Source organism: Mesorhizobium sp. WSM4308 (assembly GCF_002294905.1).
In the GTDB taxonomy this organism is placed as follows: domain Bacteria; phylum Pseudomonadota; class Alphaproteobacteria; order Rhizobiales; family Rhizobiaceae; genus Mesorhizobium.
In genome coordinates this window covers 1-57,671 of the sequence record NZ_NSFW01000001.1, presented here as the reverse complement: position 1 = coordinate 57,671, position 57,671 = coordinate 1, and the positions used below count along the sequence as shown (strand labels likewise).

The window sequence follows — 57,671 nt, the reverse complement described above, 5'->3', positions numbered from 1 at the left end:
GTTCTGCATGAAGTCGCGCGCGGGCGCCTCAATAAGCAGATCGCCTTCGACCTCGGCATCAGTGAGGTGACGGTCAAGCTGCATCGGGGCAATGTCATGCGCAAGATGGAGGCCGCTTCCATCGGCGAGTTGATCCGGGCATGGGAAACACTGCCCGCGCCGATGCGCGAAGCCCGTGCGACCTAGACTCTGGCATAGGCCGATCCATGAAGCTTTGGCCATCGCCATATGTCCAAAGGATTCCGCGATGCGTTGGTTCACGACCTTCGCCAGGTCCGCAAAAATTTCAGGAAGTAGCCTGAGGCGGCAACGTCAGCCGAGCAAGGACCCGTCCCTAGCAGTCTAACATCTGGCTCGTCGAATTCTCGGGAGTCCAGCTACGGACTGCATTCCTGTCGAGGCTGCAATTCGCCTGGGTCATCGGCTGGCATATCCTGCCGCCGCCACTACCGGGGGACTGGCCGCGTTCATCGCGATGATGGCAAGTCTCACTCAAACTTGCGCACATGTCACGGCTGTCGGACTTGGTCCGCAAGAAACGCAGGTCGGCCGATACAGTGCACTATAGGTCTAATCTTTTCACCGCGAACACCTCCGGACATATCGGCATGCCCGTCCTGTACCTTGGCATTGCATGAGAGATGCTTCCGTAGAATAGGTTCGCGGCCCGGATCGGCGCATCCTCCTCGCAAGCCATCACGACCGCCGAGTTCGCTCGTTCCTTCGCCCGTCCCCCGATGCGACGGCGCTGGTCGATTCGACGGTCGTGATGGTGAGCCGGATGTTCAAAGGCCACATCATGGATGGATACGATGAATAAGGATGGACTCTTCCCCATTGGGGCATCCCGCCGCGATGTGGCGTCGTCGAGTTGCAGCGATGGCGACCAGATCCTGTTCTTCAAGGACGCGCGGGTAAAGTTGGCGAGGCTGATCAAGAACGCAGAGAAATATCAACCGCCAAGAGGCGCCGCGTGGCATCACAACCATGCACCAGGATCAGGTGAACGCCGACCTGCCAACCTTCATCTCCCATCAGGATCGCGTGTCGTCGCCAATTTCTGGGATCTCGCAATGACGACCCTTGGCGACGTTTCGCGCGCATTGAATCGCATGTCCGGTGGCCCGCGAGGCCAGACATTGTGCGCTCGCATTGCCGAACGACATCTCGATTGCTGGTTCTGTCGGCTTATGTCTCGGATTGTAGAACCGAACCACTGCGCAATCGAACTTGCCAGTTGGGTCAGGCGCGGGACGCCGACGGAAGCGGAATGGCGGACGGAAGGCCAAATAGAGCCACGACCGCTAAGGCATGGAGCATCTGCCGAATAGGCGGACTATGCCTACGCACAGCCCGGTCCGCGAACCAGCAAGCCAAGCCTGATTTTGAGAGCGATGGGCGTTCCTGGAACGTGCCGGCATCCTATCCCTAGGCATAGGGTAACCAGTGCCCGCGACTCAATAGACCACGACCGACCGGCAGTAGTACCGTCTGGGCGGTGCACCGCTTGGTTACAACCGCGAGGATAGCGATCAACGACTGAAAAACGGTCATGGGATCGGCGCCCTGCGGGTTCACAAGGACCAGAGCCGCCTCGTTGGCCATTGCGTCGGTTGCGGGCGGCCTTGCTGTCGTCGTTGAGAGACCGAGCCAACGGGAACGCTCATGCTGTTATACGCCTACCCAAACAAACGATCCGGCAACCTCAGCATCTGTCCGCGCGTGCTGCTGGTCGTGTTCGGTTTGCTGTTTTCAGTGGGGCTAGGTCACGCTGATGGGGCACTCCGCATACCCTACGTGGCCGACATAGGCACGTTCGATCCTGACAACGGGTTTGAGATCGGCGCGATGAGCGCAATCGACAACGTCTACGAAGGTCTCGTCGAGTACGAGCCGGGTTCTATCAAGATCGTTGGTCTGCTCGCTAAAAGTTGGGAGATCTCTGATGACGGGCTGACTTACACCTTCCACCTGGTCGACGGTGTCAAGTTCCACGATGGCACACCCTTCAATGCGGCGGCGGTCGTAAAATCGTTCGAACGCAGACGCGATCGTGGGCTGAGCCTGAGCTACTTCCTTGCCAACGTGAAGGATATGAGGGCGACGGGCGATTCGACGGTCGTGCTCACGCTTGGCCATCCCCAGCCTTCGCTCCTCGATGCCCTTTCCAGTCCGTGGGGACCGAAGGTTATTAGCCCGAAGGCACTCGCCGAGCACGATAACGGCGATTTCGCCAAGACTTGGCTCAACGAGCACGCTGTGGGCACCGGTCCATTCAAGCTCGCCGAGTTCAAGCGAGGCGAGCGCTACGTGCTCGAACGCAACGATGACTACTGGGGCAATAAGCCTTTTTTCCGGCAGATCCAGATTTCGGTCGTGCCCGATATCAGCCAGCAGATACTTCAACTGAAGGCCGGGACCATCGATGCCGTGCCGATCGACTATCCGTTCGAGCAACTCACCAGCTTGCCGGGAGATCTGGAGATCACAGCCGCCGCGAGCATGATACCGTATTATCTTTTCGTCAAACCGAACTCGCCGCTCGACGATGCGGAGGTTCGCAAGGCGGTATTGACCGCGATCAACCCTGCGCTCTGGGTCAAGGACGCCTTTGGAGAGTTCGCAAGCGTGTCGAGGTCGGTTTATCCAAACGTGATGCTCGACCCGGTGAATCCGATCCGGTTCCCGACTGACTTCGGAGCAGCGAAAGCCACAATCGCCAGACATGGCACGATGAACTTGACCATTGGCCTCTATAGCACCGCCCCGAGCTATGGCCGCATCGCCGATCTGATGATAGCGCAGTTGTCCTTGATCGGCGTAAAGGCAACAGCGTACGTGCTGCCCTCCGGCGCTGCCTACACCTTGAAGGACGACCCAAATCCTCCGGATTTGCTTCTCACGATCGCAGGCCCGGACGCCGCCCATCCGGAGAGCCAGGCAAAGGTGTTCTTCGCCAAAGGCGGAGCCCTCAACTTTTTTGGCCGGGTGCTGCCGGAAGCCGATGCCATCGTGGACGAGGCCGGGAAGTTAACCGACGTCAAGGAGCGCAACGCTCTCTATGAGAGAGCGGGCCAGATGTATTTCGATGCCGGCATCGTCATCCCGCTTGTCGACGTCAACGATGTGGTTGTCCACGCGAAGGGTCTGAAGGACCTTGGTCTGCGTCCCGTGTACCCGCCGGGCAACATCGACTTCGCCACCGTTCGCCGGGGACCCTGAACACCGGCCTCCTACTCCTTCCGGAAGCAAGTCAGGCTCGTACGCAGATGGTCACGCTTTCCCACCGAATGTTCAAACCCGTGACCGAGCCCGTCCTCGCCGTCAAGGACCTCTCGGTCGTTTTCAACGGCGGAGGCCGTCCCTCTCGTGTCCTCGATGGCATCACTTTCGAGATGTTTCCCGGCGAGGTCATCGCGCTTGTCGGAGAAAGCGGCTCTGGTAAGACGACTATCGGGCTGACACTTCAGGGGCTCCTGCCGCGTGAATACAAGCCGCGGGTTGCGGGCTCGATCCGGCTAGCGGGGATCGAGCTTGTTGGAGCGGGAAAACGCTCCTTGAGGTCGGCCCGTCGCCAGCTTGTCCGAGCCATCTCACAAGATCCGATGGGCGCGCTCAACCCCACGATGACGATCCGCCACCAGATGAAGGAATCCAATGGGGGATTGATCGAAGACTGGCTCAGCCGAACCGGCTTGCCTGACCCCGACCGAATTGCCGATGCGCTTCCGCATCGCCTTTCGGGGGGGCAGCGTCAAAGAGTGCTCATTGCCATGGCGATGATGGCACGACCGAAGCTGCTCGTCGCCGATGAACCTACCACCGCGCTCGACGTCACCGTGCAGGCGCAGATCCTCGACCTGTTGCGCGATCTCGCTCGCGAGCAGCAGACGGCAATTCTGTTCGTTACGCACGATCTGAGCGTGGCGGCCACGCTGGCCGATCGCGTCCTGGTTCTCTACGCCGGACGCATCGTTGAAATGGGCTGTATGCAGGACGTGGCTCGCAATGCCGCACACCCATATTCGGCCGGCCTGCTCGCTGCGCGATTCGATCTGGACACTGATCGACGGCGTCCGCTTCCCACGCTCCCGCCCGAGCACACGCCCTCCATGTATGTTGAGAATGCCTGCGCCTACGCGACACGTTGCCCGATCGCCCAGCCGGATTGCAGGGCGATCCGCCCACCTTTGGAGCCTGCTTCCGCCCACAGCGGTACAGTCGCCTGCCTCCACCACGAACAAACGCCATTTCTCTCGGCGCAACGCGCATATGCGGAACCTTGGCCGGCCCTGACCATCCAGGAAACCGCCGCGTTGAGGCTATCCAACGTCGGAAAGACATATCCGACAGGCACCCGATCGTTTTGGGGAGGGCGTCGAGCGCAGCCTGTTCTCAGGTCGGTCAACCTCTCGATCAAGCTTGGCGAGTGCGTGGCCTTGGTGGGCGAAAGTGGCGCCGGCAAATCTACCCTTCTAAGAATAGCTGCCGGCCTCGTGGTACCGGAGTGCGGCACTGTTACACGCTTCGACAAGGTTCCTCCGCAAGTCGTCTCTCAAGACCCCGTCGCGGCCCTGACGCCGTGGCTCACGATCGGCGAGCAGATCGGCGAGCGCCTGCGGGCCGTTTCGCTGGACAGCGATTACGGTCGCCGCCGCGTCGGAGAGGCAATAAAGCTGGTCGGCCTCGATCCAGTCCTGATGGATGCACTGCCGGGCCAGATGTCGGTCGGGCAATGCCAGCGCGCCGTTTTGGCTCGCGCGGTGATCGTTCCCCCAAGGCTTCTGCTTTGCGATGAGCCGATTAGTGCCATGGACGTGTCGCTGGCGGCCACCACGTTGAACCTTCTTGGCGACCTTCGGCGCCGGCTCGACATGGCCATGCTGTTCGTCACCCACGACCTGGCGGCCGCCAGGATCATCGCCGACCGTGTCGCGGTGCTGAAGGACGGGGCGTTGGTCGAGGTTGCCGATCCGGACGCCATCATTGCTGCGCCACAGTCCGCCTACACGCGATCTCTCATCGCGGCGATGCCGAGCCTGCAGGCGGGAGCCGGATTATGACCAATAGGCCAAGTCGGGACACGCTGCCTGCGCGGCCTCGGTTCCACGGGCGCGATTTCTTGCGCCGCGCCGGTTGGCTCGAGAGCATTGGCATTGTTGGCGTGCCTGTCGTCACCGTCGTGGCTGTGCTGGCTCCGTGGATTACGCCGTTCGACCCCCAACTGCGCGTCGACAAGGCCTACCTGCCGCCTTCGGCCGGACATTGGTTCGGCACCGACGAGATCGGCCGCGACCTCTTCTCGCGCGTCATCCTCGGCGCTCAATATACTTGGCTCCCAGCGCTTGCCGTGATCGGCTTCAGTCTAACAATCGGCACGTTGGTCGGATTGATTTCGGGCTTGATGGGCGACAAGGTCGACGTGGTGATACAGCGGATCATTGACCTCTTCCTGGTCCTTCCAGCATCGCTCATCGCGCTCGCTGTGGTGGCTTCGCTTGGCCCTGGGCTCGCCAATACAATGATCGCGATTGCCATTGTCTGGTGGCCCTGGTACGCGCGCATTTCCCGTGATGAAGTCCGTCGCCTGAAGGCCCGTCCTCATTTCGAGGCGGCACGTATTGCCGGGGTGCGCGGTCCGCGCCTGCTGTTGCGTTACCTGTTGCCGGGAGTCGTCCCGGCCTTACTCATCGGGACATCGCTCGATGTCGCCAACATCGTCATGACTCTGTCGCTGATGTCGTTCCTTGGCCTTGGACTGCCTGCGCCAGCGCCTGAACTCGGCGCGATGACGTCGCGCGCCCTCGACAGTCTCACCGTGCATTGGTGGCTTCCGATACTGCCGGCCGCGATGATCTTTCTCCTCTGCCTCCTCGCCAATCTAGCGGGCGACGGCATTCGCGCCGCGCTGAGGGGAGCGTAGATGCTGACATATCTCGCCAAAAGCATCATCGGCGCGATACTCGTTCTCCTGGTGATGAGCTTAATTGTTTTCGGACTGCAAAGCATTATCCCTGCCGATCCGGCGCGGGCCATGGCCGGGCCCAGCGCTCCTCCGGAGACGGTCGAAGCGATGCGGGAGCATCTCGGACTGGACGACCCGGCCGTGGTTCAGTATGGGCATTTTCTGTTGCGCCTCGCCCATGGGGATCTGGGCGTGTCGGTAAGGACACGTCAGCCGGTGTTCAACGACATACGACAATATCTTCCCGCTTCGCTTGAACTGGGACTGGTGGCGATCGGTTTGGGAGTGGCGCTTGCCGGTGTGATGGCCGCACTTCAGTTTCTAATTCCGGGATCGGGCGGCATAAGGCTCGCATTAGTGGGGGTCGGCTCTACGCCGATCTTTCTGACGGCGTTACTTCTCTCCTATTTTTTCTGGTTCCGACTTGACTGGCTTCCGGGGGCGGGCCGACTTGTCTACCGCGATTTCGCGGGCCCTACGGGATTCAATGTCATCGACGGAATACTGGTCGGCCGGCCCGAAATCAGCGTCGACGCGTTGCGGCACATGATGTTGCCGGCTCTGGCGCTGGCTTTGCCCATCGGCGTCGCGGTCGGGCGAAGCCTGAACGGTGCGCTTCACGAGGTGATGAGGCAGCCGTATATCCGTACGGCGCGTGGCAAGGGCATCAGCGAGACAAAGGTGCTGTTTGGCCACGGTTTGCGCAATGCCGCCACGGCCCCCCTGTCAATGCTCAGATTGCAGATCCCCCTTCTCTACGGCAATTTACTTGTGGTCGAGCGCGTTTTTGGGTGGCCGGGTCTGGGCTTCTACACAGTCCAGGCATTGGTCAGCGCCGATCTCCCGGCAGTGCTCGGCGTCGCCATTGTTTTCGGAGTTTTGTACATTCTGGCCAACACGCTCATCGAGATCGGGCAGTCGATAGCCGATCCGAGGATTAACCTCTAAAGTGCCCACTCAGGGGTTTACTGTCGCGGCAGCGGTGTCTTGGTCGGGTCAGCGGCGCGGATGGGGAGACTGAAGGTTATGGATGCCCCCCCTGTATCAACATTGTCCGCCCAAAGCCGCCCGTAGTGTGCCTCGACAATCGAGCGGCAGATTGCCAGACCCATCCCCATTCCATCCGGCTTCGTTGTATAGAACGCCTCGAAAATCCGTTCCGGATCACTGAGCCCGCGGCCGTGATCGCGCACCTCGACCTCGACTGTCCCGTCATTCTGACGCCGCGACACGATCCGCAGGCTTCGCACGCTGCTGCTGACATCCTGCATCGCTTCGATGCTATTACTGACGAGGTTGAGGACAACCTGTTCCATCTGCACGTGATCGGCAACTGTCTCAGGAAGGCGGGGATCGAGGTGTAGGTCCAGCTTGACGCTGCTCGACGCGAGCCTCTCACCGAGGAGATCACACACTTCGCGGATCACCGCGTTCAGATCGATGGCACGTGGTTCGCCTTCTGTCTTGCTGAACAGTGCCCTGATGCGGCTGATCACCTGCGCTGCGGCGTCGGCGTTTCTGATGATTTTCTGAGCGACGCGGCTGGCATGATCGAAGTTAGGCGGATCGGCGGTAAGCCATCTCTGGAACGCGCCGGCGTTAGCTACGACGGCCTGCAGCGGTTGGTTGAGTTCGTGCGCAATGGACACCGACAGCTCGGACAGACTTGCGGCGCGCAAAGCCCGCGCGAGCTTTTCGTCCGCCAGACGCAGGGATTCCTGCGCTCGGACCTCGTCGTCGACGTCGAAGTTGACGCCGTACCAGCGAAGAATAGTGCCGTCTTCGTCGCGTAGCGGTTCGAAGCGCGAATCGATCCAGCGATATACTCCGTCCTTCCGGCACAGCCGGGCTTTGTGTTGGAGGGGCTCTCCATGCGCAAAGGACTTCTGGAACACTGCCTTGACCGCTGCCCTGTCGTCGGGGTGGAACAACTCGACATGCAAGGCGAATTGCCGCGTGCCTCGCGGCTCCTCCCTGGCCGAGTCGACGCCCGCCCAGTCGACGAACCGTTTGTTGAAATAGTACGGCAATCCCGCCGGCGTCATCATCCAGATCATAGTCGGAACAGTATCGACCAGCAGTCTGAGCTCCCTCTCGCTCTGGCGCAGCGCGGCTTCCGCCTTGCGCCGGTCGTCGATGTCTTCGGTATGGCCATACCAGCCGATAATTCGCCCACTCTCATCGCGCGAGGCAACACCGGTATCGCGAAACCATCGATACGTGCCATCGAACCGGCGCAAACGCTTCTCCTCTATCATCGGCTCGCCCGTCTCTAGACTGTGGCGCCATTGCGCCATGCTTGCCTCAACATCGTCGGCATGGACAAATCTTCGCCACCAGGAAAAGTCGTCGGCATTCATGATCTCACGCATTTCTTCGGCGGTGACGCCAACGTAGTCGAGGGCTGCGAGATTGAGGAACCGAAGGCGTCCGTCCGGATACGCGGACCAGCCGAGGCCCGGAGTGTCGGCGGAATTGAACCCAGAACCTTGGTATACCCGGTCATAGAAGCTGATGGTTCTGAAGATTTTGACCACCACCCACAGCCCGAGCGCTACGGCAACAAACGCTGCCAGCTGGAAGGGACTGCCTTCCGCCCCGTGTGCCGGTGACCGCAGGATAACAGCTGCAAGCAAGCTGGCCGCCGCAACCGAGACCAATCCCGCCTTCCAGCCGACGCAGATGGACACGGCTGCAACCGCGACCAGCAGGCCAGATGGCTCGCGTGCGAACCAAGCAAGCAAGACGCTCGCCGCTCCTACCGCCGCAGCCACGACGCGGCGCTGATGCGATGACGTCAGTTCCATTTAAGATCTCTCGAGACCGCCGCACCATTCGGCTCGCCGTCGCGGCCCCGTTCAATGCGTTGAATGCGCCTCTGCCCCCGATTGTAAGACGGCCTTCGCTGCGGTGGAAGCCATCTTCAGCTGGTACAGTATGTCGGGTGGAAGCGATTGACAGACGTTGAATAGATGAGAGACGGACCGCGCATCCATCTTCCTCATCATATTGCTGCGATGAAGCTTAACCGTGATTTCGCTAATACCAAGATCGAACGCGATCTGCTTGTTCATCGCACCGGAGATCACAAACCTCAGAACCTCCCGCTCGCGGGGTGTAAGTGTCTCGTACAGGGCCGAGTTCTTTTTAGCCACGGCTGACGCCGCCCTTCGAGCGACGTCGGTTGCGATGGCCGTCGACACGGCGTCTAGGAACGTCTGGTCGCGTACCGGCTTGGTCAGGAAATCCACTGCACCCGCCTTCATCGCCTCGACGCTCATGGCAATGTCACCATGACCCGTCAAGAACACGATCGGAGTGAGTATCCCTTTGGCTGCAAGGAGCTGTTGCAGATCCATGCCGCTCAGGCCCGGCATTCGAACGTCGAGAACAATGCAGCCAGGACGGTCTGGAAGTTTTGAGCCGAGCACATCATGTGCCGAGGAAAACGCCATCGATTCGATGCCAACGGAATTTAGCAACTCCTCCAAGGAGTCCCGGACCTCGGCATCATCATCGACCAGAATTGCCAAGGGGCGGTCTGAGGTTTGCGAATTTGCTAGGCCCATGATCCTCGCCTCCGGGCGATCTTTGCTGGACACGAATTGACCGGGTTCGCGCGCCTATTATCAACCCGGCGTCCTTCACACGTCAACCAAGTTGCACTTGCATCTGTCGGCGGAAAACTCGATAGCCGCGAGATAGCCTGCTACTGCGCCTTGCCCTCAGAGTCTTGACGTAGCGGAATGATGGGTGTCCGTGCAACAGGACAAAGGACGATCGGTTCCTGAAGATTTGATTGATTAGTCTAGACGTTGGTATAGGGCGTCTGCAGCTGTTCGGCTTGAGGACGTTCGCCACACCGGGGATCTCTCGCCGTAATGACCCTCAACCAGATGCCATAGTGCTGCCGCCGCAAGGCAATCGGGACGATCGGCCTCACAGCGTTTGCTGCAGAAAAGCGTGGCGGTAGGAGGCCTGATCGCAGGGTTCATCTCGACTGCCGAGAAGCGTCGTTGAGTTGCGGCGTATACAATCCAGGCCACGTCCCTCAAAGCGAGCATGGCGATCGAGGCTGAGGCAGCGCGCCGCCGGCTCCGGCACTGGAAGAGGCGCCGAGGGACAGGAGCAAGCCGATGACTTCCTCTTGCTGACCTGCACCACGACGCCCCCGTCTTCGCAGTTAGTTGGTGCTCGAAGCCGCTCGCGCCCTGCGACTTGCCACAAGTTGCAAGGCAGCGAACGTCGCTACGCAAATCCCGATCAAGATATGCGTCCATATCGGACCCTGCGCCGATCCGAAGTCGAGCAGGAACGGGGCTACCACCGCCCAGCACCCCAAGGTGAGGTTGGACCATTCCGCCCAATCTCCATAGCGATAGAGGGCCACGGCAGAGCTGCACGCAATCAGTGAGCCCACGACCCCAGCGTTCCAGGCCGCAGCAGGCTGCCCGACAAACATGATTGCAGCGCAGGCCAAACCTGCGCCGAGAATAAGGTTGGTCCATTCCAACCCCTTGCTTGGCACATCACTTCTCATCTTCATCTCCTTCTTCAGCCGTACCACGGAGGTGGCCGGTACGGGGAGGATGAGGCAGTCCGGTGCACCAGCCTATTCTACGCAGGCACCTGTGCGTCGATGCTAAAGTCTAGGGCAGCCATGCGCGGTGATTGTAGAGGATATCGAAGTACTCGGGTTACCGCCCGTCAGGGCAGGGCAATGCCCGGTCTGCGTGCCATGTGGCAGTCCGCCGCTAGCAACTGAGGTCAGTCACTTCGCTAGATATTGTGAGTTGACGGCTATCTATGCTTCAAACCGCAGAGCATTAGGGGAGGATGGATCAACCTCGTAACGGGTACCAGGAGACTCTGCCCTTCCTATTCGGGATAGGTCTCGAGTTTCTTGAAGGTCAACCTGCCGTCGGCATTGCCGCCGGACTCGGTGCGCTTTCCTCGTCAAGCTGCCCATCGATTTTATTCAGCGCGATGCGAAAATCGGCGACACGCATCAGCGTGGCGCGCCAGTCGGCGATGCCGCCGATGTTGTTGATGAACCAGCGCAGCGACGAATTCACCTGGTTGAACGCGCCGACCGCCATCATCAACCCGCCAAAACTGATGTCGCCCGAAAAATAAACGGGCGCTGCGACAAGGATCGGAGCCACGACGCTGATCCAGCCGTAGGTGTTGGTCACCCAGGACAGGTTGATCTGGGCTGTGTAGATGCGCCGCATCGCGCCCACCAACGTGCCGAGGTCGATTTCGAGCCGTCGCCTGGCGTCGGCTTCGCCATGGTGGAGCGCGATAGCATCGACGTTCTCGTTGACCCGCACCATGAAGGAGCGCAGTTCCGCTTCGCGTGCGTAACGATCGCTGTCGAGCCTGATGAGCGGGCGCCCGACTAGCCAGCTCAGCCACGATGCGATGCCGGCATAAAGGAATGCCGCCCATACCATGTAGCCTGGGATTGCCAGAGAATAGCCGCCAATTTGGAAGACGAAGCCGGACGAAAGCCGCCAGAGCACGTCGACAAAGGACGCAAGAAGGACGATCGACTGCAAAAGCCCCACCCCAAGGTCCGTCGACAAATCGGAAAGATGCCCGGCGTCCTGCTGCATGCGCTGATCGGGATTGACGCCGATTGAACCTGCATTTGCCAGCCGGGAGGCCCTCGGTGGGCGCATCCACTGGTCGATCAGGTCGAGCGTCAGCGCCTCGCGCAGCTTCAGCCGGATCGCCTGGTTAAGCCACGTCTGGCCGACATTGAGCACCAGAAGGCTGCTGGCAAGGAAGCCAAAGATGGTGAGCTGATGCAGGAAGACCGCCAAGTCCCGACGCGCCAGCGCGTCGTAGAAGGGCTCGTTCCAGCGGTTGAGCAAGACCTGACCGATTGATGTCGCGACAATGACCGCCCCGATGCCAACCGACGCCCACAGCAGCCAGTTGCGGACTGGCGATGTCTTCAGACCCATCTTGATCGTCGCCAGTTGGTCGCCGAGGCTGCTGGCCTCGACCGAGGCGGCGGCCTTCTCGACACCGGATTTGGCATGCGCTTGGTCAGCCATACATGAGGTCCATGGTTTCAGGGCGGGTCACATCGGCGCCGAAGCCGCGCAGCGAACTCGGCACTACGGGCAAGAGTCCCAGCCGCATCTCCGAGAGGGTCTGCACTGACAGGCACGTCGATGTCTCGGTTGGCGGTACGCTCGGTCACCGTGTTGAGCAGGAATGGAGGCGCCGTTCGCTGGTTGAGAGGCGGAAGGACCGGTTTCTTGCTCCGGTCTTTGAAGTTTCTGCCATCGGGATTAGTGGCCCCAGCTGCCCCGACCATACTCTTCGTGGGGAACAATTGGCCTCCGCACGGTCTGCGGTGCGCCGGCAGTGCCATCCACCTTCCTGGTCGAGGAAGTGTGCGCGGTATCAGTAGCAATTGTGGGCTGCTGATCGGCGCCTGACCCACAGCAGTGGTCACTTCCGGCAAAAGCGACTCCCACTGAAAGAAGGAGAGCGGCGGTAACGAGGATCGTTTTCATTTTGGTTACTCCGGTGTTGATTTTCATGGCGTTCACCCGACCAAAGATATTGGCGGGGCATCTGGCATACGATCAGACCAGGAGGGGGCCTGACCGATACGAAGGGTTGTGGCGAGCAAGCCGAAGGGCAGGCATGCTGCCAGTATCGGAGAGGTTGTTGGTGTCTAGGTGTCGGCTCCAGCCTGGGAACCGAAGGCTATCGCCGCCGGGTTCTCTGGCTGCTCGAAATTCAGGAACACGGCTGCCGTGTCACTTGCGATCCCGACCATTTGGCCAACCGATCCTGCACTTTGGCATTGTATGGCAGACCCTTCCGCACAATTGGTCCGCAGGCCGGTTCAGCGCACTCTCCTTGGGACTAGTCACAGCAGACCGCAACAGGCTGGTTTGCGCCCTTCCTCGATCCAATCGACCGGAAATGCCCTCCACTTTCGCGACTCCTGCAATACCAAATGCCGACAAAGCAAACGGGGGAATGGAATGTCAGGCTTAGAACTGAAAGTTGATGTCTTCGACCTTCCGGCAGACCGTCCTCCTGGTGGCCATTCCAGACAGTTGTCGGCCGCCGGTATTGTTCATGACCTGGGCAATCTTATCCAAGTAGCCTCATCCGCTTTGAACCATTTGGCCCGCGACCCTAGCGTCTCGGCGGCGCCCGAGCTTGGGCCTGTAATTGCCGGCGCGAAAACGGCTTTGGAACGAGCTGGCGGCCTGGTCAGGCAGACCATCGGGGCAGCCGGAGGGATCTGCTCTGACATCCAGCAGGCGAACGTGAGCGACTGCCTTTTGGAGATCGAGACACTGATTCGTAGCGCTTGGGATGCCAGTATCCGGCTTGAGGTCAGAGTCGAGCCCGACATGCCTTTGATAAGGTGCGATCGGATTGGTTTGCAAAATGCGGTTTTGAACCTTCTGTTCAATGCGCGGGACGCGATGCCCGACGGTGGTCTGATCTCAGTTGGCGCCGCCCTGGCGTCTGAACGAACCACAACCGGTCAGGTCGATATTCTCGTCGAGGACAATGGAATTGGAATGACCGAGGAGACCATGGCCCGCGCATTCGATCCCTTCTTCACCACCAAAGGCAAAGGACTAGGCGGCGTTGGCTTGCCGATGGTGAAGCGCTTTGCCGAGGAGTCGGGCGGCGGCGTCGCCGTGCAGAGCACGCTAGGGGCCGGCACAACCGTGACACTGCGGTTGCCTGCTGTGCGATCGGCAACGAATTCCCAGCTGAATATCCCATAATCAGGCAAGCCCCTTAGGGCGGTCTCGAGCACCAGAGGATGTATGCCACGGCCGTCCAAAATATTCGGCCGTATCGTTCCGAGTTGTCGAACACCGCCAAATTACTGCCTCGCGCACATCTAGTTACCTGTCGGATTCGCGGGCGGAGTGGTCAAATATGGCTGGCCCCGACGAGCGGTTCACCACCAATGAGCATCAGTCGCGCCGCGTGGAAGGCGGGTGCCTGAAGCACAACTTCCACTCCGGGTGCCAGCACTATCAGTTCGGCCTCGCCGAACATCCCGGACTGGCCGGCAATCCCCACCTCACCGGCAACCACATAGATCGCACGATCACGATGCTCGGGTTTCACCTGGTATTGCGCGCTGCCCGTAAGCACGATTTCGGCATAGATCGTTTCGGAAAAGGTTTTGACAGGCGAGACCAGCCCTTCGGAAGCCCCGGCGATCAACGTGAATTCGACCCCATCGGCGCAGATCCGCGGTATTTTGGGTGAGCCATAGTGCGCGACGTCGGCCGCAATGTCCCCTTGCCGGGAAGGGAGGGCGATCCAGGCTTGGATGCCGAGAAGATTGCTTCCTGACGCCCGTAATTCTGTCGGCGCGCCCTCGGAATGGACAATCCCAGTCCCGGCCGTCATCCAGTTAACCTCACCCGGAAGGATGCTCTGCGCTCTGCCGAGACTGTCCCGATGGATGATCTCTCCATCGACGAGGTAGGTCACGGTTGCGAGGCCAGCATGGGGGTGCGGCCGCATGTCGAAGCCGTGATCTGCATCGAGCTCTTCGGGACCGAAATGGTCGAATAGGACAAAGGGTCCGATCATGCGCCGATTGGCGGAAGGCAATGCGCGACGCACCTTGATTCCATGTGCTTGGTCGCGGGCCATTGGGAGGATGGCCGTGTCGATGCCAGCGAGGCTGCTTTGCCAGTTAGCCATGACTATCGATCCTGTCTGTGTTCAGTCTACGAGTGCTGAAAGCGGCTGGACGTGGACAGCGCGAAAAAACCGTCTGCGTGGCGCGGTGTTGCAACTCGCATGCCGCTGACCTGGAATGCTGCCCTCGTCAGAGGCCGACAGCATCGCCATCGTCAGACCCACGGGTCTATTCTTCTGCCTTTGAGCGGGCCGCATTCTTTTCGAGCACTGCTTCGGTGATCGAATGCGGCAACGGGCGCGGCGTCTCGATGAGCCCGAGCAACGGCATCACGATGATGAAGAAAGCGAAATAGTAGAGCGTTGCCAACTGGGACATCGTAACGTAGGCGCCATCCGCCGGCTGTGAGCCGAGCCAGCCGAGAAAGAGCGCGTTGGCCACGAACACCCAGAAGAACAGCCGGTACCATGGCCGATAGACCGCAGAGCGCACCTTGGAGCTGTCGAGCCACGGCACCAGGAACAGCACGGCGATCGAGCTGAACATCGCCAACACGCCGCCGAGCTTGGAATCGATCGGTCCCACATTGAAGGTGATGGCGCGCAGGATCGCGTAAAACGGCAGGAAGTACCATTCCGGCACGATATGCGCGGGCGTCTTCAGCGGGTTGGCGACCGTGTAGTTGTCCGGATGGCCAAGAAAATTCGGCAGGTAGAAGACGAAATAGGCAAAGAAAAACAGGAACACGATCATGCCGAAAGCGTCCTTGACGGTGGCGTAGGGCGTGAAGTCCACGACATCGGTTTTCGATTTCACCTCGATGCCGGTTGGATTGTTCTGGCCGACTACGTGAAGCGCCCAGATGTGCAGGGTCACTGTTCCGACAAGCAGGAATGGCAGCAGGTAGTGTAGCGCAAAGAAGCGGTTCAGCGTCGGACTGTCGACGGCGAAGCCGCCGAGCAGCAAGTGCTGCATCCAGTCGCCGACCAGCGGAATGGCGCTGAAGAAGCTGGTGATGACAGTGGCGCCCCAGAAGCTCATCTGCCCCCAGGGCAGGACATAGCCGATGAAGGCTGTCGCCATCATCAACAGCAAGTTGGTGCAGCCCAGCACCCACAGAAGCTCTCGCGGTGACTTGTACGAACCGTAGTAAAGCCCGCGGCAGATGTGGATGTAGGCGGCGATGAAGAAGAATGAAGCGCCGTTCGAGTGCAGGGAGCGCAGCAGCCAACCCGAATTCACGTCGCGCATGATCTTCTCGACCGAATTGAAAGCCAGCCCCGTATCGGGGGCGTAGTGCATTGCCAGCACGACACCGGTAATAATCTGCGATGCCAGCATGAGCGTGAGAATGCCGCCGAACGTATAAGCGTAGTTCAGGTTTCGAGGGACGGGATAGACGATGAAGGAACTATGCACCAGCCGCGGCAGCGGCAGGCGAGCGTCGAGCCAGCGCTCGATACCGGTCTTGGGCTTGTAGGTCGAGTGTCCCTCGCTCATTGAAATATCCTTTGCCTCAGCCGATACGGATCTTGGTATCGGAAATGAACTGGAACACCGGCACCACCATGTTCTCCGGCGCCGGACCTTTGCGGATGCGTCCTGCGCTGTCGTATTGGGAGCCGTGGCACGGGCAGAGCCAGCCACCGAATTCGCCGTCTTGGCCAAACGGGATACATCCAAGGTGAGTGCAGACCTGAACCATCACCAGCCAGGCTTCCTTGCCGGGCGCGGTGCGGTTGGCATCCGTGGCGGGCGCGTCGGCGGGCAGGTTGGCGTTGCGGGCAATCGTATCCTTGAGGGTAGCAAGATCGACGGCCTCGCCATCCATCATTTCCTGCCTAGTGCGGTTGCGCACGACGACCGGCTTGCCGCGCCATTGCACGACGAGCGACTTTCCAGGCGCCAAGGAAGAGACGTCGACCTCGATCGAGGCAAGTGCCTCGGCAGGCGACGTGAGCTCAGTGGGACCGCGTTCGAGTTCGGAAGGATCGGTCATGATGACGGACTCCTGTTGCTGGAACAGTTGCTACATCGCGCCGGCGGCAACCGAGCAAAGCAAGGCTACGGCGGTCGCCTTTCGAGGTTCCTGGTCTCGGATTGAATCATGCAGGCCGTGGCCGGATATGAGCCATCGTGCCAAGGGTACATAGGTCCAATACCTTCGTTTATGATTTGCTGAGCCAAGGACTGGCCTCACAACCGAGGACGCTATGCTTGGCGGCAGGGTCCTGGATTCTTACAGCTATCCTTCCTCATGCCGAATGTGGCGCGCGCGGCAAGCAAAGAACGATTGTTTCAGCCCGGTCATACCTCGGAATAGGCATGCCTAGCGATCGGCGTCGTAGCCGTCCTCCATGTCAAGTGCGAAGCTCTGGGGTGCGCCGTCAAGGTGACTGGCGCCAGGGTCGCCTAACGGCCTCCCGCTTCGCCAGTTGCGGAATGTCATCTGCGTTCAGAAAGAGAGAAATCGTGAAACTCTACTACAGCCCTTTCGCCTGCAGCCTGGCTGACCACATCGCGCTGGAGGAGGCAGGCGCTTGCTTTGAGCGCGAGGCGGTTGATCTCGAGACGAAACGAACGGCTTCCGGGAAAGATTTCTTCGCGGTCACGGCAAAAGGTTACGTTCCGGCTCTTGTGTTGGATAGCGGCGAAACGGTCACCGAGAACATCGCCGTTCTCGATTGGATCGCATCGCAGTATCCGCCGCTGGCTGTACCAGAGCTGTTGGGCCGGACCCGCGTCCTGGAAATGCTGAGTTACATTTCGACCGAGATTCATCGCAGCTTCAAGCCCATGTGGCATCCCGGCCGGGATGCCGAGAAATCCAAGGCCAAAGTGACTTTAGCAGGGCAGTTTGAGCTCATCGGTGACGGGCTGAAGACAGACTATCTGTTTGGCGATCGGCTCAACGTCGCCGACTGCTATCTGTACGTAATGCTGCTTTGGGCAGCGCGCTTCGAAGTTCCCGTTCCCGCCTCTTTGGCGGCCTTGCGCAACCGAATGGATGCGCGGCCGGCAGTGCGCATCGCCATGAGAGATGAGGGGCTCGTTTAACATCGCCGGGCGAGCCGGAAATCAGCGAGGAGGACTACGTCATGTTGGCATTCTTGCAGGCACTTCACCCGATCGCTTCCGAGCGCGGCGATGGGTTGCGCCCCGAACTTTTGCGACAGCAAATCGACGACGTGCTCGATCTGAATTTTTCGGACAGCCAACCAATGCTGGTCGGCCTGGTTGAGGAAAAGGTCGCGAAGACAGTGACGGCGATGCATCGAGTGCGAAAAACGGGGTGCGCGCTCGACGACAAATCCGTCAGTCGCGGTGCCACATGCACGACGAAATCGACGACCGTTGCCGTCTCATGTTCGCGCTGCCGCGGCAGTGGCTAGCGAGGCCGGTTTGGTTTGGACGCGTCCGTGCTGGTGGCGCCCTCGGTGCCACAACCCACCAAGGTTGAGACACTCGCGTCTTTTGCTCGTGAAAGCTCACCTTCTTCCGGAGCCCGCCGCCCGCCGACAGCGCGTCGCCGTGCATCAGACTCGGACTGTAACCGTGGCAAGGAGGCTGGATATGAAAATAATAGTCATTGGTAGCTCACATTACGTCAGAGCAAGCACTGTCAAGAAGTTGCAACGCGAGGGCCACGAGGTGGAAGCGGCGTTTACGCTCCTCAGTGCCAACGCTCCCACTACGGACTATCGCGATGCTGGCTACGCTGGCCAATATCTGAGGCGTCTGCTCCTGCATTTGGCGGCGCACGTCCGTGAGGTGTGGTGCCAACGGCGCGCTTGGCGCAGGAAGCTTGGCAGTCGGTTCTAGGCAGTGGTACCAAGTTGAGGTCGATCCCGAGCGGCCTGAGTTGCTCAATCAGGCTGTCGGTGTTTTGTGTCGCTGCAAGTCTGTAGCGGATATCGTTGACATAGCGGCCAAGAGGATAGCGTTTCCAAGGCATGGTCGCGCGAGCGACCGCTTCCGTAGTCTCCTGCCTATAAGCTTCGGTTCCGGTTTCGGCCCCACCCAGGATATTCGCCCTATTGTGACCAAGCGTCCGCAATGGCTGTCCGCGACGTTCGTAGACACCGCAATATGAGCGGACGCGTATGATCTCGGGCCTTGAAATCATTCAAGATTTTTAAACGAGGCGCTACCATAAGTCGCCGTTTTTAATGTGATTTCAATAACTTATGATGAGACTGGTGGCGGGAGAGCGCTACCGCCTTTCCCCCCACCCACCCTTGCCGCATTTTGCACTTCGTTGCCGCGCTTAGCGTCCAATAGAGAAAGGCACCAGATCCACGAGCAAAGGGCTATCGTGCCCGAGCCCGTCGAAATCATCTAGGGCCAAGTCAAAGCCTATTCGGCCAGCGATAGCCAGCAGATGAAGAATGAAAGGGTCGAACACTTTGCCTACGGGTACGGGCTGGCTCGCGCCTTTCCTTGGCCGTCCGAGACGGTGCGGGCACTTCTTGACGACGCGATCGTTTGCCGCTGGAGAATGTGGACGCTAGCGCCGTTGCATGGAGTTCGGCGGTGCCGTCGGTCGGAGAGAAGGCGCCGCCCTTCTAGCTCCAGGCCGTGGCGCTGCCCGTTCCCTGGCCTCGGTGCTGTCGAGCATGTGTCTGGTGACGCCGGCGGTTCTGACGAAGTCATGCCAGCGCGCGGGTCGGCCAGTTCCGCTTCGTCATTGTTGAGGGAGCAGGCCCCAGCGGCGAAAGCCGGTCTCATCGATGGTCTCTCGTCGCAACGCTGTCCCAGACATAGAGGGCTGTGGGTCGCCATCGGTAACTCGCGGGCGGCGCGATTCTGCTGGTGCACCATCCCCAGTTCCGGCGACTGCTCGGCGCCGATCTGTCCCTTTTCGATAAGCGCGACCTTCATGCCGCGCTGCGCCAGGCAGCAAGCCGCGAAACGCCGACGATGCCGCCGCCGATCATCACATCAACGGATTGCGGCAGGTTCGGTGGATGTCTCGATTTGCTGCAGCCGTGCGCATGATCCCCTCTGCCTAGAAGCGCAAGTTCATGGCGTTGCGAAGGCAGCCGCTGCCGCAGTTGAGGCGCAAGCAAAATCTTATTCCGCTAATCGCGTTGAAATCGGGTGTCCCTGCGTTTCAAAGCGGTATCCGCCCAGATGGACAGGCAGCGGGCTGTAAACCTCATTTCGTCACCACGACAATGCCGCGGGTCTTGTTCGACCCGCTGTCGATTGTATTGATGGCCTTGTAGAGGTCCGCGACGGTCATCCATACGGGCGGATATTTGTATTTGGCGACATCGAGTACCAGGGCGCGATCCGTCTCGGCGTCATAGGCGCCAATCGGCGAGACATGGCCAGCGCCATTCTGACCGATGGCCTGGCGTGTATAGTTGACGATGAGCCGCTTGTTCGGATCGGCAAGCGTATCCTTGAGCAACTGCCGGAGGCTGGACACGTCGATGGTGTCGGCGTGATGGAACTCAGCCTTGACGCCGAGATTGATGAGAAAAGCGCTGATCTGCTCCAGCACAAGCCCGTCCTCTTCAACCATGGCATAGGACTTTATCTTCTGGTTTTCCGGAGTGAACACCAGATCCTGCGTAAATAGGCCCCACGGATACAGGCGCGGCGGCGACGGGCGTTTTATTTCCAGGCTGTTGAGAACGGCGGCAATGGTGGCCGGGCCGCAAAACGTGAGGATTTGCTCGGTTTCAAGATAGGTCGCGAGCTTGAAGTAAGGCGACTTTTCGTCAGCCTCGTCGAACAGTTTTTCGCCGGCGGGTTCGGTCAGGTAGATAAGCTGATCAGCACGAGCCATGGGCAACGCCAGAACCAGCGCCGCAAATGCCAAAGGGATTGTTGTTCTCATTGCTGTGCTCCAACCCCAATCGGCCAACGGCTTGATGTCGGCGTCGCCATCATCCTTGACGGTTTCACGCATGGATGCCGCTGCGCCAGGCGCGAACTGCATTGGCAAGATAGAGCGGCGGCTGTCCGGCGATGATCGGAGCACTGATGAGCGCTGGTGCCCGTCGGTCATGAGATAACAGCGCGAAACAAATGCTCGAAAAGGCATGTGCCGTCTCCATCAAATGGTTATGGCACAGTTGCACACGCCGTGCTTGCTACGTCAAGTTGTGTCCGCGCTCGGTAGTGGGTCAGGTGGAAATCGGCGTAGCGATCACAACAGACCCTTTGCCTCGATACCAAGTTCTGGGAGATCATAGCCTGGTCGATGTCGATCCGAGAAAGATAGGCTATCGTCCTTAGACACTGGCGTCTGATACTGTCTTCAGCTTTGCCATTTCGACCATGGGGGGCACGCTATGCCGCAATCATTCGGAATGGCTTCTTTTATCTACACGCTCATTCCTGTGGGTGCCGCAATTCTTGGCGCCGCAATTGCTGCTTATCGCCGCCCCGGACCCGGGCTTGTCAGCGCGATTCAGCATTTCGCTGCCGGCGTCGTCTTCGCCGCTGCGGCAGGTGAAATTCTCCCAGGCCTGAAGCAGGAAGGATCGGCAGTGCCGGTTGCCATCGGTGGCGCCGTGGGCGTGGTCGTGATGCTACTGCTGAAGAACCTCGAGGAGAGGAGCAAGGGACCGATCGGCTTCTTGACGATCGTCGGAGCTGACATCCTCGTCGATGGTCTCGTGCTTGGCCTCGGTTTTGTGGCCGGCGCCAAGGTCGGATTGCTGCTGACGATCGCACTCACAATCGAAGTGCTCTTTCTCGGGTTGACTGTAGCGGTCGAACTCGGCGAGTCGGTTAAAACTCCCATCCGCGTCGTTGCGGTTACCGCCGTGCTCGTGCTTTTGCTGCCGCTCGGTGCCGTTGCCGCGGTCCCGATTTCGACACTTCCTGGCCCGTATCTGACCGGCTTCTTCGCCTTCGGCTTGGTCGCGCTTCTATATTTGGTGACGGAAGAACTCCTCGTCGAGGCTCACGAGACCCCAGACCGGCCTTGGGTCACGGCTATGTTTTTCGTCGGCTTCCTGCTTCTGCTTTTGCTTGAGAGCACAATGGAATGATCCGATTTTCAAATCCCGAAACGGCCGGGCCACTCCCGATGGGATCGACGGATATGTTCGTGCCCGCCAGGATGACCGAAAGTTCCAAAAGCGCTATCATGGTCCGATGCCAATGCGGGTTGAGCTGCGCCAAGGACAGAATTGGCGGGAGCAAGGCTACATCCCAATCGATCGGGGAAACAGAAGTCAGAAATCCTACCTCTGCTTCTCTGCCTGGGAGCTGGAATTGACATCGTCCATTTTGAGGTCGGCGCGGAAACTTTGACCATCGACGACAATCAGCCTGACAACGGCATTTGGCGCTGTAGCAGGAAGCGAATGCTCAAGAGGCAATCGTATCTCTGCCTTTGCGCCCATGCGAGCAATCAGCCCGTGCGGCCCCGGGACGACCTGATTATACGCGTATTCGTTCTTGATGTGATCTGAGGGCAGGGCTGCGAGTTGTGCCGCACCCCAACGGGCGAGAATCTTTCCGGAACCGTCCTCGACCGCCGCTTCCACTATAAAGGCTGGAGCTTCGGGTGTGCCAGCATCGAGGTAGGCGTGAAGACTGACAAAGTTTTCGCTTACCCTCGCGTTTCCCACGCTGAAATGGGTTACCGATGGGCTCACTGGACCAGGATGAAAAGATGTCAACACAGCGCCGCGATAGTGACTGTAGAGCCCCACCACAAAGATTGTGGCGAGAAAGAAGTCCAGCAGCGCGAGCTTCTGGAACGTACCTTCGGAAAGCGGCAAAGGAAGGCTTCCAGTCGTCCATCGGAACCAGCGATGGGTGGCCATATGCAGACGGCGCCTGAGCAGCAAATTATCAAGGGAATATGCGCCACTTCCGTTAAGCATCAGGGCGCAGGCCATGGCGATGTTGCATGCGGCCATCGTCCATCCCTCGAGACATACAGCACCTATCCATCCGAACATCACCATCAAGGCGATTGAAAAGCCCAGAGACGCGCACGCGGCGGCGCGCGTCATAAAGCCCACGATGAGCATCATCCCAGCGAGCAACTCGGCAGCACTGAACACGATGATCGTCGCATAGAGAAGATCGAAGTGTTTGAGTAGGAAGGAGATGGCTTGATCGGTTCCAAAAAGCGCACCGGGCATCGCATCCTGTAACTTGTTCGCCATCCAGTTATGCGCGCTCGGGTCGAGTTTTTCGGGATCGAAAATGAAGCGGCGCGATCCCCCGCCCCAATATATGAAACCGTGCACAACCCGCACGGTGAGCAGGCCCAACGCTGTGCCTCGCCAATTGGCGTCATCCAATGCGCCGACAACAGAACTCTCTCGCGCCGCACGGTTCATTGTCGCTAACGTGCCCGCGTCTGTCATATCGCACTTCCTCTAAAATCGTTTCCTTCCTTCGTCTTACTATTCCCATACGTCACGATGGGCGAGATTTCTCCGTGAAATGCGGATGGTTTTCTCTGACGACCTCTCCGCGATATTCGATCGGCGACATCCCATAACGCCGTTTGAACGCCTTGCCGAAAGTTGAGAGATCGGAATATCCGCAGTCGAATGCAGTCTGCCCAACCGGTCGCCCAGGGTATGTCTCGATCAAGGCGCGTGCACGCGTAAGCCGAATTTCCCGCAAGAGACCGGCAACAAACATGGATCGATCGGCGAACAGTCGGTAGAGACGCGCGCGTGAGCACCCTATGGCTGCTGCAATGCGAGCGGCAGTCAGATCGTGGCGTGAAGCATGTGCCTCTATGTAGCGCCTCGCCGCGGCGAACAGATATTCGTCGAGTTCGTTCTTCCGATCTTCGCCTCGTGCAAGGCGTGAGAGCATGGCGATCGCGAGAGAGGCCATCGAGTGCATTGCGGCCGCAGCGTCCGCTTTATCCAGTTCGGTGCCATAGCGTGACATGGCGTCGAGATGGGCAAGGAGGATTGGCGTCAAACCGTTTTCTGGTAACTTGACAACAGCTTTGTCGCGCAACACTGGTCTGGGGCCAAGCACACTCATTATCAGCGAACGAGGAAGCGCAAGCTGCGCGAGTTCGTACCGAGTGGACGAGGTCACAAAGCGGCGGTCGCAATCCAGCAGGATCAGCCCGCTATTGCTATCAAGAACCGTTGTGCGCTCATCGTCATGGCTGACCTCGAAGGTCCCCGAGCGTACGCATCCGACAAGCACAAGGCCGCTCTCGCGCTTGCCGAAACCGCATATCAGCGGGTCGCCGCGGATATGAAGGAAGGACGTTCCATCACTATCAGCGCATCGAAGCAACTCGCTACGGAAATCGGCTCGGGTATCGTTTGGAGGCCGGGATATCACGCAGGATGTGAACTGCTCTCGCCAGAAATCCAGGCGGTCCGCGACCGGCACCGAATTCGTGGTCAGGTTTGCGATGGAAGTGGGTGCTGATTTCACTGCTCCTCCGCCTGTACTGCATTTCGGTCAAAACAGAAGTATCACCGCAGGTATATAAGAGAAGGCGAATAAAGTCTGCGCAGACAACGCTGAAACGTGAGATAGATAACTTTGGCTAAGCCGCGTTAATACGAGAAGAAACCTACGAACAGAAGTTTAGTAAAAAATAATCGTGAAATTAACGCCCTCTTAACCGGCACTTTGCGTTGCAAAACCGATCCATGCCGTGGAGATAAAACGTCCAGTTCCATGAGACAAACTGACTAACGGTGTCAGTCCTGGCGTGACAGTCTTCCGACCGCAGATCAGCGGCAGGAGACAAGGATGAGCGGGTTAAACGAGTTGAGCGGCTACGACCTTGTCTACGCGGTCAGCCAGAAGACGATCAATAACCAGTTGGAGCTGCTATCAGCCCTCTCGGTTTTGCCAACCACTTGGAAGGCCGCCGACCCCGATGGATTCTGGTCTATCGACCTTTCGGTCGGAACCCCAACCGTCAACGCAGTGACAGGCAACGCCGGCGCAAGAGCGCTCAACGTCATCTTTCCATTTACCGGAGGAACGATGACCTATTCGAGCCTCGGCCAGGATGCAAACGGCAAGCCTGCCGTCACCAGCAAAACGATCCAGATGAAGGGCTGGGGGCTGAAAGTCACGGTCAATTTGAGCCTTGCGGAAATCGCCCAGGCAGACATCGCCGCACACAAGCTCATTCCCGATGCCGTCAAGCGGCAACTGAAGGCCTTCACCGTCGACATGTACGACATTCGTCATCTGTTTCTCAATTTCGAGGACGCGAATTTGATTGCGGACAGCTACGAGTTCGTTCCTGCCGCTGGTGTAAAGAATGCCGACCTCATCTCGCCCAGCGTGATCACTCAACTGCGCGCCGTGGTGCAGAGCGTGATCGAGACGCTGCGAGGATCAAACAATCCGTTCATCTTCGGCTATATGGCAACGGACAAGAAAGTACCGCCGAAGGACGCCATGTTCGCGCCGACCGGATCCAGCTATTCAATCTATGCCGAAGGCTCGGATCCTGGTCGCAGCAGTCTTAACTTCCTGTCGCAAACGGGAGGACGACCTGTGCCTTCCGATGCTACGTCGGGGCTCTTCGACAGCAACTGGCTCAATTCTGATCAGGTCCAAGGCGCCTATGTGATCGCCGAGCGCCTCGTCATGCAAGTGCTTGTGCCTCCCGTTGCGAAACTCTTCGGGTTTCAGCCGCAGGATTTCAAGCAATCCGACAACACCGTCAAGGCGTATAAATCAGGGAAATCGAACAAATCCACGACCGTTACCTTCACGCCGGTTGCCGGTCAGCCGCGATATTCCTGCCAGATCCGCGTAACGTTCGACCATGACGCTCACGATGGGGCCGGAAGCTATGTTGGATATTCAAGTATCAAGATGTTCTGGAATGCGGATTTCGTTTTTGGCTTAGACGGTGGAAATAACCTGACGCTCAACCTCGAGAACAGCAAAACAAGCCACGACATCAAAGAACATCCGAACTCACTCGGTACGTTCGAGAAAGTAGCGTCCGGCATGGTGGACTCGGCATTGGTAGCGATCACAGGTAGCCCAGAGAGCGCCATTTTCACGCGCATGGAGGCTCTGTCGTGGCCCCAGGCCATCGCGGCGCCACTCCAAGCCAGCGGGATGCATCTGAAGTCGCGCATTGTCCTTGCCGCAGGTTCCGAGTTCTTCTTCAAGGACATCGCCACGACGCCACAGGGCCACCTCAAGATGACGACCACGATCAAGAACTGAGGCGGCCCATCTCAACCGACGACACGTGATTCCCAAAACCTTTCGCGGCAATCCAATCTCGGCAGGAGAGATCGATGATCAATGTCAGCCTCCGTTCTGAAATCATGAAAGACTATGTACCGGGAAGCGAGTTGGCCGGCGACCGGGATATAGCTTCGGCAATGCAGAGGGACGGCACGCTGCTGCTCTTCTCGGTCGGGGTCGATGACCATGTCTACATGCTTACCAAGGCGCCCGGCTCGAGCACGGGATGGGAAAGAACCGATCTCAGCGCGGATCTGCCGACAGGTCTTCGCACTTTGCATCTATGTGCGGCACAAGCAATTGACGGCTCGCCAATCCTGGCAATCGCGACCGCGCCGAAGTCGGGTGCCGAACGCACGGTCTATGTTGCGACGGATTTCACGCCTGCACGAAAGCCGGGCCGCTGGGCCCAGCGCGGCTCATGCGCTGGCAGCGAAATAACCGCGATGACAACCGGCTCGACTGCTGACGGGCATCCGGTTGTCGTGGTGGCCACGGTAAACGCACAACGACAGCTGTCCACGTTCTTCCTCCATTCCGATCCGAGTGGAAAGGAGACCGTCTGGAAGGAGGTTCCGCTGCCGCTCAACGGCAGCGGTGTCCTCGACATGGCGATCGGACACAGTGCCAAGCTGGAGGCCAAAATCCCCGGGCTCGAAGGATTGATCTATACGCTGCTTCGCGTCGACGACGTCACAACAAGACTGATCGTAACCTCGTTTCCCGATTTCAGCATCTACAACCATGTCGTACCGGTCACCATCAGTCCCGTCGCTCTTGCAGCGATCGGTCTGCCTTCAGGCGATACCCAGCTCTTCCTCGGTACCGACAGCCTTTATGGACTGAGCCCCGAGCAGCAAACAACGCAAGACGCCACGAAAGTATCGGAAGCGGCGACGAAAATTGTGTCGATGGGTCCCGACGCTTCTGCTCGGGCAATGTGCGCCGGGCGCCATCCCGACGGTCGGCTCGAAATCTGGTGGCTGAACCAAAACGGTATCCTGTCCTTTGTAGAAGAAAAGCCTGCCGGCGGCTGGGGCCAACCCATTGGCCTGCAAAAGCAGGTTGGGGAAATGACGGCGTGGCGCAACCCGGTGAACGAGATCGATATCTTTACCGTTGACCAGGAACATTCCCTTACGCATCTGTCGCAGGATCAGACGACCACCTTGTGGTCAGCACGGTCGATCCTGCTGCCGGTCACCGAGGATGATCTGACCAAGACCACGCAGTGCAATGCCTATACGACGCAGGTAACGCTGAGCGATGCGGATGGCACGCCTTTGGCCAATCAGACCGTCCGTATTTCGGCCTCGTCGCTCAGCCTCATTGCCGTTGACGGTTCCCATTTCTTCGTCGACCAATCCGGCCAATCTGCCACGATCCAGACCAACGCCCTCGGCATGTTCAGCGTCGCGACCGTGGCAAAGGGGCTTACGACTCCGAAAATCCGGCTTGCCGGCGATTTCATGAAGGAGGTGATCGACTTCGATCCCAAGGCAACCGTTGCAAACCGTCTCAAATCCATCAACGCTGACGATTTACGCGGAGCGACCGTTACCCGCGGAGGGGCAAAGGTGCCGCTGATTCCGGCTCGCCAATCCAGCCAGCTTTCAAACGCGGCGGATGCCCTTCGCCAACTTGTGAAGGTACAATCCCGCCTTACCCAACGTGGAAAGGCGGACGACGTGACCGTGGATGTCGGGGATGCCGGTCCGCAATCATACGACATTCGGCCGGCCGTCAGCACCGTCACAACGTCGCTCGATTTCTCGAATTTGCCAAACGGTACTGTACTCACGCTTCCTGTCGCCGCTGCGCCGTCGGCGCGGCTTGCTGCGCCGCAAGGTATTTTCGATCCAATCGAAGTCAGCTTCGGCGACATCTGGAATGCCATAAGAAGCGGTCTGGTGAAAGTTGCGAACATCGTCATCAAGAAGGTTGATGACGGTCTACGGATCGTCATCAATGGATTGGAGTCAGCTTTCTCGGCCGTGCTGAAATTTGCCGAGCAGGTCTGGGATGTCATCGAGTGGGTTTTCAACCAGATCGGTGCGGTGATCGATGAAATCATCGAGTGGCTGCGCTTTCTGTTTGAATGGGGTGATATTCTCAACACGCATGTCGTAATGCGGAAAATGACGCAGCTTGCTCTCAAGCACTTCGATACCGCCATCGCATCCATTGAAAGCGACGTGGCCGCTGCTCTCGACCAACTGAAGCCAGCCCTGGCCGAGAAGTCCGTGAAATGGCCGGCGAACGGCGTGTCGCATCTGACGATCTCAGCCGTGGCTAAAGGTAGCAAGGCCCCTTCCGTTGCCAAGGACACGAAAACGAGCTGGATCGCGAGCAAGGTCAACCGTCACACGGTCGGTCGAGCGAGTTCCACGTATTCCACGGATTCCGATCTACCTTCGGACTCGATCACAAAAACGCTCGGGGGCATTGGAGAAAACGAAATCAAGGCCATTCAGGCGGCCTACGATGAAATTGTTGTCGATATTGCAAAGAACATCATGCAATTTGATCTCGAAGAGATATTCAAGCGCTTGATTGCCGCCTTCACCGATGCGCTGCTCGATACGACGAAGAACATCATTGCCGTTGTCTGCAGTGTGTCTCAACTCGCGATCAAGGCGATCGACTCGATCTTGAACTCCCCTATCGACATTCCGGTTATCACGTGGCTCTATGAGAAAGTCATCGCACCTGGTAGCACGCTGACCATCCTGGACGTCAGCTGCCTGATCGCTGCAGTCCCGGCGACCGTACTTTGCAAACTTGTGGCAGACAAAGCGCCATTCTCCAGCGCTCAAGCGAAGGCGCTGAGCGGGGCGGATACTCTCGACTCCTTTCAAGCGATCGCGAGCGCGCAGTTCCGTTCCGCCCCGCGCGCTACACAAGCAATCGCGGGCAACAGAGAGGCGTCAGTATCGTGGGAGGTGACAGCCGCTTTTTCGTGTTTGGCGGCGGGATCTCGATTTTTCACAGCACTTTTCTCTGGTATCTCTAGCTACACAAACCTGAAAGATAAACCTTTTAAAAAGGTGAGCCTTAGTATTTTGCTGGTTGCGGCGAAAATTACTACGTGGGGTGTATCGATTATAACCACGTACATGTCGCCAGCCAAAAATATAAACGTATATGGTATTGAGAATGGCGTACTTGGTGTAATTACGTTATCTCTTGTTGTTTCTATCATAGGCGCGTGTAGGCCTGAACTATCGTTACTGTGTTATGTATTAAATACGGTATTGGCTGTAATCGGAGGAATTTTGGTACTAACAAATTTTATCCTAGCAAGCTATGTAGAGAAGGATGTATCCGATACTCAGAGGGGATTAAAATTCGGAATGGTTGAGCCGATGTTATTGGCAATTGCGTTTTATGTTCCATCGGAATTAAGAGAGAGGGGTACATATTCTGCAGCTGCATATTACATACTTAGAACCGCATCTATATTCTGTCTTTCTTCTTCATTTATAATTAACGTCGCGCGTACAGCTCTTTCATATAAAGACGAAAGTCGGTATGTCGACATATGATCCGGGACCGTTCACATTGGGAAACAACAAATTTCTCAACTCTACGGAGGTCCTATGGCGATGAATGAAAATCGTACCCGAGCCAGGCAACGGCTCCGGCTTCGGACATTTCGGATCGACGCGACCGCAGCGACGTTTGCGTTGGCAATGCTGTTCGTCTCTCCTGCCTTCGCAACGGAGCCGGCTGGTCAGGGCGGTCTCACGATCGACATACCGGCAAACATCAAGGAAGCGAAGGTGGTTGTAAATATCAGTCGTCCGGCCTTCGAAGGCGACGAGCCAACGGGACTGTCCTATATCCGCGCGATGACCAGCCGCTTCAAGCAAGATGGCGTCAAGGCGGACATTGTCGCGGTGTTTCATGGTGAATCCGGCTACATGCTTCTCGATGACGACACATATAATCGAGTGCGTAAATGGCAGGACGGCAATCCCTACAAGAAGCAGATCGCGGAATTTCAGAAACTGGGCGTCCAGTTCGAGGAGTGCGGCAAGACGATGGTGGACAATCATTGGGTAAATGCCGACATGCTGCCTGGCGTGAAGATCAACGCCGGTGCAAATTTTCGCGTCATTGAACTTGTGCAGCAGGGTTACACGCAACTGCAGCCGTAGGGCCTAAGCGACGTCACAACCAACTGCGTTTTGCAACAGCGCCAGCCGCAACCGGCGGTGCGGACGGGAAGTGTATGTCTCTGCCTGGAGGAGGCGTTCCTTAGCATGACCTGCCCTAAGAATTTCCTCCATCTGAGATTAGAGTCCGGCCCTTGATCGAGGGACGGACTGATGAAGAGAAAGCGGTTCACGGAAGAGCTGATCATCGCGGTTCTGCGCGAGCATGAGGCGGGTGCGAAGGCGGGCGATCTGGCCCGCAAGCACGGGGTCTCGGAGGCGACGCTGTATAATTGGAAGGCGAAGTATGGCGGGATGGACGTGTCCGACGCCAAGCGGCTGAAGGCGCTGAAAGACGAGAACGCCAAGCTGAAGAAGCTGCTCGCCGATCAGATGCTGGAAGCCTCGGCGTTGCGTGAGCTTCTGTCAAAAAAATGGTAGGGCCCGCCGCCAAGCGCGAAGCCGTTGCGCATCTGCAGGCCGTCATGGGCCTGTCAGAGCGTCGGGCCTGTTCCTTTGTGGGCGCTGATCGCAAGATGATCCGCTACCAGTCCCGGCGTCCGCCCGAGACGGAGCTGCGTGGTCGGCTGCGTCACCGCCTCGCAAATCGCCTCTTTATCAGTGGCGTCATTCTTCTGCCGCTTCACATATGGCTTGACGTAAGACGCCGGCATCAGCCGAACCTCGTGGCCCAGTGCCATTAGAACCCGAGCCCAGTGGTGTCCTGTCGCACAAGCCTCGATACCGATCAGGCACGGCGGCAAAGCCTCGAAGAATCCAACGACATCGTCGCGGCGCAGCTTACGGCGGGTCACGGTTTTGCCAGCAGCATTGATCCCGTGGACCTGGAACAGGTGCTTGGCGATATCCACCCCAATTGTGGTAATCTTCTCCATGGACGGCTCTCCCTCATGTGACTTTCGACAGCCACACTTTGGCACATTGCTATGCCGGGAGCGGAGGCCGTCCACCACATTAGGTCACAGCGTCCACAGTTGGTGCAGCGCGGGCGGCGCTGTTCGGGCTTCACACCGGCCGTCACTCGCGCCGACCAATGCGACTATCGCTTCCCCATTTGCTCTTCGCGCCATTCCCCATCGAACGCCTGTTTCCCCTTCGCGGCCCACAGGTCCCGTGCATCCTCGCCTTCTTGGCCCTGCAGCTTGACGGCCATCCAGAGCAGCGCGCCGTAGATGATAGCGCGATCATCTGCAGTCAGATCGACGATGCCTGCCTTGACGACAAGACCGCCGAGTTCGATCAGATGCCTGGTGCGCTTGCGGCGCTCGACCTGCCAAGTGCGCATGTCATTGCGAGCCCGAGCCGCCTGCCGGCGATTGTGCGCTGCCCGATTGCGTTTGAGCGCCGCGAACGTTGCGCTGAGATGCCGGAGCAGTTCGCCGTGACCTGCTTTCGAAAAACATCACCCCACGCTTTGCCCATGCATCGCGCTTTGCCGTGTCTTTCGTCTCAGTGATTGCAACCAGCGCACCAGCCAGTTCGTCGGTGCCGAGTTGATCGGCGCCGGTAGCGATCACCAGTTCGCCAAGCTGCTGCACCTTCCGTGTTTTGAGTTCTCGCGCCTTGTCGTCCAGCGCCTTCAGTTCCGCGTCAAAGTCCCGTGGTTTACGCATGGCTGTCTCCATCTGACGTCAATGCGGTGATGATAGGGGAGCACCTGCCGGAAGGCTTCAGGGTTGCCGAGACAGGCCGGGACGGGCTGGTCCATCCCGAGATTTTTTCGAGGGAGGGCGCGCTTATACGTCGTGCCGACGTACGCTTTGACGTGCAAATGATTTGGTCGCGATGGCGATCTATCATCTTCACGTTAAGGTCATTGGCCGCAAGGCAGGGAGCAGTGCCGTGGCGTCGGCCGCGTACCGTTCGGCTTCGCGGTTGCGCGATGAGCGGATCGAACGCACGCACGACTTCTCTGGCAAGCGTGGGGTTTTCCATTCCGAGGTGATGCTGCCAGAGAACGCGCCAGACGCCTGGAGCGACCGCGAACGGTTGTGGAACGATGTCGAGGCGTTCGAGGTGCGCAAGGATGCGCAGCTTGCCCGCGAGGTCGAGTTTGCGCTCCCTCGTGAACTCAGCCAGGCGCAAGGCATAGAACTGGCCCGCGACTTTGTGGAAGTCGAGTTTGTCAGCAAGGGCATGGTGGCCGATCTCAATGTGCATTGGGACAGGGCGGAGGATGGCAGCCCCAAGCCGCATGCTCATGTCATGCTCACCATGCGGTCCGTAGACGAGAACGGTTTTGGGTCAAAGGTTCGAGACTGGAATGCTACCCAGCTGGTCGAGCGCTGGCGCGAGCGATGGGCGGAGCTGGCCAATGAGCGCCTGGCCGAACTCGACATCGACGCCCGCATCGATCATCGCAGTCTGGAAGCGCAGGGCATTTCCCTGGAACCGCAAACCCAGATTGGTGCACCGGCTCAACGCATTAAGGGCACAGGCCTTTCCGCTGCCGGCATTGAGGCAGATCGCGCCGAGCTGCATCGCGAGATCGCGCGCAACAATGGTGCGCGCATCATTGCCGATCCATCCGTGGCGCTCGATGCCATCACCCATCAGCAATCGACCTTCACCCGAAAAGACATTGCGAAGTTCTCGCATCGCCACAGCGATGGAGTGGAGCAGTTCAACAAGGTGGTTGCAGCCATCAGCAACGCACCCGATCTGGTCGAACTCGGCAAGGACGGACGCGGCGAAGACCGCTTCACCACAAGGCAGATGATCGACACCGAACAGCGCCTTCACCGCGCTGCGGAACGTATCGATTTGGACGAGCGCCACGCGGTGAGTGACGCACATCGCCAGGCAGCGCTGGCGCGGGCAGCGCAACGCGGTCTTGTCCTTTCGGGCGAGCAGAGCGATGCGCTTGCGCATATCACTGATGGTCGTGGTCTTGGTGTCATCGTCGGCTTTGCCGGAACGGGCAAAAGCGCCATGCTGGGCGTCGCGCGCCAAGCATGGGCAGCGGCGGGCTATGAGGTTCGCGGTGCCGCACTCTCCGGTATCGCGGCCGAGAACCTGGAAGGCGGATCAGGCATCTCGTCACGCACTATTGCCAGTATGGAGCATAGCTGGGGACAGGGCAGGGATCTGCTCACCACGCGCGATGTCATGGTGATCGACGAGGCCGGCATGGTCGGCACGCGCCAGTTGGAGCGCGTGCTCTCCCATGCCGCGGACGTTGGCGCGAAAGTCGTCCTCGTCGGCGATCCGCAGCAGTTGCAGGCAATCGAAGCCGGTGCTGCATTCCGCTCCATTCACGAGCGACATGGCGGCGTCGAAATCGGCCAGGTGCGCCGGCAGCGCGAAGACTGGCAGCGTGACGCCACGCGCGATCTGGCAACCGGCAGGATCGGCGCCGCAATCAGCGCCTATGACGCGCAAGGCATGGTGCATCAGGCAGCGACGCGCGATGAGGCGCGCAGCAATCTTGTCGAGCGCTGGAATCGCGACAGGCAGGCGCATCCCGAGGCAAGCCGGATCATTCTCACCCACACAAACGACGAGGTGCGCGCCCTGAACCATGCAGCGCGCGAGCGTATGCGCGCTGCCGGAGATCTCGGCGACGAGGTTCAGGTGGGTGTGGAACGAGGTGTAAGGGCTTTCGCCAGCGGCGACCGGGTCATGTTCCTCCGCAATGAGCGGTCGCTCGGCGTCAAGAACGGCACGATTGGCGTAATCGAAGAGGTCAGCACACAGAGCATGACGGTTCGGAATGACGATGGCAAATCTGTGCGCTTTGACCTGAAAGACTATGCCCACATCGACCATGGCTATGCCGCGACCATTTACAAGGCGCAGGGCATGACCGTCGACCGCGCGCATGTGATGGCCACGCCAGGAATGGACGCGCATGGCAGCTACGTTGCCCTGTCGCGACATCGCGACAGGATGGACCTGCATTACGGCAGCGATGACTTCAGTACGCGGGAGCGGCTGGACCGTACTCTGTCACGGGATCGCGCTAAGGATATGGCTTCGGATTACGAGCAGATCGACCCGGCGCGGAGCTATGCCGAGCGGCGCGGCATCACGTTCCGTGAGCGCGTGGTCGAGATCGTACGCCGGATCGTTCCGGAGAAGCTGCGCGACAGGATTGGCGAGCTGCTGGACGGATTGCGCTCACCCGGAGACGGCGAGCCTATGCAGGAAGGTGGGCGAAGACCGGAAAGGGAAGATGGTGGGGTGCGGATCGGCGATGCAGGCCCGACGCCCGGCAGAGGAAATCTCGAGACCGGATTGCGGCGCGACACGAATGTGCCGGTGGACGCTGAAACCGCGTTGCGCAGCGCTCGTACGAAGGCGCTTGTCCGTCACGCGTGCGCTATCGACGCGATCCTCAGTACTGGAAATGCGGATGGCCAGGGCAGTCTGGAGCAGATGCAAGAACTGAAGGATGCTCGTAGCGCGTTCGAGAAGGTGCGGCCGTATGGCTGGCGAGATGCCGAAGCGGCTTATGTGAAAAATCCCGAACTTGTCCGCGAGGCGGGGGCCGGACGTGTCAGCCGCATCGTGCTTGCTCTCCAGCTTGAAACGGAAATCCGCACCGGGATGGACATCGATCCCGGCCGCCGGGCCGACCGTTTCGTGGAGCGTTGGCAAAAACTCGACCGGACCAGCCAGGACCAATACCAGGCCGGTGACATGTCGGGCTACAAGTCAACGCGCACAACAATGTCTGACATGGCCAAGAGCCTCGAACGCGATCCTCAACTTGAGTCCCTTCTGTCAAACCGCAAACACGAGCTTGGCATCAACGTGGATTCGGGTCGCCGCTTGGGCGCGGAACTCGCATTCAGCCATGGCATCGGCAGGGGGCGAGGCATTGGGATCTAAGGCATGCCGATTTGCCGCCGTTTCCACTCCGCAACCGGCTGGGGCGACAAACCTGATTGCGTCCAGCATTCGGTCCGTCCTGTGTGTCCCAGCAGATACAGCAACCACCAGTGGGGTGCAGGCAAACTATGCCCGAGCCGGATCGAATTATACGCCTCAAAACCGTCCTTGCCAGGACTGGCTTGTCCCGTTCAACCATCTATCGCAAGATCGCCGAAGGCACGTTCCCGGCTCAGATCAAGATCAGTGTCAATGGGGCGGGGTGGCGGGAGTCCGACATCAATCGGTGGGTCGCTGATCCAGCCTCATGGCACACCAGCGCATCACGAAAAAACATCGACCAGTGGCGGTGAAGTCGCAGGTTGCTGTCAACGTTGAACACTCCTCTCTGAGGCAAGTTCAATGACTGGGAATGGGCCGCAAGCGGACTGTCTGCCTTGCGACGGACGCAGCGCAAAGCGGTCGCTCAGCTCACACCCGACGGTCCGAATGGTCATAGGCTTATCGCGCCGCGATGACTTTCCGTTTCAAGAAGAGGCCGACCCTCCATAGACGCAGGAGCACCAGGGTGCCCACACGGGTCTGCGCATGTTGTCGAGATGCCATGAACGCTGCGCGATGAGCTTCTTGTTGTTCCAGGTAGCATGCAAGTGCAAGGTCATAACGTGACGCTCGAATGTCGCCGGGGGGCTGTTCTACCGTTGACGATCCCCTGGATTGAATGGGCCAATCGGAAAGGCTGGGGCCAAGCATAGCGTTTCCCTTGCCAAGTGTTGATTTGAGAGCCTCTCCTATGGCCGTGAGGGATGCGTACGAAGAACTGTGATTGGTTCGTGAAAAGCGCCTGTCCAGACAGATTGCAGTTGAAGTCGCAGCAGGTCCGGGGAACAATCGAATGTCCAACATGGCTTGCGAACGGTGGCGCAAACACAACTTCTGTTATTCGGCGGCTTCACTCTTGCTGGAGGCGGGTTTGCCAATGCAGCGCTGAGCCGCAAAGCGCGTGGTTTGGTAACTTATCTAGCGCTCAATCCTGGACAGTCCCATTCGCGCGAGAAACTCGCCGCGCTTCTATGGGGCGATACTGGGGAGCCGCAGGCGCGGATGAGCCTTAGACAGGCCCTGTCGGCGATCAGGAAGGCGTTGCCATCGGTCGACGACCGACGCCTCTTGGCAGACGGCGACAATGTCACCCTCAAGCTCGACGATCTTGAGATCGATGTGGCACGGTTCGAGCGCCTAGCGTCAGGTGCAGACCACGAGCAGCTTGAACAAGCCGTTGTTGTCTATCGCGGTGACTTGCTCGATGGCTTCGCCCTGAAGGAAGAACCGTTCAACGACTGGCTCAGGGTGGAACGAGAGAGATTGAGGACGATTTGGATCGGCGTTCTGGAAAAACTTCTGCATCACTACTCGGTTGAGAACAATCTGGCCGCTTATGTCGAGGCAGCGAGGCGCCTAATCGGGTCGGATCCACTCAGGGAAGACATTCACCGAGGCCTCATGCAAATCTATGCCCGCCAAGGCCGATTGAACATGGCACTGAAGCAGTATGCCCAAATCCGCGAGGTCCTTCGCAAGCACCTCCAGGTGGAACCGGAGAAGGAGACGCGTGAGCTGAACGACAGGCTCCGTGCTAGCCGCTCGGTAACGTCCAAAGCGAATTCAACAACGTTGTTGGAACCCGCGGCAGGCCTTGTCGATAGTCCGATGCCAGCCTCGCTGCGCCCAGGAACGCACTATGTAAAGTCGGGCGGGGTCAGCGTTGCCTATCAGGTAACCGGTGGAGGGCCGTTCGACCTCGTCTACGTACAGGGCTGGGTTTCCAACCTCGACTATGCTTGGGAATCTCCGCGGCTAGCGCACGTGCTGCGCCGACTGGGGTCATTTTGTCGGCTGGTCCGCATCGACAAGAGAGGCACTGGGCTTTCTGATCGCAACGTGGGCTTTCCAACGCTGCAAGAGCGGGCGGACGATGTACGGGCGGTACTCGATACAATCGGATCGCGACGGGCGGTCTTGTTCGGCAGTTCCGAAGGCGGCGTCCTTTGCATGCTTTTTGCGGCGACCTATCCCGAGCGAACCGAGGCACTCATTCTTCACGGTGCTTACGCTCAGGGATTGTGGTCACCTGACTATCCTTGGGCAAAGACTAGAGAGGACATGGAAGAAGAATTGGCCGAAATCGAACGCAAGTGGGGAGAGCCTTGGGATTTGGGACGAGGGGCGCCGAGCTTGGCGAACGATACCCACGAGCAACAATGGTTCGCAGCCTATCTGAGAAGTTCGGCGTCTCCCTCCGATGCCATCGCATTGTGGCGCTGGGGCGCAGAAGTCGATGTTCGCAATATCCTCCACGCGATTCATGTGCCCACTCTCATCCTGCAGAGGAAAGGCGATCGATGGATCAAGGTAGAAGAAGCGCTTTACCTGTCCGAGCACATTGCTGGCGCCACGCTCATTGAGCTTCCGGGAGATGACCACCTGATCTGGGGTGCCGATTCGGACCGTCTAGTCGACGCAATCCAACACTATCTCGCCGTGAAGTTTCCGACGAAGGCCAGCTAAGGCTGCAAGGCTGGCTTGTCTTTTTCCTGCTTGTAGAAATGAACGATCTAGACGCCTTCTCCGTCGCAAGAAACCGACAGGCCATTGTTTCACTCGTCTCAGTTCATTCCGCACTTATGAGTTCACGGCCCTAGTGACGGAACCGGTAGACGCGTGCCAGTCTGTTCGGCACTATCATCAATTCGTCCGCAGTTCTGAAACCGGCCTCGCGGCCCATGCCAATCCAAGTCGCGGCCGTCTCGGCATGATCGGATGCGCGGCAGTGGGTCTCAAAGGCGGCGAACTCCTCGTCAGAGACCGTCGCCCACTCGGGCCTTATCTTATGAAATCGCTCCAGCCATCCCTCTCGATCCTCGCTCTCGAGGCGCGTGGGCTCCCATATCAGAAAAAGACCATCTCTGGGCAACAGGTCACGGATTTTGCGCATGAAATTCCGCTTTTCCGGTTCAAGAAGATGGTGGAGGGACTGACCAATCCATACAACGTCGAGCGGCCCCTTCCAGGAATCGATTGCAACAACGAAATCTCCGCAACGCAGTTCGACCGGGCAGGTGAGTGGGGCAAGCGCTTCCTTGGCTGCGTCGAGCGACGGTTGGGATATGTCGATGCCGATATAGCGTGCGACGTTGCTGCCGGCCAGTGCGGCTGCTGAGCCGGGGGCTGTGCCGCAGGCCAGATCGGCAAAGACGAAGCCGCCGGAAGCCTCATCGAGAAGAACTTGGCGCAGCGTTTCATAGACCTCCCGATGGGCCATATAGTTCGCGGCGACAACCTTCTGGTATGTTGCAAGACCCTTCTCGAATAACTCTTGGTCGGACTTCATGGCCCCTCCTCGAGGCGAGCATTTCGCGTACTGAAAAACTCGGTGCTTTCTGATTGGAACGTCACCCGTTGGGCGCCTGGGCTGGCTCGGAGCGGCCATGATATTAGCTTCAGCTTAAGTAATATCCGGCTTTTGCCAGAGCTCGTCAATCTGTGTCGTCCTGCTTTGACCCCAGAAGACGCGACACGTGGCGCCAGCATTTCAAGGGGTCGACAACGACGAGGCGAAACGATGCTACCTAATGCTTGTGGCAGGATGTTCGCTCCAATGGACGGGATTGATGGAGCGGCTCGATAGGCCAACTCGCTGGGCGCAGCACTGCAGACGCACCCAAGCCAGCGGCGTTGAAAACCGCTCTTAGTCGCCGTATGAAATTAGGCAAATGTCTTCTCGCGAACCCGGAAACATCCGAGCCGGATTGAAGCCGGACTCTTCTCTGATACTCCACGTAGTGGGCCAAGTAGCGATCTAAAGCTAGACGAAATTCCTCTTCTCTACTTCGCTTTGCGAATCCGCATGTCTCCTGGAAATCCGGCTCGGCAAGGACAGGTGCCCGTTCGTGGGTGATCGATGACATTCTAGGCTCCTCGCTATCAAAGTGAAGGTACCTTGCGTCTAGGGGTTTCAAATGTCCCCAAGGCTTTCGGAAAAGTTCCGAAATGTCCCGAAAAGACTTAAGGTCCTCACATGTTTGGGCCGCGCGTTGCCTTTGGTTCGTTTGTTCTGAACTCGGAAAGCGGTACGCTTCTTCGAGACGGAGTTCCCGTGCCGGTTGGGTACCGAGCGCTGCTCCTTCTGGCGAAGTTAACGGACAGCGCCGGTCAAGTTCTCACCAAGACCGAATTGATCGACGCTGCCTGGCCGGGTATCGCGGTGGAGGAGAGCAATCTGTCTGTTCAAATCGCTTCGCTGAGAAGATTGTTGGGTTCGATGTCCGACGGCACGGACTGGATCGCCACAGTCGCTCGCGTTGGCTACCGGTTCACTGGCGATGTCAAAAAAATCTATCAGCCTGCAGTTGCAGCCGCATCTCCTGAGCCGGGCCCATCGGTCGCGGTGCTACCATTCACAAATCTCAGCGAGGATGCAGAGCAACAGTACTTTGCCGACGGGCTGGCTGAGGACATTATCTCGCGGCTTGGGCGATTGCGCTGGCTGTTTGTTCCCGCTCGCAACTCTTCCTTCAGCTATAGGGGCAAAGCCGTTGACGTCAAGCAGGTAGGGCGAGAGCTCGGCGTCCGCTACGTGCTCGACGGAAGCGTTCGCCGATCCGGGCAGCGTCTTAGAATTGGCGCCGAAGTGAGCGACACATCGAGTGGGCATCAGGTGTGGGCCGAGCACTATGATGTTGAGAGTTCGGATTTTCTCACTCTCCAGGACCAAATCGCAGGAAGCGTCATCGGGGCAATCGAGCCGAAATTGTATGCAGCGGAGTATGACCGCTTTCAGAGCCGCTCGCCCAATAATCTCGACGCCTGGGGCTTCGTCATGAGGGCCATGCCTCATGTTTGGACGTGGGGGCCGGCGGCGGACATCGATTCCGCGGAGGCGCTGCTAATGCAGGCCACTGAGATCGAACCTGACTATCCCCGTGCCAATAGCTTGCTCGCCTGCATGCGAACGGCTCGAACACTGCTTGGAATTGTGGATCCGACGGCCAACCTTGGCGCCGCCCAAGAAATGGCCGAACGTGCAATCCAGCGTGATCCGATAGATCCCTGGACGCACTTTGCGGCCGGCTTTTCCTATATGGTGGCGCGCCGTTTTGATCAGGCAGTCGAAGCCTTGAGCGAGGCAATCAGCCTGAACCCCAGCCTTGCAATCGCTCACACCATACTCGGATCGACCTACGGGTATGGTGGCCTTCCGACAGACGGTCTGCATCATCTCGCGATCGCGGAGAGGCTGAGTCCCCGCGACTTCACCCAAGCGGCGAACCTGTCCATAAAGGGCATGTGCCATTTCGTCATTGGAGATTTCGCCGAGGCCGTTCGGCTCGAGAGCCGCGCTGTGAGGCTCCGTCCCCATTTCGGAACCGCCTGGCGCACCCTCGCTGCGTCTGCCGGCGTGTTCGGCGATCAGGCCACAGCGGTTCGTGCTCTCAGCGAAGCGAAACGGCTTCAGCCATCTCTGTCTTTGGATTGGGTGGAGAAATACTACCCGATGGTGCGGCCAGAGCACCGTGCCCTCTACATCGAGGGATTGCACATTGCGGGGCTCACCTGAACGGCCGACACCATCGGTTGCGCTCCCTCGATGTGGGAAGAGAAGCGATGTTCGCGTTTGTGTGTACGAACGCCGCGGCGAAGCGCTTTCAACGACCCGCACAAGGCAAGCCCTTTTTCCATCTCAGCGCTCCCCATAGATTTAGCGTCACAACTATGACGTAGGAGGCCACTCTGGTCGGCTTTCAGGACGCGGTTAAGCTGACCTCTACGGCCGAGATGCGTGGCATTGCTGACCGGCAGATTGGAGGCCGACAGCTGACTGGCGGGTGTTGGGCGGAAACCAGCAAAAGCTGCCATTGCGGCATCCGCAGCTACTGTCAAGTGCAGGGTCCCAGGTTTGAGCCCAAGTGCCGCTAGAACTCCCAGCCCTCGCGCTCCATGAACTCTTCGAGTGAGAGGCACTCCACCTCGAAGTGGCGGCAGATATTCGGGATTTTCGCGCCATTTGGCTTGAACTCCTCCATAGTGACCACGCCTCGTCCCTCGGACGCCGCCTTCGCAATCACGAACGGGTCGGCGTTTCGCCCGCCCCTGAGCAGCTTCCGCTGCTCGATGTTTTGCTGGAAGTGCACCACCCCGTATATCTGGCCCACGAACGCGCCCTCGGCTGCGCCGGGTATGTGGAAGAATTCTTCCCGCTCCCCCGCCCAGTCCCGCAAGGTCTCCACAGGACCGTCCACGCATTCCCGGCGTACCTCCCGAGTGGAAATGATCCGGCCATCCGCCACCAGCCCGTCAAACCGGTCCCACAGCGTTGGGAAGCGGCGCCGGTAGTAGTTCTTGAATAGGGTTGAGAGGGGCGAGGTATCGAACACGTACATCAAGCAGCCCCCCGGCTGAAATACTCCTCCAGAGCACCAACGTGACGCGGCTTCGTGTCGAGGAAGTCTGCCAGTTGTCCCTCGTCGATCCTGTTCTGGTGATACTGCGACAGAGCCAGTGCCACGTACTCACGGCCCAGGTACGCGAGCTTGGTCCAGTACGGATTTCCGCCTGGCGCGCGCTCGACTTGGCGCTGCGCGTTCCATCGTTCGACCGCTCGGTCGTACTGGTCCTCGGCCACCCTTCCTTGATCCAGCAGGCGACGAAAGATCACCTCCCTGCTGACATGGAACTGGTACGCGAGAGCCTCCGCAGTTGCCTCGGTGGCTTGCCTTCCGGCCATGGCGCGTTGAAAGGCGTCTTCCGGCAGCAGTACCTGGGCAGCGAAGCTGTTGCAGATAACCTCAATCTGCCAGGCATCTCCAACGAGCCGATCAACGTATCGGTCGCGAACCTTATCGATCCCGCTCGTATGGAAGATGAGGTGCGCGAGTTCGTGAAAGTAGGTGAATATCTGCCGGGTCTTGGTCGAGCTGTTGTTCACGTAGATGACTGGGAACTCGTGGTCGTAGAGGCAGAATCCCGAGAAGTCGTCCACTCGGAATGCGTCCTTGAAGACGAATACGCCCACTTTCAGCAGTGCCGTCCGCCACTCCTTGAGGGCCGCATCATCACCGTGCCATGCCTGCTGCTGCTGGACGGTCACCCCGATGTATTGCCGCACGGCGGCGGCCATCTCGGCGACGTTTACGTTCGGAGCGAATTGTAGGTCCCGCGTGATCAGGCGCTCTGCGGGGTTATGTCCCTGGGTGAGTTCCGCCAAATTGATCTGCATGGCCTTTGCCTTGCGCATCAACATGCGGACCCGGCTCGGCAGGCGATCCAACTCGGCCTCAGGAAGCGTGCGAAACGTCTCGTTGATCGACGGCACGTCCGGCGGGACGGGGAAGAAAAACACCGCGATCGGGACCTTAAGCGTATCGGAAAGCTGCTCAAGCTGCGGGTAGGTCGGCGCGGATACACCTGCCTCCCAGTCGGCGATCCGCTTAAACTTTTGTGCCGCCTCGTCACGGCTCAGCCCCGCTCGCTGGCGGGCCCAAACTAAGAGGGCGGGATTGATGGGAATCTGCTCTGCCATTTCGCGCAAGGTTACAGCGAGGAAGAAGTTCTTCCTATGCCAAAGATTGCGCCACGCACTTGACACCTAGCCGGCCGCTGCGGGCTAAACGGACAGCAGCTTTCGGGTTTGTGCATCGGAAGGCTAAACAGCCGAAATCAGGCGCACTGCCGACATTGATTGGGAAACAGCTCATCCGTAATGCCGCCCGCAAGTGCCGCCTTCGGCTAAGTGTTTGCGGTACCGCGCGACAAACGCACACCAGGGCCACCGCCATTCTCTGGAATAAACTCTATTCCGGCTGCTTCGAGAGATAGCTTCAGCACTTGCAGGATCGATTCAGATGCTGGTTTCGAACCACGTTCGAACTGCACGATCGTCCTCAAACTTACCTTGGATAAATCCGCCAATTCCTGTTGAGAAATGTCGAGAAGCCCACGGGCCGCGCGAACTTGGGCCGCACTTACCTTCATTGTTCAAATGCCCTGTTGCACAAAAAGTGCAAATATGCTTGTTTTATGAAACGGCCGTCGGAAGTGGTTCCCGCTTCCAACAGTCTAACCACGCCCACGCTTTGCGGAGCTCGGATCATGGCTGATTCCGACCATAGCACGACTATGCCTCTCGTCACGAATGGCAGGAATCCGACGCCGAAACGGTTGCCAGATTCAGACCCTCCAGTTCTACTGTGGCGGGATTGGTTGCGGGCGCAGCATGTTTCTCAGATCCTTTGCCGTCTTCAACAGCGTTTAGAGAGGCGTTATCTCGACGCTAGACGCGCGGAAGCGATGGAGAAGCAGGTCGCCTATTTGATCGCCTGCCAAGCGGAGGTCGAGGCCACCACTGTGGCCTTGAAGATTCAGGACAAGCTACCCCACATACAGGCGCGGTCGCTTCTTGGTATCGTCGCCAAGCTCGAAATCATCGCAGGCGCAGATCGCGATATCGACGACCCGACAGACTTTCCTTGGCCACATATTGCTTCCGCCCTTGATGACCTGAAGGAAATAGCTGGGAGCCTGCCCTCAGAACGCCCTCAACGATCCGTGATTCAGGCGGACTGTCGGCGTTATCAAGAGATAGCAGCTGACCTGGTCGGTGTAGAAAAGCGGGTCGGTAGACTGGATTTGGAGCGGCGGCCTGTCCTTGGCATCAAGGGGGAGTAGAAAAAGAAACTCAGGCGTAAAATACGGCTATTTGGCGCTGAGCCGATTTCGGCGACCCTATCTCGATGCAGATACGGTCGCGACAGAAATGGTGAGAGCGAAGCGGCGCGTCACGAAACGTGTTGAACACAACGCCGAGACCGATCTATTTTCATGCCATCGCACCGTGGACGAAGCATTCCTGGAACGAACGGCCCTCTTGTTCGAGGCTCGCATGGGACGACCCCTGTCAACGGAAAGCGCCCGGGAAATCGTTGACAATCTCGGCGGCTTTTTCCGTATCCTTGCCGAATGGGAACGGATTGACCGGGGCAAATAGCTTGCGCTTCATGCTCACGTGATGGCCTTTGGTTGTGCGACCGTGCGATGAACGAGGAGGCACCCCAGGTGAACCAGCGACTTGTCCGGACCGCTAAGCCCGTAGGCCTTGTAAAGGCGCTGCTTTACGCGCGCGTCTCCTCCAAGGAGCAGGAGAAGGAAGGCTTTTCGATCCCGGCGCAATGCAAGCTGCTGCGCGACTACGCCCTGCAACATCGGTTCGACATCGTGCAGGAGTTTATCGACGTCGAGACGGCCAAGACCACGGGCCGGACCAACTTCAGCGAGATGGTCAAATATCTGCGAAAGCATCCCGGCATTCAAAGCGTCCTGGTCGAGAAGACCGACCGCCTTTATCGCAACCTGAAGGACTGGGTGACTCTCGATGAGTTGGATGTGGAAATCCACCTTGCGAAAGAAGGTGTGACGCTGTCGCGAGACTCGCGCTCATCTGAAAAATTCATGCACGGCATCAAGGTCCTGATGGCCAAGAATTATATCGACAACCTGTCGGAAGAAGCCCGCAAGGGGCAGATGGAGAAAGCGGAGCAGGGCATCTGGCCGACAAAGGCTCCGCTCGGCTACGTCAACACAACGGGGAAGGACGGCAAGAAGGTTATCGAGCCGCATCCTGAACTGGCTCCGGTCGTCACGCAGCTCTTCGAGCGCTACGCAACCGGCCAGTATTCGCTCAAGGCCTTGGCTAAGGCAGCCCATGGCGATGGGCTGATCTATCCCAACAGCGGAAATCCCGTTCCGGTCAGCACCGTGCATATGATCCTGCGCAACCGCCTCTATACGGGACTGTTCCAGTGGAACGGCAAATTGCACCATGGTAAGCACGAACCTCTCGTATCGATCGAACTATGGGAGCGGGTCCAGGGCATCCTGACGGGCCGCAATGCGGTGCCGACCCACCCGATAGGAAACGAGTTCGCCTTTACCGGCCTGATGACTTGCACCGAATGCGGCTGCGCCGTCGTAGCGGAGATCAAGAAGGGCAAATACGTCTACTATCACTGCACCGGGCATACCAACAAAGGCCGAGGCGGATACGGTGACTGTCGGCGCAAATATGTCCGCGAGGAAGTGCTCGATCAGGCATTCGCCAAGCTGCTCGACCGACTGCATTTCGACGAAGAGATACTGGAATGGGTGAAGGCAGCCCTCATGGCCAGCCACGCCGACGAGCGTCGCGAGCAGGAACAGGCGATCCATCGATGCCAGGTCGAGCACAATCGGCTCGAGGTTCGGCTGCACGCCATGTATCTCGACAAGCTCGATGGCCGCATCGACAACGCCTTCTACGACAGGATGTCGGCACAGTGGCGAACTGAACAGACGCGGCTGCTTCGCGAGATAGAGCGTCATGGTAGCGCCGAGGAATCGTACATGGAGGACGGCATCCGGCTGTTGGAGCTGGCACGCAACGCCAGCCGACTGTTTGCGAAACAGCCTGCGCACGAGAAAAAGCGGCTCTTGAATCTCGTGCTGTCGAACTGCCAATGGGATCAAGGCGAGGTTCATCCGGTCTTCAGGCAACCGTTTGATCTACTTGCGGAAACGGTCGCAGCCGGCGCAGCAAAGGGTGCACAGCAGATAGCTTTGTCGACAGGGAGTCCAGTTTGGCTGGGGCGCCAGGATTCGAACCTGGGAATGTCGGTACCAAAAACCGATGCCTTACCACTTGGCGACGCCCCAATAGCCGTCAGAGTCGCTTGTGCGGCGCGTTATTAGCAGAGCAGCCGAAAAGCACAATGCTTATGCGAGGGCAGGAACGCCCCGATCGAGCAATCCACAAGGCAGCCGGATCCCATTCGGGTGGGCTATTGCCCCCAGACAGCCAGCTCATTTCCGGCCGGATCGACGAAGTGGAAGCGCCGGCCGCCGGGAAACGGGAAGATCGGCTTGATGATCGTGCCGCCTGCACTTTCGACGGCGCCGAGGGTTTCCTCGAGGTCGTCGCTATAGAGCACGGGCAGCGGCTTGGCTGGTGCTTCCGCGGCATCGGCCTGAAAACCGCCATCCAGGCCCTCGGCAAAGGCCGAATAGGTTGGCCCGTAATCGGTGAACGACCAGGCAAAGGCGGCACTGTAGAAAGCCTTCAACCGGTCCAGCGTGCCGCCGGTCGCCGGCATTTCCAGATAGTCGAGTTTTCCGGTCAGTTGCATGGAGCACCTTTGTTCTCTTTATGTTCTAGTCATCAAGTCGTGAGGTGGCAAGTCTTTTTGACGCATGCCCAAGCGAGGCTTTTTCTTAATCGATTGTAGCGGCGGGACGGCTCCGCCGGCGCTTGCCTTTCGCACTGCAGCATCATATCGGTCCAAAGTCGGACCAGGGTGGAACCTTCCGTTTCGCCAATCTTTCCAATCTCCTGCAACCGGAGAGCAAAGCATGACCAAATGGGTTTTCACCTTTGGCGATGGTGCGGCGGAAGGCCGTGCCGGCGACAAGAATCTGCTGGGCGGCAAGGGCGCCAACCTGGCCGAGATGTGCAGCCTGGGCCTGCCGGTGCCGCCAGGCTTCACCATCACCACCGAGGTCTGCAATGCCTACTATGCCAATGGGCGCGCCTATCCGGCGGGGCTGGAAGGCGACGTCGCGGTCGCGCTCGATCACATCGGCCGGCTGACCGGGCGCCGGTTCGGCGATCCGTCGAAGCTGCTGCTGGTGTCGGTGCGCTCCGGGGCTCGCGCCTCGATGCCGGGCATGATGGACACTGTGCTCAATCTTGGCCTCAACGACGAAACGGTCGAGGCGCTGGCCACCGATTCCGGCGATGCGCGCTTTGCCTATGACAGCTACCGCCGCTTCATCCAGATGTATTCCGATGTCGTCATGGGCCTCGATCACGAGGTGTTCGAGGAAATCCTCGAAGACCAGAAGGCAAGCCTCGGCCATGAGCTCGACACCGAGCTGACGGCCATCGAATGGCAAGGCGTGATCGCGCTCTACAAGGCCAAGGTCGAGGAAGAGCTCGGCAGGCCGTTCCCGCAGGATCCGCAGGAGCAGCTCTGGGGCGCCATCGGCGCGGTGTTCTCGAGCTGGATGAACAACCGCGCCATCACCTACCGGCGCCTGCACGACATCCCCGAAAGCTGGGGCACGGCGGTCAACGTCCAGGCCATGGTGTTCGGCAATATGGGCGAGACTTCGGCCACCGGCGTCGCCTTCACCCGCAACCCATCGACCGGCGAAAAGCAGCTCTATGGCGAATTCCTGGTGAACGCACAGGGTGAGGATGTCGTCGCCGGCATCCGCACGCCGCAGAACATCACCGAGGCCGCCCGCATCGCCGCCGGCTCCGACAAGCCGTCGCTGCAGAAGCTGATGCCGGATGCCTTCCAGTCCTTCGTCACCATCTCCGACAGCCTGGAAAAGCACTATCGCGACATGCAGGACCTCGAATTCACCATCGAGCGCGGCAAGTTGTGGATGTTGCAGACCCGCTCGGGCAAGCGCACCGCCAAGGCGGCACTGAAGATTGCCGTCGAAATGGCAAGGGACGGCCTGATCACGAAGGAGGAAGCCGTCGCCCGCATCGACCCGGCCTCGCTCGACCAATTGCTGCACCCGACCATCGACCCGAAGGCCGCGCGCGACGTCATCGGCGTCGGCCTGCCGGCATCGCCGGGCGCTGCCACCGGCGAGATCGTCTTTTCCTCCGGCGATGCGGAGGACCTGAAGGCACAGGGCCGCAAGGCTATCCTGGTGCGCATCGAGACCAGCCCCGAGGATATCCACGGCATGCATGCGGCCGAGGGCATCCTGACCACGCGCGGCGGCATGACAAGCCACGCCGCCGTCGTCGCGCGCGGCATGGGCAAGCCTTGCGTCTCGGGCGCCGGGTCCCTGCGCGTCGACTATAAGGCCGGCACGCTGCTCTCGATGGGACAGACCTTCCGCAAGGGCGACATCATCACCATCGACGGCGGCAACGGCCAGGTGTTGAAGGGCGCCGTGGCGATGCTGCAGCCCGAACTGTCGGGCGATTTCGCCGCGATCATGGAATGGGCCGACGCGGTGCGGCGCATGAAGGTGCGCACCAACGCCGAAACGCCGCTCGATGCCCGCATGGCGCGTTCCTTCGGCGCCGAGGGCATCGGACTTTGCCGCACCGAGCACATGTTCTTCGACGGTGCCCGCATCGTCGCCATGCGCGAGATGATCCTGGCCGACACCGAGAAGGACCGGCGTGCCGCCCTTGCCAAGCTTCTGCCCATGCAGCGCTCGGATTTCCTGGAACTGTTCGAGATCATGGCCGGCCTGCCGGTGACGATCCGCCTGCTCGATCCGCCGCTGCACGAATTCCTGCCCAAGACCGAGGCCGAAATCGCCGAGGTCGCGGCCATCATGAATGTGTCGCCCGACAAGCTCAGGCAGCGCACCGAGGCCTTGCACGAATTCAATCCGATGCTTGGCCATCGCGGCTGCAGGCTGGCCGTCTCCTATCCCGAGATCGCCGAGATGCAGGCACGCGCCATTTTCGAGGCTGCAGTCGAGGCCGGCCAGAAGGCCGGCGCGCTGGTTGTGCCCGAGATCATGGTGCCGCTGGTCGGCCTGGTGAAGGAACTCGACTACGTCAAGGCGCGCATCGATGCGGTCGCCAAGAGCGTCATGGATGAGAGCGGCGTCAAGATCGATTACCTGACCGGCACCATGATTGAGCTGCCGCGCGCGGCGATCCGCGCCCATGTCATTGCCGCTACAGCCGAGTTCTTCTCCTTCGGCACCAACGACCTCACGCAGACCACGTTCGGCATCTCTCGCGACGATGCGGCCTCGTTCCTGGAGACCTACCGCCAGAAAGGCATCATCGAGCAGGATCCGTTCGTCTCGCTCGACATCGATGGCGTCGGCGAACTGGTGCGCATGGCCGCGCAGAAGGGCAGGGCGACACGCCCCGACATCAAGCTCGGCATCTGCGGCGAACATGGCGGCGACCCGGCATCGATCCGCTTCTGCGAGGAGGTCGGGCTCGACTATGTGTCGTGCTCACCCTATCGCGTGCCGATCGCCAGGCTGGCGGCCGCGCAGGCCGCGGTACAGGTGGCGAAAGCGGAGCGCGGATAGGGAGATCAAGGCATTGCGCAATCGCACCGAGATGAAGCGGGAGCGTGCTGTCTGAAGGACGACTGATCGTCAGGCTACCGAATGGCGCTTGCACCAGTGCGGTCAAATTGCCGCGCCATGCATTTTTCTGCTATCCATCGTCCGATTTCCGCCTTCATGGGGGTCTTTGGATGCCGGCTTGAAATCGCCAATCAGGAATTCGGTTTGATGCGTCTGCTGCAAAGACATCTCTGCACGATCGCCATGTCGTTGGTGGCTGTATGCAGCGCCCATGCCGCGACGCTGGTCGAGCCCACGCTGCACATCAAGCCCGCGGCGAGCGGAGCGGGCCGCGTTGCGCTCACGCTCGACGCCTGCGACGGACAGACCGACACGCGCATTCTCTCGGCGCTGGTGGAAAACAAGATCCCCGCCACCATTTTCGTCACCGGAATCTGGCTGAAGCGCAATGCGGCAGCCGTCGAGATCATGCGGGGGCATCCTGACCTTTTCGAACTGGAAAATCACGGCGGCCACCACATTCCGGCGGTCGACTCGCCGCAAAAAATCTATGGCATAAAGAGCGCCGGAAGCCCGGATGCCGTGCTGGCCGAAGTCGAGTCAGGGGCCGCGGCGCTTGCCAGGACCGGTGAGCCGGCGCCCAAATGGTTCCGCGGTGCAACCGCCGAATACAGCCCCTCGGCGATCGCGATGATCCGCAAGCTCGGCTTCAAGATTGCCGGCTTCTCGATCAATGGCGATGGCGGTTCGCTGCTCGGCGCCAAGGAAACCGCCAAGCGCATCGCCGCGGCCAAGGACGGCGACGTCATCATCTCACACATCAACCAGCCGACCCACGCCGCCGGCGAGGGCGTGGTGCAGGGTCTGCTGGCGCTGAAGGCCAAAGGCGTGACCTTCGTGCGCCTCGACGACGCCGACGGCACGGGCAATCACGGTACCACGGACTGATCCCGCAGCACGTGCTGGAGCTGACTCTTGCTCAACCCGGCTTGGCTTCGATCGTGACCTTGCTGGCGTAGAACGCACCGTGGTCGCGGATTTCGGTCATTTCGTCGAAAGGCCGCTCGTAAGCCCACATCGCATTCTGACCGGTTTCGCCGGCAGGCAGCACGCTCCAATAGCTGGCATCGCCCTTGTAGGGGCAATGGGTCGAGTGTTCGGTGCCGCTCAGCCTGTCGAAATCGATGTCGGCGAACGGAATGTAGAAGACGGCGGGATAGGGCGCTTCGGTCAGCACCTTGGCCTTGGTGGACGACGCGATGACCGTATCGCCGGCGCGCACCGTGACGGTGCCGATATAGGGCTCGATGGTGATGATCTTGTCGGGGTTGCGCTGGAAGCCGGGGGCCGGATTGGCGATCTTGTCCATGCTGGTTCTCCTTGCGTGGCCCCTTAAAGTGTGGCGGGCACAGCTGTTGCGCAAGGTGGGTTCGGATCACGAAAACAGGCGCGCCAATCGCCGAGGCGTGGCACGACAGGGCTTTCGAGCGTCAGCCGAGGCTCAGGCGGCGGTCTTGAATGCGTCCATCAGTCCGGCATAGGCGGCCGCGATGCCCGCAACCGGGTTGCTGCTTCTGGAAACGGTCTCGACTTTCAGCGAGCCGCCGCCGGTCGGCAAGGTGAGCAGCAGGAACTGGCGATTGCCTCCAGCGCCGACGGATGCGGCCGCGACGTGCTGGCCTTCCCCTTCGTTCTGGACGCACATCTTGAACAGCAGCGTGCCGCCGACCGCTTCAAGCGCGCCGCCGACAACTTCAACAAATTCGTCTTCGGAAACAGTCTTTTCGTCCGGCACCAGATCGGCCAGGCTTTCGGCAAGTGTGCTCTCAAGGGCTTTTTCGTCGAGCTGCGTGTCCATGCGAACCTCTTTCAGTCGCCAATCGCCCCCTTTACCCGTTAACGAAGCTTAACGCCGACGATGGCCGGATTGTGGCGGATTTCCCGGTCATTTCGTGGGATAGGACACCGTCGCGGCTGACATGTTTTTGACCCTCCTGCCATCGCGGTGGCACGAATGCCCAGCAGTCCAAAATCCAAAACATGTCAAAATTCAACTGCTTGCCGTTGCGGCACGGGTCCCGAAATTCGTGTCCCGCGCGAGCGGGTGACTGGACAATCCGCCGGTTCGCTTCACAATGCGCCAAAGCTACGACGCAAAATGCGCGAGGGAGGAAACCGGATGCTGGGGCTGATGCAGGAATGGCCGCTGCTGTGCCACAAGCTTATCGACAACGCCGAACGGCAGCATGGAGTGCGCGAGATCGTGTCGCGCTCGATCGAGGGGCCGATCGTGCGCACCACCTATGCCGACCTCCATCGTCGTTCTCTCAAGGTCGCCCAGCGGCTGGAGCGGGACGGTTACGGGTTGGGCGACCGCATCGCCACGCTGGCCTGGAACACGGCGCGCCACCTCGAGGCCTGGTACGGCATCATGGGGGTCGGCGCGATCTATCACACGCTCAATCCGCGCCTGTTTCCCGAGCAGATCGTCTGGATCATGAACCATGCCGAGGACAAGGCCGTCTTCGTCGACCTCACCTTCATACCGCTGCTGGAGAAGATCGTCGGTGCCGTCAAATCGCTGAAGAAGGTGATCGTGCTGACCGACAAGGCGCACATGCCGCAGACGACCTTGCCCAATGCCGTCGCCTATGAGGACTGGCTTGACGAGGTCGATGGCGACTTCGCCTGGAAGACTTTCGACGAAGGCACCGCAGCCGGCATGTGCTATACATCAGGCACCACAGGCGATCCCAAGGGCGTCGTCTACAGCCACCGCTCGAACGTGCTGCACGCCATGATCGCCGCCATGCCCGACGCGATGGGCCTGTCGTCGCGCGACACGATCCTGCCGGTTGTGCCGATGTTCCACGCCAATGCCTGGGGCCTTGGCCAGAGCGGGCCGATGATCGGCGCCAAGCTGGTCATGCCCGGCTGCAAGATGGACGGCGCCTCGATCTATGAATTGCTCGACACCGAGAAGGTGACCTTCAGCGCCGCCGTGCCGACCGTCTGGATGATGCTGCTGCAATATCTGGAGGAGACCGGCAAGAAGCTTCCCTATCTGAACAAGGTCGTCATCGGCGGTTCTGCCTGTCCACGCGCGATCATGACCAAGTTTCAGGAGAACTACGACGTCCAGGTCATCCACGCCTGGGGCATGACCGAAATGTCGCCGCTCGGCACATTGTGTACCTTGAAGCCGGACTATGCCGGTCTCCAGGGTGAAGCCCGGCTCGATGTGCAGCAGAAACAGGGCTACCCGCCCTTCGGCGTCGAAATGAAGGTGACCGACGACGACGGCAACGCGCAGCCCTGGGATGGAAAGACATTTGGCCGTTTGAAAGTGCGCGGACCGGCCGTTGCCCGCGCCTACTATGGCGGTGTTGGCTCCGGGCAGTTCGACGAGGACGGGTGGTTCGACACTGGCGACGTCGCTCACATCGACGCCGGCGGCTACATGCAGATCACCGATCGCGCCAAGGACGTCATCAAGTCCGGCGGCGAATGGATTTCGACCATCGAGCTCGAGAACCTGGCCGTCGGCCACCCGGACGTCGCGGAAGCCGCGGCCATCGGCGTCCATCATTCGAAATGGGGCGAGCGGCCCTTGCTGGTCGTCGTCGCCAAGCCGGGCAAGGAGCCGACCAAGGCGGATATTCTCGGCTTCATGGACGGCAAGGTGGCCAAGTGGTGGATGCCCGACGATGTCGCTTTCGTCGGCGAAATACCGCATACCGCGACCGGCAAGATCCAGAAGATCACCTTGCGCCAGCAGTTCAGGGACTACCGCCTGCCGACGGATTGAGGGGATGTTGCGTGTTTCGGCTTCAAGCCGCCGCGAAAAGGCACTAAACCTCCGTCCGGGCTGGGGCAACGCAGAGAACCATGGTTAGCATTCCCGAACGGCGAACGTCGAAGGCTGCCGGCTGGTCGCGCCGCACGGCCGCGTTTTCAGCGGTGCTTTTGCTGACCGACTTCGTCGGCCACCGCTTCGATCTCGTCGAAACGCCGGTGTTCCTGTGGGTGCTCGGCATCGTCGCGTTGCTGGCGGCGCTGGCGCTGCTGTTCGCCGCCTTCGCCTTTTCGAGACTATGGAAATTCGGCGATCGCGGCGGCCGCGACCTGACCGTCGGCGCCTTGCTGGCAATGCTGGTGCTGGTTCCCTATGGCGTTGCCGCCTACTGGGCGACGATCTACCCGCCGCTCAGGGACATTTCGACCGATTTCGATGAGCCGCCCGCGCTCGACGTCAGCGAGCGGACCAAGGACATGAATGTGCTGTCCCCATCGACGCCGGGCGAACAGAGGCTGCAGGCCGACAGCTATCCGCTGGTCACCGCGCGCAGCTACGACCTGCCATTCGAGACCATCGTCAATGCCGTCGAAACCGTGCTCGACCGGCGCAGCTGGGATCTTTCCGAACCCTATCCCGACCTTGCCGGGCAAAGCGACGTGACCATTACCGCTGTCGCCAAGGGCTTCGTGCTCGGACTTCCGGCCGATGTGGCGATCCGCGTGACGGACAATGGCGATAGCGTGATCGTCGATATGCGGTCGGCTTCGCGTTACGGCCGCTACGACCTTGGCGACAATGCCGCGCGCATCACCGATTTCCTGGCGGAACTCGATCAGGAAGTCGCCGGCCAGGTCGGGGCGGCGCCTGCCGAGTGAAGTCCAGAACATCTTGCGGCCAGGCGGGTTTGCGCCGTGCCGCACAAATGTGGCTTCAGTCTGCGAACGGACTATTCGGCCGGCTCGAACCTGCCTTGCAGCAAGATCGTCGCGACCGGACCAAGCGGATTGGCGATCCGGCTCTCGAGGACTTCGATAAGTTTGTGCCCGACGTCTGCCATGTCTACCGAATGAACGCCGATCTTCGCCGGCAGGAAACGCGAGAGACGCGTGTTGTCTCGGGTAACGATGTGAACGTCGCGGCCAGGCTCAAGACCGCGCCTGCCGAGAGCGTGCAATGCTCCCAGCAGGCCCAGTTCGTTGGCGCATGCCAGGCCGGTCGGCGGATCCGACGACGCCAGCAGGTGATCGAACCATGCAGCGCTCGATTCCATCGTGAGCGTGCCATGACCGATCAGCGATGGGTCGAGCGGAATACCGGCCTCGGCCATCGCCCTTGCATAGCCTGCAAGACGCATGACACTCGCCTGATCCTCCGGAACGAGAAGCTGCAGCGCAATGCGTTGACAGCCCTTGTCCATGAGCCGTCGGGTCGCCTCATAGGCAATCTGTTCATTGTCGATATCGACGTAGGGATACGCGATGTCCAGGTCGGTTCTTCCAAACGCCACGAACGGGATGCGTTCATCCAGCAGTAGCTTGACGCGCGGATCGTCCGAGACCATGCGCGTGATGATCAGGCCGTCCGCGCTGCGCGCCTGAAGCAGACGCTGCACGCTTTCGACGGGATCGTCGTCGGGCGTGGTGGAATAGATGGATAGACTATAACCCGCTCTCCTCGTCGCCAGCGTCATGCCCTCGATCAAGGGAAGCTTCGCCAGGTCGGAGAGGTAGTCGCGCGTTTCCATCGGCAGCACTGCCGTCAGCGTCAGGGTTCGTCCGGTTTTGAGCGCGCGACCGTGATGATTTGGGACATAGCCGACCCGCCTTGCCACCTCCTTGACGCGCGCCATGGTCGAGGGATGCACTTCCGGCCCGTCCTTGAGAGCGCGCGACACCGTGGTCACCGAAAGGGAAAGTTCCGCCGCGAGCTGTTTTAGATTGGCCATTGTCGCCTGACTTCATTTGCGAATGCGCCGGCTGATTTTGCTGACCGTCGCAACGTTACCGGATTCCACCTCACGGTCAATCCAAGCTCTTGCTAAAGCGCCTTGACTCTGGCGCCTTTGGATGCAATCGTAACGTTACGATTAAAAGAAAACAGCTCTTTTGAGCGACATTTCGATGAATCCTAGGAGGAGAACCTATGTCCTGGCTACGCATTTCCTTGGCCGCAATCGCAGTCACCGCTGCCTTGCCCGTCTGTGCTCAGACGGTAACCATCACGACCGCGGGCGGCGATTATGGCAACGCCGTGAAAACGGCTATGTGGGGCCCCGCTGCAAAGGAGCTTGGCTACGACGTCCGCGAGGAGACGCAGAGCGACGGCCTGGCTGCCCTGAAGATGCAGGTCACCTCGGGTGCGGTCTCGACAGACATCATTCACCTGGGCTCACCGGAAGGCGCGCAGGCGGCCGCACAGTCTCTGCTGGAGCCGCTCGACTACAAGATCATCGATCCAAAGTCCGTGCCGGACGGCGCAAAGTCCGACTACTGCTATCCGTTCGACTCCTATGGCACCGTCATGTCGTGGAGCACCAAGACCTATGGCCAGAATCCACCGAAGACCTGGGCTGAGTTCTGGGACGTCGCCAAATTCCCGGGCCGTCGCGCCCTGCGCGCCAACGCGCAAGACTTGATCGAGATCGCGCTGCTCTCCGATGGCGTGGCGCCGGCGGACGTCTATCCCACGCTCAGCACGCCAGAGGGCCTGGCGCGCGCCATCAAGCGGCTTGAGGCGATCAAACCGAATGTCTCGGTCTGGTGGACTTCGGGAGCCCAGTCAGCGCAATTGCTGAAAGACGGCGAGGCGGATCTGGTCGTGACCTGGAATGGGCGAGCCCAGACGGTGAAAGCGGATGGTGGCGCGGTCGACTATACATTCAAAGGTTCCGTAATCGGCACGGACTGCCTTGGGGTGCCGAAGGGAGCGCCCAACAAGGAAGCGGCCATGAAGCTGATCGCTGCGATGACGCAGCCCGCACGGGTGGCGAAGCTGACCGACTTCATAGCCTATGGTCCGGTCAATCCTGCGGGCTATGAGGGCGGTCTTATCCCCAAAGATCGTCTGAAGACCTTGGCGACGGCTCCTGAAAATGCCGGAACTTCGGTGTTCTCGAACGCGGATTGGTGGGTCAAGAACGGCGAGGCCGCCCAAAAAGCCTTCGATGAAATGATGAACCGCTGAGCCTCGAATTCGTCAACTCTAGGGTTGCAGCACATGATGAAGTCGCTCCCGATCACCATCGACAGCGTGCGCAAGGCCTATGGGTCTTACGTCGCGCTGGATGATGTCTCACTCGACATTCGGGCTGGCGAATTCCTCACATTGCTGGGGCCATCCGGGTCGGGTAAGACCACGCTGCTCATGGCTTTGGCCGGTTTTGTCCGACCCGATCGCGGTAAACTCTTGTTGGGGGATCGCGACATCACTCGCCTGGCCCCCAACAAGCGGGACATCGGCATAGTCTTTCAGAACTATGCCCTGTTTCCACACATGAACGTCCTGGCGAACGTCGAGTATCCGTTGGCACTGCGCAAGACACCGAAAGCGGAGGCGCGTCGGCGAGCGCTTGACGCCTTGGCCCGCGTCAAGCTGGACGGTCTGGCGGAGCGCGACATTGCCGCATTGTCCGGCGGCCAGCGCCAGCGGGTGGCGTTGGCGCGGGCGATCGTCTTTGAGCCACGCGTGATGCTGATGGACGAGCCGCTGTCGGCGCTCGACAAGAATCTGCGCGAAACCATGCAGTACGAAATCCGGCGTCTGCACGATGATCTGGGGATCACCACGATCTATGTGACGCACGACCAGCGCGAAGCACTGATCATGTCAGACCGGGTTGCGGTGATGAACTCCGGCCGCATTCAGCAGATCGATACGCCACAGCAGATTTATGATCGTCCATCGACCCGCTTCGTCGCGGAGTTCATGGGCGAGGCCAACATTGTGGGCCCAGGAGCAGCACGCAGAATCGACGGCGCCGATGCGTCGCACGAGACCCTGATGATCCGCGCGGAAAGCTTCCATCTTGATGCGAAAATCGTCGGACGAGACGGGGTGGCGCTTGAGGGAACGCTGCGTGCCAAGGCGTTTCGCGGCGAGAACTGGCTTTTGACTCTGGCGCTTGATGGCGGCCAGGAGATCCTGGTCTGCATACCGTCCGCACTTGCCGGCGGCTGCGCCGAACTCGCCACCGGTCAGCGGGTGACCGCCTATGCGCCAGCAGCGAAAGTTCACCCGATACCGGGAGCGGTAGCGTGACCGTCCTTGCCGATCCTGCGCTGGCGGCAGACGCTCGACGCGAGCGGCGGTTCTTCCTCTCGCTTTCACTGCCTGCGCTTTTCATCGTCGGACTGGCGGCGATACTGCCTATCCTATGGATCATCCGGCAATCCTTCCTGACCACGGGCGGCGACTATAGCGTCGGCAATTACGAGAAGGTGCTGTCGAGCGGGTTGACATGGGCGGCACTCGTGACAACCGTTGAGCTGTCCTTTGGAACGCTGGCGTTCTGCATTCTTCTAGGCACCCCGCTGGCGCTCGCCCTCGCCAGCGTCAGGCCAAGGGTGGCCAATTTGCTGATGGCCTTCGTCATGCTGCCGTTGTGGACCTCCATTCTGGTGCGCACCTATGGCTGGCTCGTGCTGTTGCGGCGCGAAGGCCTGATCAACACGGCCTTGACAGGTTCGGGCCTGACAGCGGAGCCATTGCCGCTGGTCTACAATTTCACCGGAACGCTGATCGGCATGGTTCACTACATGCTGCCGCTCTTTCTGCTTCCCGTTTATGCCGCGATGCGCGATATCGACGCCAACCTTGTTCGCGCCTCGGCGAGCATGGGAGCCACACTTGCGCAAACGATCCGCACCGTCATCCTGCCCCTTTCGACCGGCGGCATCTTCTCGGGCTCATTGATCGTCTTCATCTACACCATAGGCT

The 57,671-nt window shown here is 59.5% G+C and carries 46 protein-coding genes, 1 tRNA gene and 4 pseudogenes (1 of these 51 running past the window's edge); 25 read left to right on the top strand and 26 right to left on the bottom strand.

The window, feature by feature from the left end; genetic code table 11:
• The 5 genes from CK227_RS00260 to CK227_RS00235 all read left to right on the top strand — a co-directional run.
• Positions 1–186 carry the 3' end of a response regulator transcription factor gene (locus tag CK227_RS00260; RefSeq protein WP_095770993.1) on the top strand. 507 nt of this gene lie to the left of the window's left edge, so only the last 186 of its 693 coding nucleotides appear in the window; its start codon lies off the left edge, out of view; the stop codon is at positions 184–186.
• Between the two features lie 1,479 nt (positions 187–1,665).
• A complete protein-coding gene (locus tag CK227_RS00250) occupies positions 1,666–3,222 on the top strand; it encodes an ABC transporter substrate-binding protein (RefSeq protein WP_095770991.1) in 1,557 nt (518 codons plus the stop codon).
• Between the two features lie 47 nt (positions 3,223–3,269).
• The gene (locus CK227_RS00245; RefSeq protein WP_095770990.1) at positions 3,270–5,063 is read left to right on the top strand and encodes an ABC transporter ATP-binding protein; all 1,794 of its coding nucleotides are present in this window, start codon (positions 3,270–3,272) and stop codon (positions 5,061–5,063) included.
• Positions 5,060–5,923, top strand: coding sequence for an ABC transporter permease (locus tag CK227_RS00240; RefSeq protein ID WP_095770989.1), 864 nt, complete (start codon positions 5,060–5,062; stop codon positions 5,921–5,923). Before CK227_RS00245 ends, CK227_RS00240 begins: the two co-directional genes overlap by 4 nt.
• Complete coding sequence (locus tag CK227_RS00235) at positions 5,924–6,913, top strand: ABC transporter permease (RefSeq protein ID WP_095770988.1); 990 nt, start codon at positions 5,924–5,926, stop codon at positions 6,911–6,913.
• Positions 6,914–6,930: 17 nt separating this feature from the next.
• Here the strand turns inward: CK227_RS00235 and CK227_RS00230 are convergent, their stop codons facing one another.
• The 4 genes and pseudogenes from CK227_RS00230 to CK227_RS00215 form a co-directional block, all read right to left on the bottom strand.
• The gene (locus tag CK227_RS00230; RefSeq protein ID WP_095770987.1) at positions 6,931–8,772 is read right to left on the bottom strand and encodes a sensor histidine kinase; all 1,842 of its coding nucleotides are present in this window, start codon (positions 8,770–8,772) and stop codon (positions 6,931–6,933) included.
• Between the two features lie 51 nt (positions 8,773–8,823).
• Positions 8,824–9,534 (bottom strand): response regulator transcription factor, encoded by a 711-nt coding sequence (locus CK227_RS00225; RefSeq protein WP_095770986.1) that lies wholly within the window; start codon positions 9,532–9,534, stop codon positions 8,824–8,826.
• A gap of 614 nt (positions 9,535–10,148) precedes the next feature.
• On the bottom strand, positions 10,149–10,427 hold the full coding sequence (locus CK227_RS00220; protein WP_245318055.1) for an SPW repeat protein: 279 nt from the start codon (positions 10,425–10,427) through the stop codon (positions 10,149–10,151).
• Between the two features lie 431 nt (positions 10,428–10,858).
• A pseudogene (locus CK227_RS00215) lies at positions 10,859–12,030 on the bottom strand (SbmA/BacA-like family transporter); the annotation flags it as partial.
• Between the two features lie 948 nt (positions 12,031–12,978).
• On the opposite strand from CK227_RS00215, the gene CK227_RS00210 reads away from it, so the two are divergent.
• Positions 12,979–13,743: an ATP-binding protein gene (locus CK227_RS00210; RefSeq protein ID WP_095770985.1), complete on the top strand. Its 765-nt coding sequence runs from the start codon at positions 12,979–12,981 to the stop codon at positions 13,741–13,743.
• Positions 13,744–13,894: 151 nt separating this feature from the next.
• Here CK227_RS00210 and CK227_RS00205 read toward each other — a convergent pair whose 3' ends face one another.
• The 3 genes from CK227_RS00205 to petA all read right to left on the bottom strand — a co-directional run bounded on the left by CK227_RS00205 (position 13,895) and on the right by petA (position 16,620).
• Positions 13,895–14,683: a pirin family protein gene (locus CK227_RS00205; protein WP_095770984.1), complete on the bottom strand. Its 789-nt coding sequence runs from the start codon at positions 14,681–14,683 to the stop codon at positions 13,895–13,897.
• Positions 14,684–14,849: 166 nt separating this feature from the next.
• On the bottom strand, positions 14,850–16,121 hold the full coding sequence (locus tag CK227_RS00200; RefSeq protein ID WP_095770983.1) for a cytochrome b N-terminal domain-containing protein: 1,272 nt from the start codon (positions 16,119–16,121) through the stop codon (positions 14,850–14,852).
• 16 nt (positions 16,122–16,137) lie between these two features.
• Positions 16,138–16,620 (bottom strand): ubiquinol-cytochrome c reductase iron-sulfur subunit, encoded by a 483-nt coding sequence (gene petA, locus CK227_RS00195; protein WP_095770982.1) that lies wholly within the window; start codon positions 16,618–16,620, stop codon positions 16,138–16,140.
• A gap of 473 nt (positions 16,621–17,093) precedes the next feature.
• On the opposite strand from petA, the gene CK227_RS00190 reads away from it, so the two are divergent.
• The gene (locus CK227_RS00190) at positions 17,094–17,678 is read left to right on the top strand and encodes a glutathione binding-like protein (RefSeq protein ID WP_095771422.1); all 585 of its coding nucleotides are present in this window, start codon (positions 17,094–17,096) and stop codon (positions 17,676–17,678) included.
• 41 nt (positions 17,679–17,719) lie between these two features.
• Positions 17,720–18,013 (top strand): hypothetical protein, encoded by a 294-nt coding sequence (locus CK227_RS00185; protein WP_095770981.1) that lies wholly within the window; start codon positions 17,720–17,722, stop codon positions 18,011–18,013.
• 1,176 nt (positions 18,014–19,189) lie between these two features.
• On the opposite strand, the pseudogene CK227_RS37965 reads toward CK227_RS00185, so the two are convergent.
• Both CK227_RS37965 and CK227_RS00175 read right to left on the bottom strand, forming a co-directional pair.
• A pseudogene (locus tag CK227_RS37965) lies at positions 19,190–19,558 on the bottom strand (FAD-dependent oxidoreductase); the annotation flags it as partial.
• A 221-nt stretch (positions 19,559–19,779) separates the two neighbouring features.
• Positions 19,780–20,676: a phytochelatin synthase family protein gene (locus CK227_RS00175; RefSeq protein WP_210421424.1), complete on the bottom strand. Its 897-nt coding sequence runs from the start codon at positions 20,674–20,676 to the stop codon at positions 19,780–19,782.
• A 268-nt stretch (positions 20,677–20,944) separates the two neighbouring features.
• Here CK227_RS00175 and CK227_RS00170 point away from each other — a divergent pair, with 268 nt between their 5' ends.
• Positions 20,945–21,631, top strand: a complete 687-nt coding sequence (locus CK227_RS00170) for a transporter (RefSeq protein WP_095771420.1) — start codon at positions 20,945–20,947, stop codon at positions 21,629–21,631.
• A gap of 195 nt (positions 21,632–21,826) precedes the next feature.
• Here CK227_RS00170 and CK227_RS00165 read toward each other — a convergent pair whose 3' ends face one another.
• Both CK227_RS00165 and CK227_RS00160 read right to left on the bottom strand, forming a co-directional pair.
• Entirely contained in the window at positions 21,827–22,966 is a 1,140-nt protein-coding gene (locus CK227_RS00165; protein WP_095770979.1) for a TQO small subunit DoxD, read from the bottom strand.
• A gap of 52 nt (positions 22,967–23,018) precedes the next feature.
• Positions 23,019–24,014, bottom strand: a complete 996-nt coding sequence (locus CK227_RS00160) for an AraC family transcriptional regulator (protein ID WP_143750477.1) — start codon at positions 24,012–24,014, stop codon at positions 23,019–23,021.
• A gap of 324 nt (positions 24,015–24,338) precedes the next feature.
• On the opposite strand from CK227_RS00160, the gene CK227_RS00155 reads away from it, so the two are divergent.
• The 4 genes and pseudogenes from CK227_RS00155 to CK227_RS00140 all read left to right on the top strand — a co-directional run.
• On the top strand, positions 24,339–25,787 hold the full coding sequence (locus CK227_RS00155; protein WP_143750476.1) for a hypothetical protein: 1,449 nt from the start codon (positions 24,339–24,341) through the stop codon (positions 25,785–25,787).
• A gap of 74 nt (positions 25,788–25,861) precedes the next feature.
• Positions 25,862–29,356 carry a hypothetical protein gene (locus tag CK227_RS00150; protein WP_095770976.1) on the top strand — a complete coding sequence of 1,165 codons (3,495 nt, stop codon included), beginning with the start codon at positions 25,862–25,864 and terminating at the stop codon, positions 29,354–29,356.
• A gap of 54 nt (positions 29,357–29,410) precedes the next feature.
• Positions 29,411–29,971 carry a DsrE family protein gene (locus CK227_RS00145; protein WP_095770975.1) on the top strand — a complete coding sequence of 187 codons (561 nt, stop codon included), beginning with the start codon at positions 29,411–29,413 and terminating at the stop codon, positions 29,969–29,971.
• Positions 29,972–30,142: 171 nt separating this feature from the next.
• Positions 30,143–30,561 (top strand): annotated as a pseudogene (locus CK227_RS00140) (transposase); the annotation flags it as partial.
• On the opposite strand, the pseudogene CK227_RS00135 reads toward CK227_RS00140, so the two are convergent.
• From CK227_RS00135 to CK227_RS00125, 3 genes and pseudogenes are all read right to left on the bottom strand, one after another.
• Positions 30,544–30,864 (bottom strand): annotated as a pseudogene (locus CK227_RS00135) (transposase); the annotation flags it as partial. The pseudogenes CK227_RS00140 and CK227_RS00135 sit on opposite strands and share 18 nt — an antisense overlap.
• A gap of 164 nt (positions 30,865–31,028) precedes the next feature.
• A complete protein-coding gene (locus CK227_RS00130) occupies positions 31,029–31,274 on the bottom strand; it encodes a conjugal transfer protein TraD (RefSeq protein WP_095770974.1) in 246 nt (81 codons plus the stop codon).
• 1 nt (position 31,275) lies between these two features.
• A complete protein-coding gene (locus CK227_RS00125; RefSeq protein WP_179296368.1) occupies positions 31,276–31,602 on the bottom strand; it encodes a conjugal transfer protein TraD in 327 nt (108 codons plus the stop codon).
• 172 nt (positions 31,603–31,774) lie between these two features.
• Here CK227_RS00125 and traA point away from each other — a divergent pair, with 172 nt between their 5' ends.
• The 3 genes from traA (at position 31,775) to CK227_RS00110 (ending at position 37,390) form a co-directional block, all read left to right on the top strand.
• Positions 31,775–34,822, top strand: a complete 3,048-nt coding sequence (gene traA / locus CK227_RS00120) for a Ti-type conjugative transfer relaxase TraA (RefSeq protein ID WP_095770972.1) — start codon at positions 31,775–31,777, stop codon at positions 34,820–34,822.
• A 128-nt stretch (positions 34,823–34,950) separates the two neighbouring features.
• Positions 34,951–35,175 carry an AlpA family phage regulatory protein gene (locus tag CK227_RS00115; RefSeq protein WP_095771419.1) on the top strand — a complete coding sequence of 75 codons (225 nt, stop codon included), beginning with the start codon at positions 34,951–34,953 and terminating at the stop codon, positions 35,173–35,175.
• Between the two features lie 565 nt (positions 35,176–35,740).
• Positions 35,741–37,390 (top strand): alpha/beta hydrolase, encoded by a 1,650-nt coding sequence (locus CK227_RS00110; protein ID WP_095770971.1) that lies wholly within the window; start codon positions 35,741–35,743, stop codon positions 37,388–37,390.
• Positions 37,391–37,520: 130 nt separating this feature from the next.
• On the opposite strand, the gene CK227_RS00105 is transcribed toward CK227_RS00110, so the two are convergent.
• The gene (locus tag CK227_RS00105; RefSeq protein WP_179296347.1) at positions 37,521–38,213 is read right to left on the bottom strand and encodes a class I SAM-dependent methyltransferase; all 693 of its coding nucleotides are present in this window, start codon (positions 38,211–38,213) and stop codon (positions 37,521–37,523) included.
• 687 nt (positions 38,214–38,900) lie between these two features.
• Between CK227_RS00105 and CK227_RS00100 the strand changes: the two genes are divergently transcribed.
• On the top strand, positions 38,901–40,439 hold the full coding sequence (locus CK227_RS00100; protein ID WP_095770969.1) for a winged helix-turn-helix domain-containing tetratricopeptide repeat protein: 1,539 nt from the start codon (positions 38,901–38,903) through the stop codon (positions 40,437–40,439).
• A gap of 355 nt (positions 40,440–40,794) precedes the next feature.
• On the opposite strand, the gene CK227_RS00095 is transcribed toward CK227_RS00100, so the two are convergent.
• The 3 genes from CK227_RS00095 to CK227_RS00085 form a co-directional block, all read right to left on the bottom strand.
• Complete coding sequence (locus tag CK227_RS00095; RefSeq protein WP_095770968.1) at positions 40,795–41,262, bottom strand: PIN domain-containing protein; 468 nt, start codon at positions 41,260–41,262, stop codon at positions 40,795–40,797.
• On the bottom strand, positions 41,262–42,401 hold the full coding sequence (locus CK227_RS00090; protein WP_095770967.1) for an XRE family transcriptional regulator: 1,140 nt from the start codon (positions 42,399–42,401) through the stop codon (positions 41,262–41,264). Before CK227_RS00090 ends, CK227_RS00095 begins: the two co-directional genes overlap by 1 nt.
• 206 nt (positions 42,402–42,607) lie before the next feature.
• On the bottom strand, positions 42,608–42,853 hold the full coding sequence (locus tag CK227_RS00085; protein ID WP_095770966.1) for a helix-turn-helix transcriptional regulator: 246 nt from the start codon (positions 42,851–42,853) through the stop codon (positions 42,608–42,610).
• A 117-nt stretch (positions 42,854–42,970) separates the two neighbouring features.
• Here CK227_RS00085 and CK227_RS00080 point away from each other — a divergent pair, with 117 nt between their 5' ends.
• A complete protein-coding gene (locus CK227_RS00080) occupies positions 42,971–43,546 on the top strand; it encodes a hypothetical protein (RefSeq protein ID WP_095770965.1) in 576 nt (191 codons plus the stop codon).
• A 333-nt stretch (positions 43,547–43,879) separates the two neighbouring features.
• On the opposite strand, the gene CK227_RS37115 is transcribed toward CK227_RS00080, so the two are convergent.
• The 5 genes from CK227_RS37115 to CK227_RS00055 all read right to left on the bottom strand — a co-directional run bounded on the left by CK227_RS37115 (position 43,880) and on the right by CK227_RS00055 (position 46,035).
• On the bottom strand, positions 43,880–44,272 hold the full coding sequence (locus CK227_RS37115; RefSeq protein ID WP_245318033.1) for a hypothetical protein: 393 nt from the start codon (positions 44,270–44,272) through the stop codon (positions 43,880–43,882).
• Between the two features lie 39 nt (positions 44,273–44,311).
• Positions 44,312–44,707, bottom strand: coding sequence for a hypothetical protein (locus CK227_RS00070; protein WP_143750474.1), 396 nt, complete (start codon positions 44,705–44,707; stop codon positions 44,312–44,314).
• A gap of 21 nt (positions 44,708–44,728) precedes the next feature.
• Complete coding sequence (locus CK227_RS37110; RefSeq protein WP_245318032.1) at positions 44,729–45,391, bottom strand: hypothetical protein; 663 nt, start codon at positions 45,389–45,391, stop codon at positions 44,729–44,731.
• A gap of 99 nt (positions 45,392–45,490) precedes the next feature.
• Positions 45,491–45,565 (bottom strand) — tRNA-Gln (locus CK227_RS00060).
• Positions 45,566–45,690: 125 nt separating this feature from the next.
• Positions 45,691–46,035 carry a VOC family protein gene (locus tag CK227_RS00055; protein WP_095770963.1) on the bottom strand — a complete coding sequence of 115 codons (345 nt, stop codon included), beginning with the start codon at positions 46,033–46,035 and terminating at the stop codon, positions 45,691–45,693.
• Between the two features lie 223 nt (positions 46,036–46,258).
• Between CK227_RS00055 and ppdK the strand changes: the two genes are divergently transcribed.
• Both ppdK and CK227_RS00045 read left to right on the top strand, forming a co-directional pair.
• Positions 46,259–48,937 (top strand): pyruvate, phosphate dikinase, encoded by a 2,679-nt coding sequence (gene ppdK / locus CK227_RS00050; protein ID WP_095770962.1) that lies wholly within the window; start codon positions 46,259–46,261, stop codon positions 48,935–48,937.
• Between the two features lie 207 nt (positions 48,938–49,144).
• On the top strand, positions 49,145–49,885 hold the full coding sequence (locus CK227_RS00045) for a polysaccharide deacetylase family protein (RefSeq protein ID WP_095771418.1): 741 nt from the start codon (positions 49,145–49,147) through the stop codon (positions 49,883–49,885).
• Between the two features lie 31 nt (positions 49,886–49,916).
• Here the strand turns inward: CK227_RS00045 and CK227_RS00040 are convergent, their stop codons facing one another.
• Positions 49,917–50,306, bottom strand: a complete 390-nt coding sequence (locus CK227_RS00040; protein WP_095770961.1) for a DUF427 domain-containing protein — start codon at positions 50,304–50,306, stop codon at positions 49,917–49,919.
• 132 nt (positions 50,307–50,438) lie between these two features.
• Positions 50,439–50,795 carry a hypothetical protein gene (locus tag CK227_RS00035; protein ID WP_095770960.1) on the bottom strand — a complete coding sequence of 119 codons (357 nt, stop codon included), beginning with the start codon at positions 50,793–50,795 and terminating at the stop codon, positions 50,439–50,441.
• 321 nt (positions 50,796–51,116) lie between these two features.
• Here CK227_RS00035 and CK227_RS00030 point away from each other — a divergent pair, with 321 nt between their 5' ends.
• Together CK227_RS00030 and CK227_RS00025 are read left to right on the top strand one after the other, a co-directional pair.
• Positions 51,117–52,745, top strand: a complete 1,629-nt coding sequence (locus CK227_RS00030; protein ID WP_095770959.1) for a fatty-acid--CoA ligase — start codon at positions 51,117–51,119, stop codon at positions 52,743–52,745.
• Between the two features lie 80 nt (positions 52,746–52,825).
• Positions 52,826–53,611 carry a DUF1499 domain-containing protein gene (locus CK227_RS00025; RefSeq protein ID WP_095770958.1) on the top strand — a complete coding sequence of 262 codons (786 nt, stop codon included), beginning with the start codon at positions 52,826–52,828 and terminating at the stop codon, positions 53,609–53,611.
• 71 nt (positions 53,612–53,682) lie between these two features.
• Here the strand turns inward: CK227_RS00025 and CK227_RS00020 are convergent, their stop codons facing one another.
• Positions 53,683–54,681, bottom strand: a complete 999-nt coding sequence (locus CK227_RS00020) for a LacI family DNA-binding transcriptional regulator (RefSeq protein ID WP_095770957.1) — start codon at positions 54,679–54,681, stop codon at positions 53,683–53,685.
• 197 nt (positions 54,682–54,878) lie between these two features.
• On the opposite strand from CK227_RS00020, the gene CK227_RS00015 reads away from it, so the two are divergent.
• From CK227_RS00015 to CK227_RS00005, 3 genes are all read left to right on the top strand, one after another.
• Positions 54,879–55,919 (top strand): ABC transporter substrate-binding protein, encoded by a 1,041-nt coding sequence (locus CK227_RS00015; protein ID WP_095770956.1) that lies wholly within the window; start codon positions 54,879–54,881, stop codon positions 55,917–55,919.
• A gap of 36 nt (positions 55,920–55,955) precedes the next feature.
• Positions 55,956–56,993, top strand: coding sequence for an ABC transporter ATP-binding protein (locus CK227_RS00010; RefSeq protein ID WP_095771417.1), 1,038 nt, complete (start codon positions 55,956–55,958; stop codon positions 56,991–56,993).
• Positions 56,990–57,671: ABC transporter permease (locus CK227_RS00005; RefSeq protein WP_095770955.1), on the top strand; the 682-nt coding region annotated here is incomplete at its 3' end. The genes CK227_RS00010 and CK227_RS00005, both read left to right, overlap by 4 nt.

What these genes read in the sequence shown, in the direction of transcription:
- CK227_RS00250 (WP_095770991.1), top strand. Translation starts at nt 1,666, where the DNA reads ATGCTGTTATACGCCTACCCAAACAAACGATCCGGCAACCTCAGCATC.
- CK227_RS00245 (WP_095770990.1), top strand. Translation starts at nt 3,270, where the DNA reads ATGGTCACGCTTTCCCACCGAATGTTCAAACCCGTGACCGAGCCCGTC.
- CK227_RS00240 (WP_095770989.1), top strand. Translation starts at nt 5,060, where the DNA reads ATGACCAATAGGCCAAGTCGGGACACGCTGCCTGCGCGGCCTCGGTTC.
- CK227_RS00235 (WP_095770988.1), top strand. Translation starts at nt 5,924, where the DNA reads ATGCTGACATATCTCGCCAAAAGCATCATCGGCGCGATACTCGTTCTC.
- CK227_RS00230 (WP_095770987.1), bottom strand. Translation starts at nt 8,772, where the DNA reads ATGGAACTGACGTCATCGCATCAGCGCCGCGTCGTGGCTGCGGCGGTA.
- CK227_RS00225 (WP_095770986.1), bottom strand. Translation starts at nt 9,534, where the DNA reads ATGGGCCTAGCAAATTCGCAAACCTCAGACCGCCCCTTGGCAATTCTG.
- CK227_RS00220 (WP_245318055.1), bottom strand. Translation starts at nt 10,427, where the DNA reads ATGTTTGTCGGGCAGCCTGCTGCGGCCTGGAACGCTGGGGTCGTGGGC.
- CK227_RS00210 (WP_095770985.1), top strand. Translation starts at nt 12,979, where the DNA reads ATGTCAGGCTTAGAACTGAAAGTTGATGTCTTCGACCTTCCGGCAGAC.
- CK227_RS00205 (WP_095770984.1), bottom strand. Translation starts at nt 14,683, where the DNA reads ATGGCTAACTGGCAAAGCAGCCTCGCTGGCATCGACACGGCCATCCTC.
- CK227_RS00200 (WP_095770983.1), bottom strand. Translation starts at nt 16,121, where the DNA reads ATGAGCGAGGGACACTCGACCTACAAGCCCAAGACCGGTATCGAGCGC.
- petA (WP_095770982.1), bottom strand. Translation starts at nt 16,620, where the DNA reads ATGACCGATCCTTCCGAACTCGAACGCGGTCCCACTGAGCTCACGTCG.
- CK227_RS00185 (WP_095770981.1), top strand. Translation starts at nt 17,720, where the DNA reads ATGTTGGCATTCTTGCAGGCACTTCACCCGATCGCTTCCGAGCGCGGC.
- CK227_RS00175 (WP_210421424.1), bottom strand. Translation starts at nt 20,676, where the DNA reads ATGCCTTTTCGAGCATTTGTTTCGCGCTGTTATCTCATGACCGACGGG.
- CK227_RS00170 (WP_095771420.1), top strand. Translation starts at nt 20,945, where the DNA reads ATGGCTTCTTTTATCTACACGCTCATTCCTGTGGGTGCCGCAATTCTT.
- CK227_RS00165 (WP_095770979.1), bottom strand. Translation starts at nt 22,966, where the DNA reads ATGACAGACGCGGGCACGTTAGCGACAATGAACCGTGCGGCGCGAGAG.
- CK227_RS00155 (WP_143750476.1), top strand. Translation starts at nt 24,339, where the DNA reads ATGAGCGGGTTAAACGAGTTGAGCGGCTACGACCTTGTCTACGCGGTC.
- CK227_RS00150 (WP_095770976.1), top strand. Translation starts at nt 25,862, where the DNA reads ATGATCAATGTCAGCCTCCGTTCTGAAATCATGAAAGACTATGTACCG.
- CK227_RS00145 (WP_095770975.1), top strand. Translation starts at nt 29,411, where the DNA reads ATGGCGATGAATGAAAATCGTACCCGAGCCAGGCAACGGCTCCGGCTT.
- CK227_RS00130 (WP_095770974.1), bottom strand. Translation starts at nt 31,274, where the DNA reads ATGCGCACTTGGCAGGTCGAGCGCCGCAAGCGCACCAGGCATCTGATC.
- CK227_RS00125 (WP_179296368.1), bottom strand. Translation starts at nt 31,602, where the DNA reads ATGCGTAAACCACGGGACTTTGACGCGGAACTGAAGGCGCTGGACGAC.
- traA (WP_095770972.1), top strand. Translation starts at nt 31,775, where the DNA reads ATGGCGATCTATCATCTTCACGTTAAGGTCATTGGCCGCAAGGCAGGG.
- CK227_RS00115 (WP_095771419.1), top strand. Translation starts at nt 34,951, where the DNA reads ATGCCCGAGCCGGATCGAATTATACGCCTCAAAACCGTCCTTGCCAGG.
- CK227_RS00105 (WP_179296347.1), bottom strand. Translation starts at nt 38,213, where the DNA reads ATGAAGTCCGACCAAGAGTTATTCGAGAAGGGTCTTGCAACATACCAG.
- CK227_RS00100 (WP_095770969.1), top strand. Translation starts at nt 38,901, where the DNA reads ATGTTTGGGCCGCGCGTTGCCTTTGGTTCGTTTGTTCTGAACTCGGAA.
- CK227_RS00095 (WP_095770968.1), bottom strand. Translation starts at nt 41,262, where the DNA reads ATGTACGTGTTCGATACCTCGCCCCTCTCAACCCTATTCAAGAACTAC.
- CK227_RS00090 (WP_095770967.1), bottom strand. Translation starts at nt 42,401, where the DNA reads ATGGCAGAGCAGATTCCCATCAATCCCGCCCTCTTAGTTTGGGCCCGC.
- CK227_RS00085 (WP_095770966.1), bottom strand. Translation starts at nt 42,853, where the DNA reads ATGAAGGTAAGTGCGGCCCAAGTTCGCGCGGCCCGTGGGCTTCTCGAC.
- CK227_RS00080 (WP_095770965.1), top strand. Translation starts at nt 42,971, where the DNA reads ATGGCTGATTCCGACCATAGCACGACTATGCCTCTCGTCACGAATGGC.
- CK227_RS37110 (WP_245318032.1), bottom strand. Translation starts at nt 45,391, where the DNA reads ATGAACCTCGCCTTGATCCCATTGGCAGTTCGACAGCACGAGATTCAA.
- CK227_RS00055 (WP_095770963.1), bottom strand. Translation starts at nt 46,035, where the DNA reads ATGCAACTGACCGGAAAACTCGACTATCTGGAAATGCCGGCGACCGGC.
- ppdK (WP_095770962.1), top strand. Translation starts at nt 46,259, where the DNA reads ATGACCAAATGGGTTTTCACCTTTGGCGATGGTGCGGCGGAAGGCCGT.
- CK227_RS00045 (WP_095771418.1), top strand. Translation starts at nt 49,145, where the DNA reads ATGCGTCTGCTGCAAAGACATCTCTGCACGATCGCCATGTCGTTGGTG.
- CK227_RS00040 (WP_095770961.1), bottom strand. Translation starts at nt 50,306, where the DNA reads ATGGACAAGATCGCCAATCCGGCCCCCGGCTTCCAGCGCAACCCCGAC.
- CK227_RS00035 (WP_095770960.1), bottom strand. Translation starts at nt 50,795, where the DNA reads ATGGACACGCAGCTCGACGAAAAAGCCCTTGAGAGCACACTTGCCGAA.
- CK227_RS00030 (WP_095770959.1), top strand. Translation starts at nt 51,117, where the DNA reads ATGCTGGGGCTGATGCAGGAATGGCCGCTGCTGTGCCACAAGCTTATC.
- CK227_RS00025 (WP_095770958.1), top strand. Translation starts at nt 52,826, where the DNA reads ATGGTTAGCATTCCCGAACGGCGAACGTCGAAGGCTGCCGGCTGGTCG.
- CK227_RS00020 (WP_095770957.1), bottom strand. Translation starts at nt 54,681, where the DNA reads ATGGCCAATCTAAAACAGCTCGCGGCGGAACTTTCCCTTTCGGTGACC.
- CK227_RS00015 (WP_095770956.1), top strand. Translation starts at nt 54,879, where the DNA reads ATGTCCTGGCTACGCATTTCCTTGGCCGCAATCGCAGTCACCGCTGCC.
- CK227_RS00010 (WP_095771417.1), top strand. Translation starts at nt 55,956, where the DNA reads ATGAAGTCGCTCCCGATCACCATCGACAGCGTGCGCAAGGCCTATGGG.